Here is a 57,671-nt window from a genome sequence, read left to right as displayed (position 1 = left end):
AGAATAAAGTAATGATGAAAAAACAGCTTATATTAGCGTCGCAATCACCGCGTCGACGAGACTACCTTACTCAATTAGGATATCAGTTTATCTGTGAAAGCGCAGATATTGATGAAACAGTCTTAGCCAATGAGCCAGCGATTGATTATGTGGCGCGTTTGTCGATAGAAAAAGCGCAATGCATAGCGAATCACCATGCGAATACTACAATTGTATTAGGAGCCGACACTTGTGTCGTTGTTGGTGATGAAATTCTAGGTAAACCGATTGATATGCAGGATTGCATTCGACAATTGTCGTTATTGTCAGATACCACTCATCAGGTCTTTACGGCCGTTTCTGTAGTTTGTGGTGCACAAGTGTTAACAAGAGTGGTGCGGGCGGACGTGACATTCAAAGCGTTAACTGAAGCTGAAATCGTTAATTACTGGCAAACCGGTGAGCCATGCGATAAAGCAGGAGCCTATGGCATCCAAGGTATAGCGGGACACTTTGTGAAACATATTAATGGTAGCTATTCCGCTATAGTCGGCTTACCTTTATTTGAGACCAGTGAAATTTTACAAGAGTTTGGCGTTTTTACAGCGCTACAACAGTAAGGAAGTCGACCTTTGGTGAGTGGTGAATTATTAATTAATGTGACCCCTAGCGAAACGCGTGTAGCGTTAATAGAGAATGGGGTGTTACAAGAAGTACATGTAGAGCGTGAGGCCAAGCGTGGCTTAGTGGGAAATATATATCTCGGTAAGGTAATTCGTGTTCTACCTGGGATGCAAGCGGCTTTTGTCGATATCAATTTAGACAAAGCGGCTTTTTTGCACGCCTCTGATATCAATTCAAAACTTATTATCAATGAAGGTAATGGCGACACTGAAGGTGCACCTGACATTCGCAGTTTAGTGCACGAAGGTCAACAAATTGTTGTGCAAGTCGTGAAAGATCCCATCGGTACCAAAGGTGCAAGACTGACTACCGATATTACGGTTGCAGCCCGCTATTTGGTGCTGATGCCAAACGCGAGCCATGCAGGTATTTCACAAAGAATTGAAGATCCAAAAGAACGTCAGCGTTTAAAAGAAACAATTACGCCTTATTGCAATGAATCTCATGGTTTTATAGTGCGAACTGCTGCGGAAGGTGTAGGTGAACAAGAGTTACGTCACGACGCAGAGTTTTTACAGCGTGTTTGGCAAAAAGTCGAAGAGCGTAAAAAACGTAAACAAGTCAAACTTCCTTTATATCGTGATTTGTCACTCGCTTTTCGTGTATTGCGTGACTTTGTTGGCATTGAACTTGAGCGAATACGCGTCGACTCCAAACTTACCTTTGATCAACTTGGAGAGTTTACTCAAGAGTTCGTACCGGAATTGACGCCAAGACTGGAATACTACCCGGGCGAGCGGCCTATTTTTGATTTGTTTGATGTGGAAGCGGAGATTCAACGTGCCTTGCATCGAAAAATAGAGCTAAAGTCGGGTGGTTATCTGATTATTGATCAAACAGAAGCAATGACCACCATTGATATCAACACCGGCGCGTTTGTTGGTCATCGTAACTTAGAAGAAACCATTTTTAATACGAATATTGAAGCAACACAGGCAATTGCCCGACAACTTCGTTTGCGCAACCTTGGCGGCATTATCATTGTCGACTTCATTGATATGGTTAGTGATGATCACCAGCGTCGGGTGTTGCATAGTCTTGAAATGGCAATGTTAAAAGACAAAGTGAAGTTTAGCATTAGCGGTTTTTCTTCATTGGGATTAGTGGAAATGACCCGCAAGCGCACGCGAGAGAGTTTAGAACATATCTTGTGTGGTGAGTGTCCGGTATGTTCAGGTCGTGGCAACCTAAAAACAGTCGAAACGGTGTGCTTTGAGATCTTGCGTGAAATAGTGCGCGTTAATCGAGCCTACGATGCAGATAAATTTATCGTTTACGCATCGAAAGCAGTGAGTGAATTCCTCATTGATGATGAATATCATAACTTAGCTGAGCTCGAAGTATTTATTGGTAAAGATATAAAAATTCAAACTGAAACCTTGTATAATCAAGAGCAGTTTGATGTTGTAATGATGTAAGCAATTACTTACTTGAAGTGTCTATATAATTATATAGATTTTATGTAAGTAGTAAGTGAGAGTAGATGGGGTTTTCAAAAGTTACTAACCGCTGGTTGAATAGAACCTACAAGATTATTGCAATCTTGCTAGTGGTTTTTGCTGCGCTCATTAGTAGCTTACGATTATTTCTCCCCTATGCGCACACTTATCGCGCGGATTTACAAGACTACCTCAACCAGCAATTTAATAGCCAAGTGGTCATAGGCGAGTTAAATATGGGCTGGCAAGGTTCTGGCCCGTCCCTCGTTGCTGGCAATGTGACAGTGCTTGATTCTGAAGCTGCGGTTATTTCAATTAACGCCATTGATTTTCATATTGATTTTTGGCGCTCATTGCAAATGCGCAAAGTTGTCACGCGAGATCTTACCCTTGATGGTGTCACCATTTTTCTTGACCAGACGTTACTCCACCAATCTGAAAATTCAACGCAAGACCTTTCATTACTCGACAATATTGTTGAATTATTCTTAGAGCAGATAAGCCGTTTTACCATTAAGAATACTGAAATCACGTACCGCCAAGCGAAGCAGGAGCGCATTTTTCTGGTAAATGAAATGAACTGGAAAAATGAAGGCTTGTCTCACTATGCTCAGGGAAGCGTCATTGTTGACGGCTTATCGTCAAATAATCTACAGATGTCGATGCGACTTAAAGGCGAAGACTTAGCTGATATGCAAGGTACGGTGTATTTTCAGGCGAATGAGTTAAATATTACACCGTGGTTAGATCGTGTTTTGGCCATAGATAATGAACAAACCCATTCGTCGATAAATTTTGACGCATGGCTGACATTAAACAAAGGTGCGGTTAGTCAGGTTCAAGTCGCGTTAGGGGAAAACCATATTGAATGGCAAACGCCAAATGGGAGTCAAAGCCTTTCGCTGGAACAAGGGCAAATATGGGCACAAAATGTTGATTCAACAGGTGTTACTCGCTTATACACTACGGCGCTTAAGCTATCGCTCAATGATATTCCTTGGCAGACATTTTCATTACAGGGGTATCGTTCCAATTCAGAACAATTTATTTTTGCTGATCAAATCAAGCTGGACAGAATAGAGAAAATCATACCGTTATTTTATGAGTCGCCAGAGGTGCAATCGTCTCTAAATGCTATGGCGATTGAAGGCAAGTTATTAAACACGTATGTGTTATCGAGAGCAAACCAACTGCAAGTGGTTAGTCGTGGCGAAGGGATATCGATAGACGAAAATCATGATATTCCGGGTATTAGTAATATCGATCTTGATGCGGTGTTCAGTGATAATCAACTGGCGCTGTTGATTTCAGGTGAGCAGGGGCAATTAGATCTGGGTGGACAGTTTTTAGCACCTTTACCATTTGAACAACTAAATGCCAGCGTTCGTGCAGATTTTAGTGGTAAAAACAAAGTTATTGACGTCAAACAGCTCGTTTTTAAATCATCTGATATCTCCTTGTCTGGCGAATTAGCGGTAAAAATTCCGGAAAATGACAAACCTTCGTTATCATTATTGGCATTGGCAGAAGGCGTAGAAAGTTTCAATGCGAAGAAGTTTTTCCCCAACCAACTGATGGGGGAAGATTTGGTGAGTTATTTAAATGGTGCACTCCAAAAAGGGCGGATTGAACAAGCGAATGTTATTTTTAACGGGGCGCTGGATGAGTTTCCGTTTGGTCATGGTGAAGGTACGTTCGTTGTTGATGCTGAGCTCATCGACGCTGAGTTTAAATTCGATAGTGAATGGCCTGCAATCACTTCTTTTGCGGCGAATTTGAATTTTACCAATAATGAAATGCGAATCACGGGTAGAGCAGGACGGCTGTCAGGCCTTGCTGTAGAAGGCGTGATAGCAAAAATTCCACAACTGTCTCACGAGCAACAGTTACTTATTGATGCGATATTGCCACCCACTTCGCCTGAGTTCATAAAAAACTTAATGCATGCCAGCCCACTTGCTGACAGTGTTGGAGAAGCATTATCTGCGCTGGCTGTTGAAGGCAAGGTCGAGGGAGATTTTCAACTTAGGTTACCACTCGATGATGTTGAACAGGCTGTTGCTACAGGTAATGTGATTTTCACTGATAATCGCATCAATTTACAAACCCCTCAAATGCTGATGACCGATGTCAATGGGGCGCTTTCTTTTAATAACGAGCAACTATCAACAAAAGATCTTCACCTAAAATGGCGAGGACTGCCCATCTCAATATCGTTGAGCGCTGAACAAAAATCTAGGTACTATCAGACATTGATAAAGATGCAGGCACAATGGGCTGAATCACTATGGCACCAGCAACTACCACAAAAGTTAAAGCGATACGCCGAAGGAGAAGTGAGTTGGCTGGGAGATTTAGCGCTTAATTTTTACCAAGGTAATGAATTTAGCTATAGCTTTGACTTACTCTCTGATTTAAGACCAACCAAGCTAAATTTACCTGATCCATTTAATAAAGCCCAAGACGATACGATGGCGTTATCGGTGAGCGTGGCTGGCCGTGAAGATAAATCCACTATCACTGCGGTATTAGGGGAACAACTGAACTTTTATGGTGTGCTCGACCATGAAAACATCACTTTCAAACAATCGCATTTAGTATTAGGGAATGAACAAATGCTAATGCCTATGAGTGGTTTTTATATAACAACTCACTTAGAGCAGGCACAATTTGAGCCGTGGTATGCGTTTGTTGATGATTTGCTGACGAGTGTCGATGCTACTGAGAATAACCAAGACGCTGTACCATTGTTTCCTTCACCGGAGCGAATTAGTGGCAATGTCGGCAAGCTAGATGTGTTAGGGCAAATATTTACTGATGTGTCTTATAGTGTTGTTGATGAGCAGGCATGGCAATTGTTACAAGTAAATGCCAAAGAAGCCCGCGCAGCAATTAAGTTTTTCCCTGATTGGCTTAAACAAGGTGTTGCAGTTGACGCTGATTTTATTCATATCCCACCAGACGAAACTGAAATCGCTAGCACAGAAAGTAAAATCAGTACGGTACCTGACGTTATCGCACCAAGCGAGGAGTCGCCTGAGCTAAGCGATGAGCAACTGTTTTCGCAACTACCTCCGATGCAAGTTAAATGTCGTAGTTGCAAACTTGGATTACTGGATCTAGGCGAAGTCGATTTCTCGGTTGAAAGAGCCTCAAATGAACAAATTAAACTAAATAATTTTGTTGCGAAACGAGGGAAAACCAAGTTAACGGTGGACGGTGTCTGGCGATTTAACGAGCAGCAATCATTAACGTCACTCAAAGGCCAGTTTTCATCGGGCAACATAGGTCGTGAAATCGAAGCGTTAGGCTATGCGTCTATCATTAAAGATAGTGGCATAGATATGAAATATGATTTGGCATGGCAAGGTGGTCCACATCGTTATCAATTGGCAAGCCTAGATGGTAATGTGTCTTCTGCTTTGAATGCAGGATACTTAGCTGATATAGACGATAAAGGACTACGTATTTTCTCTATTCTTAGTTTACAGTCTTTGGTAAGAAAACTGACGTTAGACTTTCGTGATATTTTTAGTGATGGCCTTTTTTATAGTGAAATAAAAGGCGACATGAAGATAGAACAAGGTGTGCTATCAACAAATAATACGCGCCTAAAAGGTACTGCGGGCGATTTAACCGTAAAAGGCAACACGGATTTAAATAAAGGCGTTTTAGATTATTACATGTCTTACAAGCCTAATTTAACGTCAAGTTTGCCCGTACTCGCCTGGATTGCAACGCTTAACCCGGTGACCTTCTTAGCGGGGGTAGCGATTGATGAGGTGATAACGTCCAAAGTCGTGTCAGAATATAACATGACACTATCAGGAGATGTTGCTAACCCTAATCTAAAAGTGGTTGACAGAAAAAGTAAGAATGTACGAGTTAGTGGCTCAAATCCTCCTCAAATAGTTGAAAATGTTAAGGAAGAGGCACAACCACAAGGAAAGGTAACCCCGATGAAGAAAGAAACGCCAATTGAGCCTCCATCTAAGTCAGAGCCGGATGGTGTTGATGGTTAAATTATCGGCAATTCAGCTTTGCTCCGTACCCGATGTAGCGGAGAATCTTGCGCAAATTGACGCTCAAATCGCGTTATTGCCAACAGCAGAACAGCATATCGTTGTCTTACCTGAATGTTGTTTATTTTTTGGGGGACGTGATGCTCAGCAATTGCAATTGGCCCAACAAACTTATCAAAATCAGTACCTAGTTGAAGAACTGGCTGCGCTTGCTAAGAAACATCAGGTAATTCTGGTAGCGGGCAGTATTCCAATGTTGCATTCAATTGAACAACAAGAATTAGCTGAACAAAAGTTCACTAACAGCAGCCTAGTTTTCTCAGCTCAAGGTAAATTGCTGAAACGTTACGATAAAATTCACTTATTTGACGTTGAAGTAAACGATAACGAGAAAAGTTATCGTGAATCTAAATTTACCTGGCCCGGAAAAAAGATTGCTACCCTCGACTTGTCTCCGGTTATACTTGGCTTATCTATTTGTTATGATTTGCGTTTTCCTGAGCTTTATCGACAGCTGTCAACACAAGGTGCAAACGTTATAACGGTACCAGCAGCCTTTACTCGTGTTACAGGGCAAGCCCACTGGGAAACTTTAATTCGCGCACGTGCTATCGAGAATCAAGCGTATGTGATTGCAGCAGGACAAGAAGGTATTCATGCAAATGGTCGAGAAACATGGGGACATAGCATGATAGTTTCGCCGTGGGGAGAAATACTCGCGCAGCAAGCTACTGGAGTAGGTAGCATTAGTGTTGATTTTGAAATATCAGCACTGGAACATGTAAAACAAACGATGCCGGTAGGCGAACATAATCAATTTACAACGAAGTTTAAATCTTATGAATAATGTCGAGCAAGAGCTCTTAACGAATAGCCAATTAGATGGTGAGTTTTTACAGCAAACCTTGTCGAGTATTCGACAAAGAGATATTGATTTTGCCGATCTTTATTTTCAATCAAGCGCACATGAATCCTGGATGCTTGAAGACGGCATAGTCAAAGATGGTTCATACAATATTGAGCGCGGTGTAGGCGTACGCGCCATTTCGGGAGAAAAAACTGGCTTCGCTTATTCTGATGATATTTGTGCGGAGGCATTATCGAAAGCAGCAGAAGCTGCTCGCGGCATCGTGCAGGCAGACGGGCACGGCAAGGTGTGTGCATTTTCGCCCAAAGATGTTACCGCTAGGTATGAGGCGCTTGATCCGTTAGCGAGCTTATCACAAGAAAAGAAAATTAGTTTACTTCACGAAGTAGAGGCGATTGCCAGAGATACAGATAAACGTGTTAAACAAGTAATTGTTAGTTTATCAGGCGTTTATGAAAAAGTACTTGTTGCGGCAACAGATGGTACTTTTGCAACCGATATTCGACCACTGGTTAGATTGAATTGCTCTGTTTTAGTTGAAGAAAACGGCAAGCGTGAACGTGGTAGCGCCGGTGGTGGCGCGCGTACAGATTATAGCTACTTCTTTGAAGCTGAAGGACAACAACCTAGGTATGCGGCATACGCGAAAGAAGCCGTTCGACAAGCATTGGTTAACTTAGTTGCGATTGAGTCGCCGGCGGGATTGCTGCCAGTGGTACTTGGCAGTGGCTGGCCTGGTGTTTTATTACATGAGGCTGTTGGTCATGGCTTAGAAGGTGACTTTAATCGTAAAGGTTCATCAGCATTTTCTGGCAAAGTAGGCCAGCAAGTGACGTCAGAACATTGTACTATCGTTGATGATGGCACCATCGCAAATCGTCGAGGTTCAATTAGCATCGATGATGAAGGTACGCCTGGCCAATATAATGTGCTTATTGAAAAAGGTATTTTAAAAGGGTATATGCAAGATAAGCATAATGCTTCGCTAATGGGCGTTGCACCTACGGGCAACGGTCGCCGAGAGTCTTATGCACACTTGCCAATGCCGCGAATGACCAACACTTATATGCTCGCAGGCGAGCATGATCCTCAAGACATTATTAAGTCGGTTAAGAAGGGCATCTATGCACCGCACTTTGCGGGCGGTCAAGTTGACATAACGTCTGGTAAGTTTGTTTTTACCAGCTCAGAAGCCTATTTGATCGAAAATGGTGAAATCACATCGCCTATCAAAGGGGCGACGCTTATTGGCAGTGGCCCTGAAGCAATGAAAAACGTAAGCATGGTTGGCAATGATTTGAATCTGGACGCAGGTGTTGGTGTTTGTGGCAAAGATGGTCAAAGTGTACCTGTAGGTGTTGGTCAACCAACGCTGAAAATTGATGAAATGACGATTGGTGGCACGCAATAAATAGACATTAATCAATCTAGGGTCAGAGTCAACTAAACGAAAATTCACACTTGAATTCAAACACAGGTTAACGTTTATTGACTCTGACTCCGTTCAATTCAACTTGAGTCAACAAATGTTTTGTTATAACATCACGTTTGTTATGGCGAAATACACTCCAATTACACACAAAAACCAATTTTGGTTATCAATTTTACTTGTAGTTAGCACATTACTGACAATGGTGGCGCATGGCGCGCATGCTGATGTGCTTGATTCACATTTAGAATCTACTGATTGTAAATTGTGTCAACATAACATAGACGTTGAGACTCCTTCACTACAAATTAAAAGCGAACAGTTAGTCGTTTTTAGTGGGATTCAACCGACAAAAATTTATAGTGCTCGCTTATCTCATTCAGTTGTTCTCCCTCCTTTAAGAGCCCCTCCGCATTTCCAATAAATCACTCGATAATCTCTAAATCAATTATTATTGGAACAAAACTTAAAATGAAAATTAACAAAGTTACGGCGGCGTGTGCATTGTCGTTTGCGTTTTCTGCTATCAGCTATGCGCAGCAAGTATCAGGTACTATTACTGACTTATCAGGCCAACCAATTGCAAATGCAAAAGTCGCGATTGAAAACAGTACTAAAGTTGTTTTTACCAACGCGTCAGGACAATTCTTATTTACAGATTTGTCAAAAGGTAAAATAGAGCTCCATGTGACGGCACAACGATATAGTCACAAAAATGTAGACATTGAAATTCAGCAAGACGACGTTAGTAATATCGCTGTTACGCTTGCTCCTAGTGTGATGGAAGTTATTGACGTTCATGCAACCCCACTACATTCTTCAACCATTGAAAGTGCGTTACCAGTCAATGTGATTGCAGCAGATGAGCTAAAACAAAAACATGCATCCACGTTAGGCGAAACGCTTAAGAATGAAGTCGGTGTACACTCGAATTATTATGGACCAACGTCGAGCAGCCCGATAATTAGAGGCTTAGATGGACCTCGTGTACTCATTACTCAAAATGGCTTAGATGTTGGCGATGCATCTCGGGTTGGCCCTGATCACGTGGTTTCGTCAGAAACTAGTACTGCAGAGCAAGTAGAAGTACTAAGAGGACCTGCTACGTTATTTTACGGAAGTGGTGCCATAGGTGGCGTAGTAAACGTGGTTGATAATCGTGTGCCAACTGAGATTGATAATCAAATTGATTTCATGCTGAAGCATAATGATGTGGCCGATGAAAATGAAGCCTCAATTGCAATTAATACAGGCGAGGGCAACGTAGCGTTTCATTTTGATGGCTTTATGCGCGAATCAAATGACTACAAAATACCCGGCGTTGCTGAATTGGCTGACGATCACCATGAGCATGATGAACATGATGAACATGATGAACATGATGAACATGATGAACATGAAGAGCATGGCGAAGAAAATTCAGGAAAACTCGCTAATAGCGCATCCAAATCATCTGGGTTTACGGTAGGCACAAGCTATTTACTCGATAATGGTTTTGTTGGTATGTCGTTTGGCCGCATGGAACGAGAGTACGGTATTCCGGGTCACGATCATGGTCATCACGATGAAGAACATGAAGACGAACATGACGATCATGAAAACGAGCATGACGAACATAGCGAAGAAACAGAATCAGTCAAAGGTGACTTAGTACAAAATCGTTATCAGTTGTTAAGCGAATTAAATTTCGAAGATACCTTCATCAACAAACTTGCGTCTAAGATTGCTTATACGGATTATCAGCATCAAGAAATAGAGAATGGTGCAGTGGGGACGCAGTTTAGCAATGACATGCTTGAAGCAAGGTTTGATTTGTATCATCAGGCATATAACGGCTGGAAAGGTGCGTGGACATTCCATTATAAAAATAGCGATTTTGAAGCGATTGGTGAGGAAGCCTTTACTCCTCCGTCGGAAACTGAATCGATTGCTGTTGCGTGGCTGGAAGAAAAACATTTCAATGACGTGCTGCTACAACTTGGCGTACGCGCAGAACGTGTGACTATTGATGCTCATCAAGATGAACATCACGAAGAGGACCAAGATGATCACGACGAACACGAAGAAGTAGACTTTGCTAAACAGTCTTTTACACCGATAAGTGCATCAGCCGGTATTGTGTGGGACTATCAGCAAGGCTATAACATTGGGTTTTCAGCGTCATTTTCACAACGTGCACCTTCTGCTTCTGAACTATTTTCAAATGGGCCACACATAGGTACCAATACTTATGAAGTTGGCGCGTTATACGATGTAGAAGCACATGGTGATCATGCGCACATTGAGTATATGGAAAAGGACATTGATCTTGAGACATCATACAATCTTGACCTAACATGGCGTAAATTTGATGGTGACTTCGGTTTCGTTGTTAGTGCGTTCTACAACCATATTGAAGACTATTTCTATCAGCAAGATACTGGATTTTTCATGGAAGATGGTCATGCTCATGGTGGCGACCACGAAGATGAACATGGTGAAGCTGAGGAAGGTTTACCTATTTTTGCCTATCAACAAGATGATGTGGATATGTATGGTATCGAAGCGCAGTTCCTTTATCAGATAAATGATGAGTGGCAAACGACTATTTTTGGTGATTACATCAATGCTCAGCTTACCGACGGCGGCCACTTACCACGTATTCCGCCAATGAGATTTGGTGGTCAACTGAATTATCAAACGGATAAATACGGTGCTGAATTGTCTGTGATGCATTATTTCAAGCAAGATAATATCGCTGAAACAGAAACAGTTACCGATGCCTATACTATTGTCGATGCACATTTTAACTATTACCTTGAAGGGATTGGCGACGATCTGGTGTTTTTTGTCAAAGGGCAAAACCTGACGGACGAAGAAGCACGTGTACATGCGTCATTCTTGAAAAACGTTGCACCGTTACCTGGGCGTGGGTTTAGTGTCGGCATACGTGGAAGCTTTTAATTCCACGGTTTTCAACATTTAAATAAAAAGAGGAACCTTGGGTTCCTCTTTTTATTTTGTCGTTTAATAGCGTTATGGGCATGGACCTATCATGTTAGATATTTCTTTACCATTTAGGTAAAAGCGCCAAACACAAAGGTCACTTAGAATTTGCCCACCAGTTCGGCCATTGCTTTGAGTTACTGGAACCCGATTGTAGCCAAGCGGCAGAGAAGTGGGCCCTTCTGATGGCGAGGTACTTGAGTTACCGTACACTTCGACTGTTGCTGGCAGATACTTATTTAATTCTTCAAGTAGACATACACTGGCTTTAGTTGCGCCTGAATTAGTTAGTCGATTCAAGCTCATACCATCTAGCCTTGTTCTTACTTCATTCACGGATAACGCTACAGATCCGCTATTTAATGTTAGGTCATATGCCGCAGTGTTTTCATTTGATGGATGTATTGAGTTATCAGCACCATGCCAAAAGGACTTCTCAATTATTTTAGGTATAGCATTAAACGCAGAAGTACCGCTCAAAGTTACACCTTGGCCACTTACATTGAAACTAAAATTGGATAAATCTACGCCAAAAATAGAATTATCTAAACTAGCGTACTTGTTAGAAAATATATTCTTAGCGATTGACTGGATTTTGCTTGTTACATTGGCACTATAAGCGGCTTTTACGACTTTGCTTTCAGCAGATTCTTCACAATTGTTAGCGCTTGCATTACTTGAAGTTAATCGTGCTAATTGACTCAAGTTTTTTATATTTTGTGAGTTAAGGTGCTGATCTACTTCGTCAATTGTCCTGCCTAGAATATTATATGTATCTAGGGTCTCATGCATCACATTCACTACATTTGCTGGAATGCTGATGCTATTTACGTACAAATTCATTAAGTAGCTAGGTTGGCTTTGATTGTCATGATCTATCTCAAACGCGTACATAGTTCGAGTGTCACCATCTACAACCAATAATTTGATTGCATTGGAGTAACAAACCTGGGTATCAGGGCGATCAGTCCCATTACAGTGTATCTTAGGGCGGTATTGCTGAGCTATCTGGTTAGCTTTAGTTGAATTGACGTTCTTATCAACTCGGGCTTCCCATTTTTCAGCAGCCGTGGCAAAGCTCGCAGCCATTAGTGTTAATGGTAGGATCCATTTAATTTTCATCTTCAGTTCCTTTTCCTTGATGAATTATTTTACAAATTGTTTACTTTACTTAATAAAGCGGAAAAATAATAATGCGCAAAAAAAAGCTGTCAACCTCGATTAGTCAAAAATTTTTTGAAAATGTTAGTTATATGTTAAATGACAAAGATGGGGTATTGTGCTTAGAATTTTCTTGATTGGTGACACATTCAAATGAAGTGCCTCCAATCTTTGCAATACAGAATAGATAAAATTAGCTTGCTAATTAACTAACTTTATCCCATCACTCGTGATAGTGATTTTGTTCTGCTTGAGTAAATTACCTACGGTTGCTTTAAAGGTTTTCTTACTAACGCCCAGTGTCTTTTGAATTAGCTCTGGTGAGCTTTTGTCATTTAGCGGTGTAAAGCCATCGTTATTGTTAAGGTACTCTATTAGCGTGTCTTTAAAGTCGATAACTTTACCTTTGCCCACACGGGTTAGTGATAAATCTACACGCCCGTCTTCTCGCATTCGTTTAACATATCCTTTCAACGATTGACCGATGCGAACGGGTTTAAAAATTTCGTTGGCGTAAAGTAAGCCCCAGTGGTGATGGTCGATAATCGCTTTGAAGCCTAAGTCAGTTCGTGCGGCGATGGTTAGCGTTACTTCTTGGCCGTTCTTATAGTCTGCTGGCCAGATATCGACAAACTTGTCGAGTTTACTGCTTGCCACCAGTCGTTCAGTGCGCTCGTCTACGTAGACGTAAACCAAATAGTGACGACCTACTTCCATTTTTTTATGCTGTTGATTGAACGGCACTAATAAGTCTTTTGCCAATCCCCAATCTAAAAATGCGCCCATTTTGTTGGTGTCTTTTACGCGAAGTGAGGCAAATTCGCCTACCTGAGCTTTTGGGCGTTCTGTCGTGGCGACTAGCCGATCGGCTGAATCAGCATAAATAAACACCTCGATTTTATCATCAATATCACAATCAGTAGGCACGTATTTATTAGGTAGGAGAATTTCACCTAGGCTACCACCATCAAGGTAGGCACCATTTGCGCTTAGTGCAATTACTGAAAGCGTGTTGTATTTGCCGATATTTGCCATAGAATTTTACTTTTTGAGTTAATAGGGAGTGTAGCTGAATGGTGTATTATACCTAATAATCATATCTAAACACCTTATTCATGCGGTACTTTTACAATTTCAGTAAAAGTTTCAAACGATAAGCTAGTATGACAGTTTCTCCCTTTTTCGCGAGACTGGTACAACGCAAAATCAGCTGCCCGCATGACATTTTTCACAGAAATAAAATCGTACGCTCCCTGGCTACTGCCGATATAGCAAGCGCCTAAGCTTAACGTTACCTGATTGGACACAGTAGAGTTTGGATGAGGAATTTTAAGCCGATCTACGTGTGAAGTGATGTCATTCAAGATTTGTGATAATTGCGATTGGTCTATGCCGCTATAAAGTGAGACAAACTCTTCTTTTTTAAAATGCGCGCAAATATCATTCTTTCGCTTAATGTGGAAACGTAAAATATCAGCAATTTGTATGAGCAATTGGTCACCGTCTACTAATCCTAATACGCTACGATATTGTTCAAAGTAGTCTATTTCGACTAGCACGATGGCAAAAGGCACGCTTTGACGCGTCATTAAATCACAGTGTTTTGCCAAATGCTCTTCGAGCCCACGTCGATTGCTTAGCCCGGTAAGAGAATCGATAGTTAATTGTTCACTCAACAAGGTATTTTGTTCGTTAACAATTTGATGTAGGTGATTGATATGTTTGGCAACTATGTTGAGCTCAGTGATGCGAAAGTCTTCAGATAATGTGGTGTTACCATCAATCGTATCCAACGCTTTGACTTGACGAAGAAACCGCTGCACAGGGCGAATGATACGATTGTTAAACATGAGAAAAGCAATGAACATGATGAGCGAGAACAACGAAATAAACCCCAACACTTTTAGGTCCAAAAGCGGTGGCACTTGATACTGCTGATGCTCAATCTTTAACTGGGCGGCTGCATGACCTAGTACATCTTCGAGCCGCAAAAAGCTATATTTGCTTGCTTTGGATTTCGTAAACTCCGATAGCCATGAATAGCTCTCGGATGAGCCAGTACCTCTATCGGCAAGGAGTTCAAATTTGATGGGCGTCATAACGGTTTCAGCAATACCATCAAAATACTTCTGATTGAGCTGGCGAAAAAATACAAAAAAACCGCTAAATTCACCTGATTTATTGGAGCGTCTAATTTCAACCGCACTATATAGTGTTAATCCTGCTGGCGTTAACACAATATCGAAAGACTTTCGCGGTGTTGTTGCATTGGCGCTTGAATTCGATCTGTCGATGATGGCTGGTAGTTGCTTTACGCCTTCTGAGAACAAAGTAAATTGCTGCTGTACTTGGTGCAAAAAACCTTGCGAAAAAACGGTTTCTCCTGTCTTGTTAATAATAAGAACTCCATCTATGGCTAGACTAACGAACGTATCATCAACAAAGTTGGTTGTGGTGTATGTATCATTGGGCGCGTTGACAAAATTGTATGTGTCATCCCATATTGCATAGTCATAGGTAATTGCCTGTAAATGTTTGATAGATTCTTTGATGGAGAGTTGAATAAGTTTCAACTCTTTGTTTTGAAATGCTTTAAGGGAACGTTCAGCCTGAGGTTGCTCAATGAAAAGTCTGTAGCTCAGCGTCATACTCGTAAACAATATGATAATTAATAACAAGATCTGTGTTTGAAGCTGGCTGAAAGAGAAAGATTTCATCTATCGGCTTTATTTGATGACATTTCTTTAATTATAGAGAGGTCTGGATAAATTACCGAATAAGTTAATTCTAATAGCGTAAAGGCCAATACAGAGTGCTATTGCGACAAAGCATTGATTAAGGCGATTCAATACTCAGTTTGGCTTGAATATATTCACCATGGCGCAGATAGAGCAAATCTGCGATTTTTCGAATCGTGTGTTCTTCTATGGCCGAAACGTGACCGTCAGCAAGTGCTAATTGCCATAAAAGTGCGACTATTTTTGTTTTTTCTTCAGCAGAATAATGACGATTTACCTGTGAGGTAAATTGATGAAAGTCATTGGCATCTTCACTTAGTTTCTTTGCTTGTTCGATAATTTCAGAGACTTCATCGTGCTGCAGCGAAAAGTGTCCTTGAATGATAGTGCTCAGCTTCTCTTGTTCTTCTGGAGATAATTCATCATCGGCATTAATCACCTCAAAAAGTAGCACTGCGCAAGCCACTTCTATATCAAGAGCCGCTCCTTGAGATGTCTCTTCTTGTGTTATTGAATCAAAAAACTGTCTAATTTTATGTAACATAGCACCTCCTTACTCTTACCATTGTGTGGACATTCTACTGTCGTGGCAAGTTAGTTTTTGTATCATGTTATGTCTTTTCTCATTTGGACTTCATTGCAACATAGCGGAGTTGCTATTTGCCAAAAGGTCAGTAGAATACCGAATGACAGCGTTGTCTTTGCTGGCTGAGAGTGTTGGATAACCCTGTTAATAAGTGCAATTGCAATTAAGAAAGTCATCAAAATAGAACAATAAGATAAAGCGACAAAGGTACACATTATGACTGATACGAGCACACCTGCTCTTGCGCGGAAAAAACAACGATTGCTTTCCATTGATGCCCTACGAGGGTTTGATATGGTGTGGATCATTGGCGCAGAGAAGTTTTTTGCAGCGTTTTTTGTCATAAGTGGTTGGGTGGTATTTGATGTTGCCGCTCAGCAAATGAACCACACGCCTTGGCATGGTTTTACTGCGTACGACCTTATCTTTCCACTATTTATCTTTTTGTCGGGAGTAAGTTTGGGTATTGCTGCAAAACCCTTAGCAACATACCCTCCTGAGCAGGCCACACGAATATTACTGAATGGCATTAAGCGGTTAATTCTGCTCGTTTTGCTAGGGATCATATATAACCACGGTTGGGGAACCGGTATTCCGCTGGCCTTTGATGAAATACGATTTGCCAGTGTACTCGGTCGAATTGGTGTTTCGTGGTTTTTTGCGGCATTGATTGTTTGGTATTTATCAGAGCGTGCACAATGGATTACCGCATTAGCTATATTGATAGGTTATTGGCTGGTGTTAACTTTTGTCTCAATAGGCGATTATGGTGGCGGAAACTATAGTGCTAATGGGGCGTTAAATGTATGGTTTGATCAAACATTATTACCTGGAAGTACTTACCTAAATCAGCCATTAGACCCTGAAGGCATCCTTTCAAATATTCCATCAGTGGTCAATGCATTAGCAGGTGTTTTTGTGGGACGAATGATGAAGCAACAATTGTCTTCGCCAAGAACGTTGCTTGTCAAATTACTGGTTGTTGGAGTTTCATGTCTATTAATTGGCTACGGGTGGGGCAGCTTTTTTCCTATAAACAAAGTGTTATGGACAAGCTCTTTTGTATTAGTGACCGTTGGATATAGCACGTTACTGCTAGCGATATTTTACGGACTCATTGATGTACTAAACTGGCGGCGTTGGGCAAAAGTATTTGCGGTTATTGGTACCAATTCAATTATTGTATACCTCGGTTCTAGCTTAATAAATTGGTCTTACATTTCAAGCAGCTTGTTTGGTGGAGTTTTGCAGGTGGCCGCTCCGGGTTGGCGAGAATTAGTATTATTTGGTGGAATGGTTTTACTGCAATGGTTAGTACTCTATTGGTTATATCGCCAAAAAATATTTATAAAAGTTTAAATTATGGCGAAAATCGCCAACTTGTATTTTTAGTACAAACCCTTCTACTATATTTTTCGGTAAATAAGTTAGTTTGATTTTCCTTGTAACTTGTTGTTATTTAATGTTTAAATTTGTTGTCTCTTGTTTTTTATAGTTTTTGTACGAATACGGCAAGCTTTTTGTAATAAGCACTTACAACTTTCTAGTAACTCCGTGCATAAGATCCATTATTATGTACGCCATTAACAGATTGTTACGCTTGATTACAATTTAGTAGGGGAAATAGCGGTGACTCGTAAAAAACAAATTATTGTACCTATTGTCATAGTACTTGCCGGTATAGTGCTGTTCGCATTACTTGCTGGTATGAAGAAACCACCTGAAGAAAAAGCAAAGGAAGACAACACACCAATCGTTGCCGTTGAATCTATTACTGTTGCTCCCATGACATTGCATGTCGATTCATATGGTGTCATTAAACCTAAGTATGAAACTGAACTTGTCGCGCAAATTAGCGGGCAAATTGTCGAACTGTCCGACGCATTTGTTCGAGGTGGATTTGTGAGCAAAGGACAGTTACTTGCGGTAATTGACCCGAGTGATTATGAAGCGGCTTTAATTGATGCTGAAGCGACTTTGGCTTCTGCCCACGCAGCATTAGAAACTGAACGTGCGCAAGGTATGGTGGCTGAGGAAGAGTGGAAACGTATTTCAAATGCTACTCCGACAGCACTAAGTTTGCGAAAGCCACAATTAGCGCAGGAGTTAGCGCGCGTCAAAGCTGCTGAAGCCTCTGTACTAAGAGCTAAGCGTAACTTAGAAAGAACGCAAATCAAGGCACCGTACGATGCGATGATTGATGATCGTAGTGTTGGACTCGGTTCATTCGTTGCGATGGGCACACGTGTTGGTAAATTGCTATCAACTGATACGGCTGAGGTACGCTTACCCGTTGCTGATAATCAACTGCAGTTTTTAGTTGATCATGGCAAAAACGCAGAAGTTGTTATCAAAGGCAGTTTTGGTGGCCAATCTACTACCTGGTCTGCGAAAATTGTACGAAGCGAAGGCGTTATTGATGAGAAGAGTCGTATGAGTTACTTGGTTGCTGAAGTCAGAGACCCTTATGCGCTTTCATCAGAATATGAACAAAAACCTGTACTGCGCTTTGGTAGTTATATTAATGCAGAGATCTTAGGTCAGTCGTTAGCTAACGCAACTATGGTACCACGCTATTTAGTTAATAACGGTCGCGTTGCTATTCTAAGTGAAGAGTCAAAACTACAATTTGTTGAAGTAGATATCGTTCGCCAAGTAGGCGCTAATGTTGTTATTTCTCAAGGCCTTAATACGGGAGATCAAATGATAGTTTCTGCACTTGATTACCCTATCGATGGCATGCAGTTAGCGTTGCCAACTGATGAATCTGATTTAGAGAACCAATCTGAAGACGGCTCTGACACGCAAATCGCTAGTGTTAAGGAGTAACAATCTATGGATGATACTAATAAAGGCTTAATTGCTTGGTTTGCGCGCAACAGTGTAGCCGCAAACCTACTGATGATATTTATCATTATCGGCGGCTTGTTAACGGCAATGACCATTAACAAGCAGATGTTCCCTCAGGTAAAAATTAATTGGATTTCATTTAGTGCACAATACCCTGGTGCCGCGCCACAAGAAGTGGAAGAAGGCATTACGATTAAAATTGAAGAAGCACTGGAAACTGTTCAAGGCTTAGAAAGGGTTATTACGTATTCAAACCGTAACTACTCAAATGGTTGGTTCCGTGTTGATGAAAGCTACGATCCGCAAGTTGTCCTTGACGAAGTAAAGTCAGCAATTGACGCAATTCCTAGCTTTCCTGACGGTATGGAACGTCCTAAAATTGAGCGTGAGAAATTTCGTCAGGAAGTGATGTATCTCGCTTTATACGGTGATTTAACCAACATTGAATTAAAAGAACTTGGTCGCAAAATTCACGATGAAATTCAGCAGTTACCTTTAGTCAATATTTCTGAATTCTATAGCGGTTTAAGTTACGAAATTTCGGTTGAAGTGAGTAAAGACAAGTTAAGAGAATACGGTTTAAGCTTCAATGATGTAGCCAGAGCTGTACGAAACCAGTCTCGCAATATGTCAGCTGGACAAATTCGTGCGGAAAACGGCTACATTAACTTGCGTGTAGAAAATCAAGCCTATCGCGGCCATGAATTTGAACGTATTCCTGTTGTCACAATGGAAGATGGCACAAAGATTCTATTAGGCGATATTGCCACGATTCATGATGGATTTGAAGAAGGGCTACAGTACTCTAAATTCAACGGTATGAACTCAGCCACTTTCTTTATTGGCGCTGCTGACAATCAAAGCATTACTGACGTAGCGAAAGTCATTAATCAGTTTGTTGATGCAAAAGCTGATAGCCTGCCGCCGGGGGTTAAATTAGAGCCTTGGGTAGACATGACCTATTATCTTCAAGGTCGATTAGACATGATGGTCGACAACATGAAGAGCGGGGCGGTACTTGTATTTTTGATGCTAGCGTTGTTCCTTCGAATTCGCTTAGCATTTTGGGTAATGATGGGCTTACCGGTATGTTTCTTAGGAACATTGTTGGTTATGCCGATGGAATTCGTAAATGTCACGATTAATATCACGAGCTTATTTGCTTTCATTCTAGTACTGGGGATTGTCGTCGACGATGCCATTGTGATGGGAGAAAGTGCTCACGCTGAAATCGAAGACAAAGGCCATAGTACAGAAAGTGTCATTCGTGGTGTTAAGCGAGTCGCGATGCCAGCAACGTTTGGTGTATTAACAACCATTGCGGCCTTTGTACCGTTTGTTCTTGGCGACGGACCTTCGTCCGCATTTAACCAATCAATTGGCTTCGTAGTAATATTCTGTTTGTTATTCTCATTAGTTGAGTCAAAACTTATTCTGCCTGCGCATTTGGCGAGAATGAAAGTAAAAGAGTTTAACCCTAAGAATCCATTAGATCGTATCAGGAGAGCCATTGACGTTAGCCTTAAGCGCTTTATAGATAATGTGTACCGTCCAGCATTAGAGAAATTTCTTGATTATCGTTATGGCGTGTTTACTTTCTTTATTGCCATATTATTGATCAGTGCAGGACTGTTTAGCGGTGGACTAGTGCGCTTTGTTGGTCAACCCAAAATACCTCATGATTTTCCGCGTGTTTCTATTGATATGAATGTAGATGCCTCAGAGCAACAAACGCTTGATACCGTATTACGCGTAGAAAGCATTTTGAAATCAGTTGATGAGAAAATTGCCGCCGAACACGGTCAAGGCATGATCTCTGATATGGATGTTGCACTTCGTGGAAGAACTGCTGGTAGAATTACGGTGAAACTAGTAGACCCTGAACTACGTGCAATGGATACCTTTGCACTAGCTGAATTATGGCGTAAAGCTATTCCTAAAATGCCTGGGGTAAAATCGTTTTCAATTGACGATAATTTATTTGGCGGTGGCCGTGAAGACGGTGATGTAAGCTTTAGGCTAGAAAGCCATGATGACGCAACGTTACTCGCTGCAGCAAAAGAGTTAAAGGCTAAGTTGAACTCGTTGAAAGGGGTAGGGGACGTTAATGATTCTCGTCAAACTAGTGCGAAAGAGGTTCAGTTTACGCTTAAGCCATTAGCACATAGCCTAGGGTTAACTTTGTCAGATATTGCGTCACAAGTTGGTCACAGCTTTTATGGACTTGAAGCACAACGTATTCTTCGTGACACCGAAGAAATCAAAGTCATGATTCGTTATCCTCTAGATCAGCGCAGTTCAGTTGGTCACGTTGATGACGTGATGATTCAAGCGCCTAACGGTGCAGAGTTGCCGCTTTCTGAACTAGCGAACATTAGTTTAACTGACGGTGTAACGCGCATCCGACGTGAAAATGGCAATCGTACTATCAATGTATGGGCTTCTGTAGACGCCGATCAAGTTGAACCATTTAAAGTCGCAAAAGATATTCGAGATAATTTTATCCCGCAGCTTAAACGTAAGTATCCTCAATTGAACAGTGAGCTTACGGGCAGCATTCAGGAAGAAATGGAGAGCTTTTGGGAGCAAGTTCGAGGCTTCATTATCTCCTTGATGGTGATCTATTCGTTATTAGCTGTGCCGTTAAAATCATACTCGCAACCAATGATGATCATGGTCGTGATCCCATTCGGTGTTATAGGTGCAACGTTTGGTCATATGCTTCTTGGAATGGACTTAAATGCATTGTCATTGTTTGGAATAATCGCTGCAGCGGGGGTTGTGGTGAACGACTCCCTAGTAATGGTGGACTACGTTAATAATTCACGTAAGCAGGGCATTGCGTTAAAAGAAGCGGTGGTGTTTGCTGGTACTAAGCGTTTCAGAGCGATAATGCTTACCTCACTTACAACCTTTATTGGTTTAGTACCTATCGTATTCTTTGAAACAAGTATGCAAGCGAAAATAGTGATTCCTATGGCAGTGTCGTTGTCGTTCGGGGTACTGTTTGCAACGGTGGTTACTTTGGTACTCATTCCAAGTTTGTATATGATTATTGAAGATGCAAAAAGTGGTATCAAAAAAGTTAAAGGATCCTTTAGTAGCAAAAAGGCTACGGAGCAACAGTCACTGCAACAATCGTAAACGGGTGACATGATAAAAGCAAAAGGCCGTCAACATTGTTGACGGCCTTTTTACTTGGTGCAGATTAACGACAATTTAACGGCGTTACTTTACAGTAATCCAATTGAGTTATTTCACGCCTAGCTCTTTCAAACGTTCTAATAAATAGCTTGCTTGGGTATGGCGCTCTGACAATTCAACCTCTGAGCGAGGGTGTAAAAAGAGCGGTAAAGAGATACGAGAGTGCGTGGCAGCTTTACCTGTTGGGTTGATAACTCGATGGCTGGTAGACGGAAAATAACCACCCGATGCTTCTTGTAACATATCGCCAATATTGATGATGAGGCTACCAAAATCTGAAGGTACGTCCATCCAAGTACCATCTTGCTGTTGCACTTGTAAGCCTGGCTCATTAGCCGCTGGCAAGATAGTCAGTAAATTAATATCTTCATGAGCTGCTGCGCGCACTGCGCCTGGCTCTTCATCACCACTGAGAGGAGGGTAATGCAATATTCTCAATAACGTATTTGGTGTGTCCATGATCATGTTTGACAATGGCTCAGAGTACAAAGCTGCTACTTCTGGCGGACTGTGTTTTTCAACCCAATCAAGTAACTCGCCTGCTAATGATGATGCTAATTTATAATATTCAAGGATTTCTTCTGTCAAATGTTTTGGAATACGACCCCAAGGGTAAACATGGTAGTATTCTTTGATGTCTTTTTTGGAATGACCCTTAGCCGTTTCTGAAATCTCAGGCGCAAAATAACCATCCTGTTTTTGAGGATCAAAGGCAAAGTCTTGTTTGTTTCCAGTAGAAAAGAATTCATACCAATTCTTATATATCGACTCAACAAGATCTTGTTTAATTGGGTGGTTTATTAGTACGCCAAATCCTGTATGTCTTAAACTTTCAACAAAGCGTTGAGGGGCGTCAGCGGCAGTATAATCTACTACTTGAACATGCATAACTTTCTCCCAGGTTATCTGTTCTTTTAAATTTACAATCCTATAGTCTACTATAAAATGGTGCTGGCGATAAATTGTTAAAGCTGATCTTGTAAAAAGCTATCACCTAATTAACAGTCCGGTTATACTCCTTCAAAATAAAAATTAATGATTTAAGTGACATAGACATGAAATACTTTATGACCAGCGCAATTGCTGCGACGATACTATTAATGGGTTGTTCTTCTCAGTCGGGAACATGTGAAGATGTAACATTGGCGTCAGAGCAAATACAAGCCTGTCAGGCATTACATAAGCAAATTATCAACGCAAAAGATAAGCCTATTATCAGAACAGAGCTAGAGCGTAGGTATCAAAATGATTGTATTGATATTCGTTACTACCGCGACGAACACCAAGCAGCTATTTGTGGCAACAAAGAGCAAATTGAAGCGAATAAAAAAGAGATAATCAAAGAAATTAAGGGCTAACCGCTAGTTGCTTGCTCTTGCCTGACTTACTCGCTATATTGCTATTGTAAACAATAGTTTTATAACGAATAGGTTAAGGCATAAAAGGCAGTATGACGACTATTTCAAAGGATGACGACAATCACGAACAGATAGCGAGCAATGAGCTTGCTAAAGAAAGTATTTTGCTCCTGGAAAAATATCGTAAGTTGCACGACCGTTATACTGCGTTATTTACGTTGAACCAACTCGCAAGTGATTGCGCAGATCTAGACACCTTTTTCTATCAAGTACATCAAGCAATTGCATCTATCATGAATGCAAAGAATTTTTATATCGTGATGTACGACCAAACATTTTCAACGTTAGAATTCGTGTATCACGTTGATGAATTCGACAAATGGCCTGAAGGCCAATTCCCTTTTGAAGACTTTAAAGGCTCAATGACCAACTATGTCATTGAAACAGGAAAGCCTTTGTTGGCAACACCTGAAGTTATTGACGAGTTAACCAAGAATAAGCTGATTGTACAAACGGGAAGTTCGGGTACCGATTGGCTTGGCGTGCCGCTTATGCATAACGGGTTTGTTATTGGTGTAATGACGGTTCAAAGTTACTCCGAAACAACACGATATCAAGAGCATGATTTAGACATGCTAACTTTTACCGCGCAGCATGTGGTCTCAGCAATGGTGAGATTACAAGATCGAGAAAGATTGCAAAAAGCGGTTGATGCACGAACCCGTGAATTAATGAAGCAAATCCGGGATCGTGAAAAGTCGGAATTATTGCAAGAATCACTGTTTCGCATTTCGGAACTTACAAATGATACATCAATTGAAATTAGTAAGTTTTACTCGATGGTGCATAATATCATCGGTCAACTAATCAATGCTGAGAATTTCTACATTGCACGGTATAACCGACAAAGTGATACGGTAAAATTCGTGTATTATTCCGATCAAAAAAGTGAAAACCTGAAAGCCGATTTTAGTCCGCGAAAAGCATCCAATCATTTCACTGAACTTGTTATCAAAAGCGGTGAAACTATGCTGCTTGATCAAGAAAAAATGATGGCGCTCTATAAGCAAGGAAAAGCACAGTGTCCGCAACCAGAAACTGAATCATGGTTAGGCGTGCCACTAACGCAATCTGGCGAAGTGATAGGTGCCATGGTGATACAAAGCTATCATATTAGCGTTAAGTTCACTGAGCAAGATGTTGAGCTGATGAATTTTGTGTCTCAGCATGTATCAACAGCAATCAAACGACGTGAGTTAGCTGATTTTGAACGAAAAGCCCATGAAACATTGGAGCACCAGGTCAAGGTTCGAACCTCTGAGTTAGAAGAAGAAATTCGCCAACGAGAGCAAATAGAGCTGCAACTTAAATACGCGGCAACGCACGATAGCTTAACGGGATTGCCCAACCGTACTTTGTTTCTCGATATGCTTAACCATGCCATTGCCTGCGGCATACGCAAACCCAACGTGACTTATGCTGTGTTATTTCTTGATTTAGACCGGTTTAAAATGGTCAATGATAGTCTTGGTCATCATGCGGGCGACACATTGTTAAAAGAGGTTGGCCGTGATTTAAAGACCTTAGTAAGAACCAAAGACACAGTTGCGCGCTTGGGTGGTGATGAGTTTGTTGTACTAACCGAAGATCTCGACAGCAAAGAAGAAGCGTTTGAGATCGCACAACGGATTACTGAGTATCTGTCGAACCCATTCTTAATTGAAGGTCAGTCGGTGTTTATTGGTGCCAGTATTGGCGTATTGTTCAATGACGACCGGTATCACAGCGCAGACGAAATGCTGCGCGATGCAGATACTGCGATGTATCACGCCAAAGATAAAGGCAAAGGCCGATATGAGATCTTTGATGCCAGCATGAACGAAAAACTGAAAGATGCTTTGGCATTGGAAGCGGATATTCGTGAAGGCATTGCAAAAGAAGAGTTTTCTCCCTATTTTCAGCCTATTGTACAACTGCAAGATAATAAAATTATTGGCTTTGAGGCACTGGCTAGGTGGCATAGCCACAAGCGCGGTTTCGTTGCACCCAATGATTTTATTCCGCTGGCCGAAGAAACCAACTTAGTCATGGCAATTGACTTTCAGATCATGAAAAAAGCCTGCATGCAGCTTAAAGACTGGCAAATCAGACTCAACCGCGAAGATTTGTATGTGAGTTGTAACTTGTACTGCGATCACTTTTTCAGTTATACGCTACCAAATGATATCAAGCAGTTACTCGAGCAAGTGGATATTGATGCGAGATGCTTACGGCTTGAGATTACCGAACGTGCACTATTAGAAAACGCTGAGGTGGTGTTAAAGAATATACAAACATTAAGGGGAATGGGAGTTAAGATTCTGCTGGACGATTTTGGTACGGGTTATTCAAGTCTTAGCTATTTACATCGTTTTCCAATGGATGTGCTAAAAATTGATAGATCATTTATCAATAACGTTCATGAGCATGCTAATAATCATGCGATCATCAAGGCAATTATCGATTTGGCGACTAATTTGCAAATGACAACTGTCGGCGAAGGTATTGAAAACGCTGCCGATGCTAAACTACTGAAAAAAATGAATTGTTTGTACGGGCAAGGATTCTATTTTCATAAACCAATGACAACTCAGGATGTTGAAGCATTACTGTAAATTTCTAGAAAAAAACTGTGCCACTAAGGGGATAGTTTAGTGACACAGTTTAGTACGAGGTAGTGAAAAATATTTTATTCCACTACCGCATTCATTGTTGAGCAAGTTTATAAATTTGCTCAATTGAGGCTAATTAGCCAACGTTACTTTCCATGGTCATTAACGAGGCATTACCGCCAGCGGCTGTTGTATCTATGGTGACAGTTTTTTCAGTCACCATGCGATGGAACAGGTCGCTGTTTGTGTAAGCAGTGATGAGTGGCAAAATTGCGCCTTTACGTGCTGCAATTGTTTCACCAACCAAACTTTTGAACGGACTCGCATTGTCGACTACCGCACCTGCTAAGTCTTCATGCTTCAGCGCCGTGACTAAATGACCAAGCGTTAACACTTGGAATGCACCGCTCGGTAAGCCTGTTTGTTCAAGAATGCTTGAAATAGCCTGTGCTTCTGATAAGTACTTCTTATCAACAATCGCGACAACGGTATTACCTGCAGCTAAAGCCGATATGATCGACATCATCCAGAAGTTGAACGGTGTATCTTCACAACGCAAACTAGCAACTGTGCCACGTGATTCAAAGTACAGCGTATTTGACTCGCCCGTAGGACCCGGTAACACTTTAGGTGCTTTAAGCTGTTTCTCAATAAATAAAAGCTGTTCACGCGCATGCTTAAGTGTTTCAGGTAATTCGCTTTCTTGCGCAAGTACCACTTTGTTAGAGGCTAACTGTGCCAGCATTTGGCGTAGTACAGACAATTTAGTATTGAGCGGAGTGAAGCCCCAGCTTAATTCCTGTGCTTTTGCTTGTGAAATTTGGCGAGCAACGCTTGATTCCGCGGATTTAACCTGTTCAGCTTGTTCAGCAAATGCCTGCGCCTGCTCGTCAGTAAGATGCTTACTTGGGACGCTAATATCGTGTTTAACTAAGCGTGTTAAGTACATTGGGCCACCCGCTTTAGGGCCTGTTCCTGATAGGCCGCGACCACCAAATGGTTGAACACCTACAACTGCACCAATCATGTTACGATTCACATAAACGTTACCAGCACGAGAGCGCGCTGCTAAATATTCGCTTTTTTCTTCAATACGGGTATGGATACCCATAGTTAAACCAAAGCCCGTACCATTAATTTGATTAATCACATTCTCGAGTTGATTGGCTTTGTATCGAATAACATGCACGATTGGGCCAAATACTTCTTTTTTCAGGACAGACAAATCACTGATTTCATAAAGTCGAGGAATAAAGAAGTTATGCTCGTCTTCGGCAATGCCATCAGCTAAAACAGGAGGTTTACAAGCATAATGCAGCGTACCGCGTGACTTGAGGTAATCAACATGTTCATTCAACGCAGCTAATGCTTTTTTATCAATAACAGGGCCAACATCCGTTGATAAGAACGCAGGATCACCAATGTGTAATTCTTGCATCGCGCCTTTTATCATGGTGATGATTTTATCTGCTACTTCCTCTTGAACAAATAGCACGCGAAGTGCTGAACAGCGCTGTCCAGCACTTTGGAAGCCTGAAGAAACAACATCGTCAACCACTTGCTCTGGTAATGCGGTTGAATCCACTACCATACAGTTTTGCCCACCGGTTTCTGCGATTAGCGGCACTGGGTCGCCATCACGCTCAGCGAGCTTTTGTGAAATCCAGCTGCCTGTTTCGGTAGAACCGGTAAACATAATCGCTTGTACTTTTTCGTTTGGCACAATGTTTTGGCCAACGACACTACCGCGTGCAATGACAGGTTCAACTACACCTTCAGGTAAACCTACTTCGCGCATAAGTTCAATAGTGCGCAATGCGACTAAACTCGTTTGTTCGGCAGGTTTGGCGACAACAGTGTTACCAGCAACAATAGCGGCAGAAACTTGGCCTAAGAATATCGCTAATGGGAAGTTCCACGGGCTAATACAAAGCACTACGCCACGAGATACCAAAGTGCCGTCTGCAAGTAATTCTTTTGCTCTTGCTGCATAGTAGCGACAAAAATCTACTGCTTCACGTACTTCAGCAACCCCATCTGGAACGGTTTTACCTGCTTCTTTTGTACAAAGTGCAATGAGTTCATCACGGTGGGCTTCTAAAATGTCTGCGGTTTTAAGCAAAATTTCCGCACGCGCTTCAACTGGCGTTGTCGACCACGTAGCAAACGCTTCGTGCGCTTTATCAACTAATGCTGACATTTCAGCAGCGTCAACGTGCTTGATAGTTCCGATGGTTTCGTTGTTATTAGCAGGGTTGGTAACAGGCAGCTCGCCTTCACTAACGCTGGTTTGTTTAGCTTGTTCAAACCATGCATTTAAGTTGTCACGCATCTCAGTAACTGCATCAATATCGGTTAAATCAATTCCTTTAGAGTTTACGCGGCCAACACCTTCTTCACCCTGATAAATATCAATTGATTGAGGGATCTGAGGATTATATTTGTCTAACCATGATTGAACGGTTTCAACAGGATCAGCAAGCAGCGATTCAACAGGAATATTGTCGTCGACTATGTTGTTTACGAAAGAGCTATTGGCACCGTTTTCTAGTAAACGACGAACCAAATAGGCCAGTAGATCTGAGTGTTCACCTACCGGTGCATAAACACGGCATGGTACGTTTTTGCCACGCACTACTTGATCGTAGAGCGACTCACCCATGCCGTGTAATCTTTGAAACTCAAAGCCATGATGGTTTTCAGCCATTTCTAAGATTGTGGCAACTGTATAGGCATTATGTGTCGCAAATTGCGGATAAATGCTGTCGCGATATTCAAGTAACTTTTTCGCACAAGCGTGATAAGAAACATCCGTAGAAGGTTTGCGCGAAAAGACAGGGAAGTCATGATAGCCTTCTACTTGAGAATCTTTCACTTCGCTGTCCCAGTACGCGCCTTTTACTAAGCGCACCATCATTTGGCGACCCACGCTGAGCGTTAGTTGTCTTACCCACTCAATCACGTGGAAGCCACGTTTTTGGTATGCTTGAACCGCAATACCAAAACCATTCCAACCATCAAGGTCTTTATCGGCAAAAACGGCTTCGATGACGTCTAATGAGATGTCTAAGCGGTTAGCTTCCTCGGCATCAACTGTAAAACCGATATCATAGGCTTTTGCTGCCAGTGCAAGTTTCTTTAAGCGTGGGATTAATTCTTCAATTACACGATCACGATGTGAAAATTCATAGCGTGGGTGTATCGCAGATAACTTGATTGAGATACCTGGACTCTTTTGCGGGCCTTTACCACGGGCGGCAACGCCTATTGCATCAATTGCGGTCATATAGGCATCAAAGTAACGATCAGCGTCTCGCATGGTGCGAGCACCTTCACCTAGCATGTCATAAGAGTAGGTGTAGCCTTTTGCTTCTGTTTCTACTGCGCGCTCTATGGCGCCGTTAATGTTATGACCCATAACAAACTGGGTACCCATGATCTTCATGGCATAACGAACAGCTTTACGAATAACAGGCTCACCTAGTCGACCCACAGTTTTCTTTAATAAACCAAACTGCGCTTTTTTCTTGTCATCAGAATAATTAACGAGCTTGCCGGTAAGTAATAAGCCCCAAGACGATGCATTTACGAACAATGAATCACTGTTGCCAATATGTGAACTCCAATCACCATCTGCAAGTTTGTCACGAATAAGGCTGTCAGCTGTCTCTTTGTCAGGTACACGTAATAATGCCTCTGCAAGGCACATTAATACTACGCCTTCTTCAGTAGACAACGAAAACTCGTTAAGTAGCGCGTCAACGCCACCTTTGCCTATTTGGTCTTTGCGGATATTAACAACAAGCTGTCGAGCATATTCCCAAGCACGTGATTTAGCATCAACGCTAATTTCGGCGATTGGTAAAAGTGCAGCCAAAACATCATTTTCGTTTGCACGATAATGGTTACGGATTGTTTGTCGAATCTCACTTACTGAGTTCAAAGTTCCGTTAAATAGCATAATTACACCTGTAAAAAGAATATTTAAACATTAATTGGTGCGGCATTTTATCGGATGTACCGCAGAATGTGCTTGTGAAATTTGGGTTTTTGCAGAATAATTTCCTGTAAATGTAAACTTTAACCATATAAGGTTTTGTAACAATGAGTGCCAATAAACCACGTACATTAGATCGTATTGATTTAACTATATTAGACACATTGCAGAAAGATGGCCGCATTTCGAACGCCGATCTGGCAAAAAAAGTTAACTTAAGTGCAAGCCCATGCTTGGAACGCGTAAGGCGTTTAGAAGCGGACGGATATATTAAAGGCTATAGGGCTACTTTAAATCCTAAGCAGCTAAAGTATGGCATGACATCATTTATTCAAGTGTCTTTGGATAGAACAACCGTTGGCGATTTTAATTGCTTTAAAGAGGAAGTTATCAAGATTAAGGAAGTGGTCGAGTGCCATATGGTTGCTGGTGGGTTTGATTATTTGCTAAAAGTTCGCTTTGATAACATGGAGGCGTACCGGGAAGTGCTCGGTGCAATTGTGGAGTTGCCAGCAGTATCAACAACACATACTTATGTGGTACTCGAAGATATAAAGACTGATACTGGCATTCCTATATTTGATTAAGGTGTTTAATAAATATATGTAAGCAATTGTGAATTGTTACATATTGTTTGTCAGTTGGATCTGGTGTTTAACTGTCCGCATCGCTATAGTATCTGCAACGTTTTGGTCGAGATCGGTAGGTGCGTTCTTCTGTATATCGCATTGCATAGCCAAAACAGTACTAATTATAACGACATAACTTAAGCATAAAGAGAACTCAATGAAACTTAAGCTCATTACTTCAGCAAGTTTATTATCACTTGCGGTATTAGCCGGATGCGGCGCGGAAAAAGCAAAAACAGAACCTACTGTCGCTGCGACTCCAGAAAAGGTGAATGCTGATAATATTAAAGCACATATTGAATTTTTAGCTGACGACACCCTTAAAGGCCGTGATACAGGAAGTAATGGATATCAAGTAGCTGCTAACTACGTTAAGTCATATTTTAAGCAACTTGGAATGGCACCGATGGGAGAGCACGGTGGCTTTGAGCAAGCAGTGACCTTTAGAAAAGCTGTGTTGCAAGACGGCAGCGCTAAAATGTCTATAGAGAATGCTTCTGGTGTAACAGAACTTGAATTCCAAAATGACTTCATCATGTCAGGTTCGACCAGCAGCACTGAATCAATGGTGCAGGCCGAAACGGTGTTTGTTGGCTATGGTGTAATTGCTGAAGACTTTGGTTATAACGATTATGACGGCCTTGACGTAAAGGGCAAGGTTGTTGTCGCATTAACGGGACGCCCTGACGATTTACCATCTGAAGAAGGCGCTCATATCGGTTCTGGTGGTGAAAAAGTACGTCATGCAGCCGAGCGTGGTGCGGTTGGATTCATTACGATCCATACACCAAAACGTGAAAAAGTTCGTCCATTTGAAGTCTCCGCACAATATGCAAGTTCCCCGCGTTTGAGTTGGGTTGATAAAGATGGCAAGCCACATGGCAAATATGATGAAATCAAAGGTGGTGCATACTTGCATCATGAAAAAGCGACTGCATTGTTTGAAGGTGCAGAACGCGATTTAACTGCGGTATTTGAAGATGACACTAATAATGTTGCGATTAAAGGATTCCCACTATCTGCTAAAGTGACTTTGGCAAGCAAGAGCACACATGAAGAAATCAAGAGCCCTAATGTTATTGGCGCGATTGAAGGAAGTGATCCTAAGTTAAAAGATGAATATGTCGTATTTAGTGCGCACTTAGACCACATTGGCGTGAGTCATCATGGTGATGAAGAAGACAAAATTAACAACGGTGCATTAGATAATGCATCTGGTGTGTCAATCTTGTTGGAAACAGCACGTCTATTATCATCATTACCACAAGCACCTAAACGCTCTGTGTTATTTGTTGTGGTAACGGGTGAAGAAAAAGGCTTATTGGGTTCGAGTTTCTACGCTAATAATCCTACAGTACCTGCTATGCAAATGGTGGCTAATGTTAACTTAGACATGCCGTTAATTTTGTATCCATTTGCTGATGTGATTGCATTTGGTTCAACACACTCTAGCTTAGGCTCTATAGTTGAAACGGCAGCTAAAAAAATTGATATTAGTCTGAGTCCAGATCCTATGCCTGAGCAAGCACTATTTACCCGCAGCGACCATTATAGCTTTGTTAAGGCTGGCATTCCTTCGGTATTCTTAATGACAGGCTTTAAATCGAAAGATCCTGAAATTGATGGTGGCGCAATGTTCGGGGATTTCTTAAAGAATCATTATCACCAACACAGTGATGAAATTGATTTACCTATACGTTATGACGCTGCAGCAAGCTTTGCTGAAGTGAATATGATGATAGGTTTGGAAATTGCAAATCAAGAGCAACGTCCAACATGGAATCAAGGTGACTTTTTCGGAAAAACATTTGCTCAGTAAGTTCAACATAGCCTGATTACTAAAAAGCGCATATTATTAAATGATATGCGCTTTTTTTATGTTCAGGACGAACGGTATGACGCGGTGCCATGGATGGCAAGGAGCGTCGATGTTCAGGCCCTTCGTCGAGCTCAGGATCAGTCGGTTATGGTATGACGCGCCCTTCGACAAGCTCAGGGGGAGCGGGGCATAACAAAAGAGCGTCGATGCTCAGGCTTTGCGGAAGTTAGCGTTACCAAAATGGAATTCGTTCTTCCTGAGTAGGAGGAGCGACGTATCGAAGGATGGCTATGTGGCTAATGAGTATCTAGAATCAAAAACAATCAAGGTTAACAAAAGGAAGTAATGAATGAATGCACATGAATACGCTATTCAAGCCAATGGTTCGTTTGCGCTGCCTGACGCATGTTTTAAAGTCAGGGCATTGATGGATGATGATGAATCAACCATTGAAGATTTTGCCAATGTTATCAGTATTGACCCATCCATGACTTCACGGCTCTTGCAAATAGCAAATAGCGCGGTTTATAGCTTTCCGGGAGAGATTAGTACGATTTCTCGCGCTATCACTATTATTGGAACGCAATCTATCTATAACATGATGCTAGTCGATGTGGCATCTTCAGCATTCAAGCACTTTGGTAATCAAGCGATCAATTTAAAGCGATTTTGGCGGATGAGTGTCTTTTGTGCATTGGCGTCCAAAAATCTCGCAATTAAAGCTGGCATAAAAGATATAGAACGACTATTTGTTGCGGGGTTATTGCAAAACTTTGGTGAAATAATTGTTGCGAAGGTTTCGCCTGAACTTGCTGCAGAATGTGAAAAATACGATACCGATGTATTGCCGTGGCAGCGTCAACAGGAAATGCTTGGATTTACCTATACGGATGTGTCAGCTGATTTATTAAAAATTTGGCGCATTCCCGAGAAAATCATATTGCCAATCCGCCACTATAATCAAGCGCATGATATTCAAATTAATAAAGATGTAAAAGTGCTGTATTTAGCATCTCGCTTAGCGCTGGTTGATAGTCATCCAGAGGAATTTAGTTATGATGATACGATTGATGCGTCACTGTGTAAGTCGCTTGGGATTTCTGATGATGATTTGATTCAGGCGACAGAATTTGCAGCAAAAGAAGCTGAAAGCATTTTGGCGATAATGGGGGGCAAATTATTCGGCAAATAGCTCGTTGCTAAAGGTGATTTAATGTACAAAAATAATGGAATTGGCATGCCAGCTTAGTGTGCCTCTTTTCACTTTTAACCGCTATCTAAACGGCTAAATTTAGGCGTATTCCACCCAATATTCCATTCAAATACACCTCGAACCGTCGAATATTGAATTTTTTATGAGCAAACATCAAATGTATAACTAACTGTTTTATTTTAGTTTGTTAGTTTGTTATCTACGAAATGCATCGTTTTTTGTACACAAAATTGTAATTTACGTAAACGTAAAGCGAGACATTAAGCGCAAAGCTTGATAGCATCGGTCAACTAAAAAAATACACAGGCGCTTCTCGACTTTTCGCTGAAGTATGTTTCCGAGCATTTCATGCCCTAGAAAAATTATAATGAAGGACATATATGACTGCACAACAAGAACACTTTAGTTCTAAACTAGGCTTTATTCTTGCTGCCGCTGGTTCGGCAGTTGGTATTGGTAACTTAGTGGGCTTCCCTGTAAATGCTGCCAAAAATGGTGGTGGTGCCTTTTTACTTATCTATGCATTATTTGTGGCACTTGTCTGCTTGCCTGTAATGATAGCTGAAATGGCCGTTGGCCGTAAAACTGCTAAAGAACCTGTTGGGGCATATAAAACCTTAAGTGGTGGCAGCAAAATGTGGGGAGCTGCTGGCTTTCTTGGTGTACTTACGCCGTTCATGATTGCAGTGTTCTACATGGTGTTAACTGTTTGGATATTTAGCTATATCGCGATAACAGTGAGCGGAAACTTAGATTACCTTGCTTCGGGTGCCGCATTTGGCGAGGTTGTTAATAGTTATTACGTGTTTATCGCGATGATTGTAGTAGCAGCGATAGTTAATTTCATATTGGTTGCTGGCGTACAAGACGGTATTGAACGCGCGGCAAAAACCTTAATGCCGACGTTATTTGTCATGTTGGTTGTTATGGTTATCTTTGTCTTAACGTTAGACAATGCAATGGCTGGCATCGAATTCTTTATTATCCCTGATATCAGCAAGATTACCCCTAGTGTGGTCAATGGTGCGCTATCTCAGGCATTTTTCTCGCTTTCACTTGGAATGGGGATATTAATTACTTACGGTTCGTACATTAACCGTAAAACCGATATTGTTGGTTCTGCTAAATTAGTGGCGATCACTGATACAGCGGTTGCATTTACCGCAGGCTTAATGATTTTGCCTGCTGTATTCTCATTTAATCCTGACGTGGATCCTGCTACTTTGAGTGATAGCTCAGTATCGTTAATATTCACATTCTTACCTAAAATATTTTTAGCATTGCAGACGTCGATTGGCTATGTTGGTGCTAGTATCGTAGCTACTTTCTTCTTTACTTTGGTGTTTTTCGCTGCAATTACTTCACTTGTGTCAATTATTGAAGTACCCGTTTCATACTTGGTAAATGAGAAATCCCAGTCTCGTAAGAAAGCACTTTCTACGTTAATGATGACGGCAGGTGTTTTAACGGTTTGTGCAACTGTTTCTTTTGGTATGGTGGCCTTTTTTACTGAATTTGTCACATATGCTGGTGCGAAACAGTCGTTCTTTACTGTAGTTTACGATATTTTCTACGATACCATTTTGCCACTCAATGGCTTTTTGATTTGTATGTTTGTAAGTTATCGCTGGAAAAAAGCTAATTTAACAGAAGAGCTTTCGGCGGGTAACAGTGGTTATGCAGGCACTTGGGTTGAGAAATATGTGAACTTCTCATTAGGTACCTTCATTCCGGTTATCGTGTTATTTATCTTTATTAATACTGTTGCCACTAAGTTTTTCGCAGTGAACCTTTTGAGCGTGTTTGGCTTCTAGATACGCAGCTAATTCAATTGGTATAATATTAAAACCGCATCATAGATGCGGTTTTTTGTTCCTTGTAATTATTCATTAAGTAGAAAGATGATTGAGTTTCAATTTTACGACCACAGTGAGCAATGTCAGCGGCTTTTTCACGGGCGAGGTCACGCCTATCAAGAGCTGTCACACGTTAATATAGATTGGTTCTCGCCAGTAGTACTCATTACACTCTATCAGGAAGTAGCTGCAGACTGGTTGTCATCACTGGTTGAGGCAATTCGTGACCAAGTGAATACCTGCAAATCAATCCAAGTTCAATACCGGTGTCGTCAGCAAGGGCCCATTGAAACGCTTTGGGGCGAGGCGATTACTAATATAGTGGTTAGCGAAAACCAGATGAAGTTTGCGATATCACTAGGAAAAGCCCAAAACCATGGATTGTTCTTAGACATGCAAAATGGCAGAGATTGGCTGAGGCAACGAGCGTCGGGTAAGCGTGTGCTTAATTTATTTGCTTATACTTGTGCATTTTCGGTTGCTGCTATTGAAGGTGGGGCAGACAAGGTGGTCAATATTGATATGAGCAAATCGTCATTGGCAAAAGGTAGGGAAAACCATAAGCTCAACGGACATGACCTTAGCAAGGTTAAGTTTGAAGGCGTGGATATTTTCAAATCTTATAGTCGACTGAAAAAGCATGGGCCGTACGACATTTTGGTTTGTGATCCGCCGTCATTTCAAAAGGGCAGTGTCAACATTGAGCGTGATTACAAAAAAATTATCAAACGTATTCCAGAGTTGCTCGTGCCCAATGGTGACGTATTATTGTGTTTAAATTCCCCTGATTTAGATGAAGCATTTTTGTTGGCAGAAGTGGCCAGAGAATGCCCTGAATGTATCTTTCAAGGCAAGATTGAAAATCCCGACGTTTTCAAAGAAGCTCATCAAGGCAAGGGCCTTAAAGCATTGCATTTTAGATATGGTGCATAATTCTTTATCGAGTGAATTGAACATCAGCACAGCTGTGATATAGCTATGCTGAATGGAGAACAAGTGCTTTAGGGGGAATAATCTAGTTGATTACAACCCTTGCCGCCAACATAATCAAGAATCCGCCAGTTATCTTATCGATTATATGGCTGTTGCGTTTTAGCTTATTGAGAATAGGGCCTCTCGACAAAGAAAATGCCACAAATACGTACCATAGGGCATCAATTGTACCTACCGTGAGTGTCATGATTACTTTTTGTAGATACGTTGCTTCAGCATCGACGAACTGGCTAAATAATGCGAGAAAAAAGATCGCCAATTTAGGGTTCAAAAATGCCACAAGAAAACCATCACGCCAGCCATTTATTTGTGACGCATCAGCACGGGTTTGTGCATTTTCATCGTTAATAGGCAGCGATTGCTTTTTGCTCATCAACGCTTTAATCCCTAAATACACTAGAAAGAGAGCACCCGCATATTGAATGAATGTAAATAGCATAGGAGATTGCACAATAATTACAGCAATGCCTGTCGCTGTAATCGCGGCATAAAGTGCTACGCCAATGCCGTGACTGATTGCACTTGCGTAGCCCTGTTTTGCGCCGCCAGCCAACGTATTCTTAATCACTACTGCTAAACTTGGCCCTGGTGAAAGTGCGCCTAAAATACAGATGGTCACCAATGACAACCACAAATGAAATTCCATGATAATTACCGCCTAATGCTTGTACTGCCTGATTCTTAGAAAACTAGCAAATCTTGGCACACCTCGCGCAGTTTTACCAACATATTTATAAGTGATGATTGCTCCTATTGGAGGAGGTTCGCTGCGTTGTTGGTCACTAAAGCCCGAACCAATCTTAAACTCTATTCCTTCAGGGGTTCGCACCAGCATTGCGCCTAGTAAGCCAGTGTATTTTCCTCTTCCTTGAATGTGTTTAACAACAACGGCTTCGGCGTCTTGATACGGTTTTAGTTTTAGTAAATGCTGGCTACGTCCCACATGATATCGTGCATGTTCATGGTGCAACATCAGGCCTTCACCGCCGTGTGATACAACAAAATCTAATAGCGCATATAATGAGTCGTTGTCTGCTACTCTAAATTGTTCGATCATCTTTAGATGTGGATTCGATGCATGTTCTACAAGGCCTTTCATGTGTTCAATACGTTGGCCAAATACTTTGTCACTCGTTGGAATATCAAAAACATAGAAGGCCAGTCGTCGCCAACATAATGGCTCAATTAATTTACGTCGAACACATGAAATAATACGCTCAAAATGATTTCGCTGGCTCCATAGTTCACCATCCATAGGCGTTTTAGGCCAATTTTTGATGAACCATTCTGGCGTGAAAATTGGGTTGCCTTGACGGGTGTATAGTGATTTTCCATCCCAATAAGCGCGCATACCGTCAAGTTTTTCGCTAACCCAATAATGTTCAATATGGTTGATTTCACGTGGCGTGGTGGCGAGCTGGATTGGTGGTGGAGTTGATAATGAGTTCGGTTGGCTGCTGATCGGCTTTTGGCCAAGTAGCAGCAACAGTAGCATGATATTCAATGTCATTTTTGCATCCTTGCATTCTTAAACGGTCGCATAGGCGATGATTGCAGTTATAAATCAAATCGTTGATACAGCGGATAATCCTTATCCACCATTGCTGTAAAACGCATTAAGTTACGAAGTATAGTCGCCTGTTCAGTTGTCGAAGGATTGAAAATGAATTACTTATGACGAAATAGATTAACAGAATGATTGAGATCCCACTGACATACACTAGACTCAAAATTTCGTATGAATTGGTACGAAAACATACTTTAGCGAATTTGACAGGATGTCATCATGAATTTAACTAAACGGAAAATTGCTATCGCAATCATTGCATTCCTACTTGGATTATTAGTCAGTACACAGGCGCTAGCGGGCAAAAAAGCATGTGAGTCTTTAAAACGTCAGTATCAAAATCAACAGAAAGCGCTGAAACACCAAGGCCGCGGCGAATCGCGCAATCGCAAGCTAGCCAATGAACTTACTCTTTTTAAGTCATGGCAGCGATGTGAGCAAGGCAAATACAAGCCCCAAACGAAAAAGAAGCGCAAAAAGCAAAACCAATTACGTAATAAACAATCTAAACCGCGGGCAAGTAAATTGAAACAGACGGCGCAGGCGTGGCAACAGAAAGTAAACAATGGCTTATCTGATAACCAGTTAATACTGGCCAAAACAGTTTCGGTATCGAGTGCAATCCCTATGAGGCTCCAACAAGCTTGGTTAGATTTTTATCAACGCCCAAAAAAGTGCATAAGGCCTAAGAGTACCCAAGTATTCGCTTTTTGTATTGAACATGAACGCCAATCACAGCAGCAATTCTTGAGCATGCAAAATTAAAAAGTAAACACTGAACTACTTGAGATACTCATCAATCCATCAATCAATCAAACTGATTATGCTATCGTGATTTTACGTAATAATTGGCCAAAATAACCATTGTTGAAAACACTAAAAGTTGAGTTGTGTTTGTAAGGTGTTGAAATTTAAAGATTGGTTGTTTGGCGTACATGTTGCTTATTAGATCAAAAGCTTAATATACAAAACTTACGAAGAGGCCATTAATGCATAAGTTACCCAAGTTTGTTCGATTTTCACTCGGTTGGTTCTTAGTTGTTGTTGGTGCGATTTTTATTTTGCTCCCAGGCCCTGCCTTTCTATTTTTACCACTGGGATTGGCTATTTTGAGCATAGATGATCCTAGAGCGAAAGCTTGGTTAAGAAGTAGCCAGCGTATGATGAGTCGTAGCGCGCGAAAGTTAGACCGCTGGTTGCTAAAGAGAAAACATCGCTAGTAATATTGAATCAGACACAAAAATGGCGTCTAAAGACGCCATTTCTATGATAAACAATTCCGCTTTAGCTCAAAGCTGCAATGTAATCAGCTTTGGTCTTAGAGTAGCCTTCAACAATCTCGTCAATTACTGCTTGATCGTATGGGCGTAGGCCACTTAATAGCATATGCTTTTTACCTGAACCGATTTTCTTACCATTGGAGATAAGGTCGAAAATAAGATCTGCTGTACCGCGTTTGCCGTCAATAACCAACTTAGATTCAGCCAAAGAAAGAGCAACTTCATTAAACGCTACGTCTTCCAGATGAATTGACATGCTTTCATACATGATCATTGGGCGCGCTGGGTTTATCATGACATTATTGTCGGCCATTAACTTCACAAGAATATGAGGGAAAGTGTGGCCAGAAAATGAAACATACGCTTTAGTTAGCGCTTCAATCGTAGCTGCATCGCGTGATAACGCACCAGAAGCCGCTACGCGTACATATTCTTTGCCTTTTTCATCAGCTACAACCGCTGAATCGTTTATTTCACTTGGAAACGTAAGTTCTATACCATCGGTCACCATGCCAGAAAAGGTAAATGACATATCTTGAGATAGGCCAGATTTCTCTAATACAAGAGAAAATAATAGGTCACCAGGCACACAAAATCGTTTGGCATCTATATCGTGCAATGGGTTAAAGTCGTCAGCGACTTCTTTTGCAAATTTACTTGCTTGCTCTCGGGTAAAACTGATTGTGCCATTTGCTTGCTGGCAAAAACTTTCTAAAAACATGAATCGTACTACGCATGTGCTAAATAAAATCGCGGCATTTTATCAGGAGTATTGTAATAAATCATACATAAAGTGTTTGTTTTTTGACTCAGCAGACCAGTCTTTGTCGACAATTCAGCTAACGCTTGTGTTTATTTTTATAGTCGTCACGAAAAGTAATCACTTACTAATTTTTCCTTTTGTTGTTTAGTAAGTTGCTTGAGTTGGTATTCTTGTTGACTTGCTTCAGAGCGAGAGGTGCATGCTAAGCTATAGGCCAATTTAACTGGTCGGCGCACACGTGTATATTTTGCCCCGCGTTTGTTACATTCATTATGTTCTGTCACTCTACGGTCGATATTTGTTGTCACCCCCGTATAGAGGCTATTATCTGAACAGCGCAGCATGTAAACAAACCAGTTTGACGACATATTTGGGATAACCTCTTCAATGAAACGCCCACAGTATAATGAACTTAATACATAAATTCTGGTAAATTATGACTGAGCAATTCGTATCAGACATAAATCTAATAAAAAGATACATATTCAGCATAACGAAAAAAGAGAAAGTCCATGGCTATAGTTACCACCGAAATAGGTGCGTTGAAAAAAATGATCGGTACGCTAGACGATCAAAACCAAGTGCAGTATTCACTACCAATCGGAGAGCAGCGGATTGAGCTTAATCCACTGATAGGCAAATCATTAACGCTAGATTTTCATGGTGAAATTAACTGTTTACATTGTCAGCGAAAAACCAAAAAGAGTTATTCACAAGGGTATTGTTATCCTTGTATGCAAAAATTGGCACAGTGTGACATGTGCATTATGAAGCCAGAAACTTGCCATTATGCTAAGGGCACTTGTCGAGAACCCGAGTGGGGTGAACAGAACTGCATGATCCCACACTTTGTTTACCTATCAAATACTTCTGGCATAAAAGTCGGTATAACGCGTCATACACAAGTGCCAACTCGTTGGATTGATCAGGGCGCAACACAGGCACTCCCCATTTTCAAAGTAAATACGAGATTACAATCTGGCTTGATAGAAGTTGCGCTTGCGTCACACATTGCAGACAAAACTAATTGGCGTGCGATGCTAAAAGGAAATAATGACGATGTCGATTTGAAAACCTACGCAGCCGAGCTTATTCCACAAATAAAAGAAGCGCTAAGTCAGGTAATTTCGACAAACCCTGCTAATGATATCGAGCAGCTCGATGGTGATATTGTCAATATTCGCTATCCGGTATTAAATTTTCCTGAAAAGATTAGCTCGTTCAATTTCGACAAAACACCACAAGTATCGGGTACGCTACTAGGGATTAAAGGGCAATATCTTATGTTTGATACGGGTGTCATTAACATGCGAAAGTTCACTTCATATCAAATTAGTGCTTCCTACGAAGCTGAATAATAATCTGACCAACAATAATTTTGCACTAGCACTTACCCTTTGAAGTTTAAATTATTCAAAGGGTATTCAAAATAGTCGCTATAATTAAGAAAGTACCTGTATCGGATTTGCAATTGTGTGAATTTATCGTTATATCTAAGTAAATCTTATACTTAACTTAATAGTGTTTTAATTCGGAAATAACTATGGATGCTCTAGATTACGCTGAAAAAGCGAGTGAGATATTTGTTCTGTCAGATTCTTTTATCCGAATCAAGGAACTGATTGATGATGAAGCATCGACAATTGATGATATTGCAGACGTGATCTTACTCGATCCCGCGCTATCTGCGACCATACTTAAATTAGCAAACAGTTCGTTTTTTAATTATCCCGGAAAAATTGATACGATTTCTAAGGCGGTATTAGTACTGGGAATAACCGAAGTTTACAATCTGGTTATTGCATACTTTACAACGCAGGCATTTAAATCGCTTGATGCTGATCCGGCTTACTTGGAAGAGTTTTGGGAGCAAAGTGTAGATTGTGCATTAATTATCAAATTCTTAGGTACCAAACTACGTATTCCTAATGCTGAGCGCTTATTTATTCTTGGTTTGCTTCATAATATTGGTGAGCTTGTTATTCAGCAATTTTCGCCAGAAGAGTTTAATAAACTTAACGAAATGTCAGATAAGCAAATGCCCTGGCAGCGTCAAAAACAGCTATTGGATTTTACTTATGCTGATTGTACCGGAGAACTGTTAAAGCTATGGCAATTGCCTTATAGCTTGGTAGAACCTATTCGTTTTCAAAATGAAGAAGATTTCGAGCATGCCACAGTTGAAACACAATTGTTGTACGTTGCAAAGCGCGCCATGATGTTGGACCATTCACATAAACATTTGCAGCATAGTGAGTTGATTGCCCAAGAGGCGATGACGGCACTGAATGTTGATAAGCAGATTTTAAAGGCTGCGGGTGAGTTTTGCGATATGGAGCGACTAGGTATTCTCGCCGTACTCAAGCCCAGCGCGGTTGTCATATATTAAACTAGAATAACGAGTTCGCGATTGTCTCAAGCGTTGAGGTAATCGCGTTACTCGTCTTTTTGTTCAGCGGAATGGCTTTTAGATTCCTGCATCGCGGATAGCCTCGAACCCACCAAGCTTGCTACCAAAATCGCCAAATATAATTGACCAACGACTGCTTGCATATAAACTAAAAACTGGCCAAGCGGTATATTAGGTGTGATATCGCCAAAGCCCAAGGTGGTTAGCGTTACAAAAGAAAAGTACACGAATGTTGGCAAGAGTTCATACCAAGCAGGGTTAGCTGATAATCCACGAAACGCGTTAGGTAGTGAAAGCTCTAGCAATGTATAACATAGTGCCCAAATCAAACCGAGAAGCATGTATAGGCAAATTGCCCCTAAAATTTTATTGTGGGTAATTCGTCCTGTGAACAGAACTTGTTTGGCTGTCTGATATCCCGTAAGGATAAAAAAGATGAGCATCAAGACTAAGTGTGCATATTCAAGGTTGGCATTGTCTAGCCAATAGCCACCTAAGGCACTAACAATAATAGCGAGAGGGAAAACTAACGCCTTACGCAATACGAAATTTTCTTCCTGTGCCCCCCAAACAACGGCAAGTAAGGTTACTACTGTCGCTGATTGCATTAGTCGCTGTGCTGACGGTGCAAAAAATTGCTGAGCGAGTGCCATTCCCAATAACAATGTGGACAAAGCAATCGTTAAATAGATGAAGTTGTCTTTGGTCGTCATTTGTCTGCCAATTCTAACTTGTTCTTAATAAACCTAATTTAGCCAATACCTCCGAAAAATCCTACCGAAATTTAAATTTAGACTACTTGCACTACATCAATACATTGCTCGTTATTGATGCACCAAGCTTGTGCAATTCGATTGCAACTCTTAACTTGGTTTTATTTAACTAATTGTTTAATGGAGTGATTTTTGTTTGGCATGCGCCTTGAATAGTCATAGAAAACGATAATAGGGGTAAATAATGAAACTAATCAGCGCAATTATTAAACCGTTTAAGCTTGATGATGTTAGAGAAGCAATTTCAGAAATTGGCATCGAAGGGTTAACGGTCAGTGAAGTTAAGGGGTTTGGGCGTCAGAAGGGGCATACCGAGTTATATCGTGGTGCCGAGTATCAAGTGGATTTTTTACCAAAGGTAAAATTAGAAATTGCCGTAAATGACGATGTGGTTGAACGCTTGGTTGAAACGATCACTCAGTCTGCTTACACCGGAAAAATAGGTGACGGGAAAATATTCGTATACAACCTTGAACATGCCGTACGTATTCGTACGGGTGAAAACGACGCAGAAGCTATCTAGGAGGCACTTATGGAACAACAAATTTTTCACTTGCAGTATGCGCTAGATACTTTTTATTTCTTAGTGTGTGGTGCTTTAGTTATGTGGATGGCTGCTGGCTTTTCAATGCTTGAAGCTGGTTTGGTTCGCGCAAAAAATACCACCGAAATATTAACTAAGAATGTCGCGCTTTATTCAATTTCCTGCATCATGTATTTAGCCTGTGGTTATGAAATTATGTACGGTGGTGGCTTTTTCTTGTCGGGCATTGAAGCAGTAGATGCTGAGGCAGTACTCAAAGAGTTTAACGAGCGTGAAGATGGTTTTACGGGAGGCGCAATCTATTCAAAAGCGTCTGATTTTTTCTTCCAGGTAGTATTTGTTGCTACAGCAATGTCTATTGTGTCTGGTGCCGTTGCGGAGCGCATGAAGTTGTGGGCCTTCTTAGCTTTCACCGTAGTGCTGACAGCATTCATCTATCCTATGGAAGGGAGCTGGACGTGGGGCGGCAACGCGGTATTTGGTTTGTTCACATTGGGCGATTTAGGATTTTCAGACTTTGCTGGATCGGGAATAGTGCATATGGCGGGCGCTGCCGCAGCTTTAGCAGGGGTATTATTACTTGGCGCACGTAAAGGCAAGTACGGTGCAGACGGTCGAGTAAACGCCATTCCTGGAGCTAATTTGCCATTGGCAACACTGGGCACATTTATTTTGTGGATGGGCTGGTTTGGGTTCAATGGTGGCTCAGTGTTAAAGCTTGGTGATATTGGCAATTCACATTCCGTTGCAATGGTGTTTCTTAATACTAATGCCGCTGCCGCTGGCGGTGCTGTTGCTGCGCTAGCGTTAGCGAAGCTACTGTTTAAAAAAGCCGACTTAACAATGGCGTTAAATGGTGCATTAGCCGGTTTGGTTGCCATAACAGCGGAGCCGTCAACACCAACGGCCTTGCAAGCAACATTATTTGGTGCAATTGCAGGTTTAATTGTGGTTGTCTCGATTGTCGGACTGGATAAAATCAAAATTGACGACCCTGTAGGGGCAATTTCGGTGCATGGTGTTGTAGGGTTATTTGGCTTATTGTTGGTGCCAGTAACAAATGACGCGGCATCTTTTAGCGGACAATTGATTGGTGCGGCTACTATCTTTGCATGGGTATTTATTACAAGCCTTGCTGTTTGGTACGTGTTAAAAATCACCATGGGTATTCGTGTAAGTGACGAAGAAGAATACGAAGGTGTTGATAAAGCTGACTGTGGTTTAGAAGCGTACCCTGAGTTTACGCGTGGCTAAATAGCCTTTAGTCTAACTATTTTTCAAAGCTCATCTTTTCATTAAGATGAGCTTTTTTCATTTTTATGTCATCAACTGCTGCTAATAGCAGAAAATTGTGTAAAATTAGGTTATTACAAGAGCAATAATGTGGGGAATAAATGGCACGCGAACAATTTGGTATTTGCGCAGAGCCGAGTTTACATGGGTATTATTTACTTTTTAATGTAATGGACGACAAGAACGCCCATGTTAAGAAGGCACTTTCGCGTTTACCCGCGTTATTTGACAAATATGCTGACAGATTTTCGGAAAGCAATTTGACTGGTGTAATTGCGATTGGCGCAAACTATTGGGATGAATTGTACCCTCACGCCAGACCCAACTCTTTAGAACCGTTTACAGAAATTGAGTGTGATGATCGTGTTGCACCGTCGGTGAACTATGACTTGTATATTGAAATTCGAAGTGACAGGGCTGACGTTAATCACATTGTGGCAGGCAAAGTCACCGCATTACTTGATGACAGCGTAGAATTAGCTGAACAGGTGAGAGGGTTTAGGTACTTAGATGGTCGTGATCTAACTGGGTTCGTTGATGGCACTGAAAACCCTAGAGGTCGGCATAGACGCGAAGTTGCTTTAGTCGCTGAAGAAGAAGATGCTGATTTTGCGGGGGGGAGTTATCTACATATTCAACGCTATCGCCATAATCTCAACCTTTGGAATACCTTAGAAATCAAAGAGCAAGAAGACGTTATCGCGCGCACCAAAATTGACAATGAAGAATATACTAGCGAAAACAAACCAGCGACTTCTCATATTAAGCGAGTTAATTTAAAAGATGAGCAAGGCAATAGCATTGAAATATTGCGTCAAAGCATGCCTTACGGTGATATGAAGATGCAAGGGTTGTTTTTTGTGTCTTACTGTCATTCACCTGAACCATTTAAATTGATGCTAAAAAGCATGATCAATTCAGACGATGAAGGTAACTTTGATCATTTATTAAAGTACACGCAAGCAGAAACGGGCGCATCGTTTTTTGCGCCAAGCCTTAATTTTTTGAACCGATTAGCAGAATAGTTGAGCTGGCTTAAATGAGCGACGTTGTAAGTAAATACAACGTCGACCTTTAAATTTGCAATTTACGCGAGATTCTTAGAAAAAAGTTCTTCGAGCTTTCCAATCGTTTGTTTAATTTCGTTTACATTTGTCGGTGCAATGAAGATAGTATCGTCCCCTGCAATGGTACCTAAAACACCGTCACTCTTACTTAAACTATCGAGTAAACGCGCGATGAGTTGTGCTGCCCCAGGGCTGGTACGAATGATGATCATCACTTCGTTATGCTCGATATCTAATACGAGCTGTTTTAGCGGGCTTTTGGCTGTTGGCACACCAAGCTCTGCCGGTAAACAATAAACCATTTCCTGTCGCGCATTTCGGGTACGCACTGCACCGAATTTACTGAGCATGCGAGATACTTTTGATTGACTAATATTGTCAAATCCCTGCGCTTTTAAAGCGTCAACGATTTCACCTTGCGAACCAAATTGCTCTTGTTTTAATAAGTCTTTAAACGCTTGAATCAACGCTTCTTGTTTTTGTTGTCCAGTCATTTTCTACCGCTTTGTTGTAGGTGCCATTGAGGTATTTCGTACTATCATACCTAACTATTATTCCACAAAACAAATTTTACGCTATTCTGTATGTCATGAGATATAGAATAACCATTGTTTTTTGGTTGCTGATGCTATATCTTTTGGCAACCCACAATTCAAGTAATTACTCAAATTTCGGAGACATCCAATGAAAGTTGCTGTTTTAGGCGCTGCTGGTGGTATCGGTCAAGCGTTATCTTTACTATTAAAAAATAACCTTCCAGCTGGTTCAGAACTAGCGTTGTATGACGTTGCACCAGTTGTTCCAGGTGTTGCAGTAGATTTATCACATATCCCTACAGCGGTTAAAGTAGAAGGCTTTGGTGCTGATGATTTAGCGTCAGCTTTGTCTGGTGCTGATATCGTTATTATTCCAGCAGGTATGCCGCGCAAGCCAGGCATGGATCGTGCTGATCTATTTAACGTAAATGCTGGCATTATTAAAACATTAGCCGAAGGTATCGTTGCAAATTGTCCTAAAGCGCTTGTTGGTGTAATTACTAACCCAGTAAACGGTACTGTGCCAATTGTTGCTGAAGTATTCAAAAAAGCAGGTACTTATGAAGCAAATCGTGTATTCGGTGTAACAACGCTTGACGTTATTCGTGCTGAAACTTTTGTTGCTGAAAACCAAGGCTTCAACGTTGCTGACGTTAAGGTTCCTGTAATTGGTGGTCACTCAGGTACTACTATTTTACCATTACTTTCTCAAGTTGAAGGCGCAAACTTCTCTGATGAAGAAGTTGCAGCATTAACAACTCGTATCCAAAATGCTGGTACAGAAGTAGTTAACGCTAAAGCAGGTGGTGGTTCAGCAACATTATCTATGGGCGCTGCAGCAGCACGTTTCTGTATGTCTTTGGTTAAAGGCCTGCAAGGTGAAAGCGTTGTTGATTACGCTTACGTGGCCGTTGAAAACGGTGATGCAGACTACTTCGCACACCCAGTACGCTTAGGTACAAACGGTGTTGAAGAAATCTTGTCATACGGCGAATTAAGCGCATTCGAAGAAAAAGCTAAAAATGACATGTTAGAGACGTTGAAAAAAGACATCCAAGAAGGTGTTGATTTTATTAACGGCTAATTTATGGCATAGCTAATAAAAACCGCTCATTGAGCGGTTTTTTTATGTCTAGCATACTAGTTCGCAACTTGGCAAAATAACAGAACCAAAAGCTTACCTAGTTACAGAGTCTAGGTTACACTTAATATGAAAAGATAACTCTAGAGGGCTTCATGCGACTAATTGGTTTTATTGGCTTATTTTGCTTGGCTATGGGAAATGCCATTGCCAATACGCACATTGCGAATGATTGCTCTATCAGCGAAGCAAAAGATCATCTGAAGCATTATCAATGGCTCGCGGAAGATTACCCACCATACAATTATGTTGATCACGAAGGGAATATAACCGGAATATTCACTGATACCTTGGCGATGATATATCAGGAACTCGCGATACCATTTAAACTACGTGATATCGCGGTCGTACCTTGGGCAAGGCTGTATCGAACGCTGGAATTAGATGATAGCTATGCCGCATTTTCCATGGTAAATACGCCCGAACGCTTGCATAAATTCAAGTTAGTGCCTTTACCTGTCATTACTAAGGTGTCGATAATTGTGCTTGATGAGCGTTATGATTATTTGGCTTCACAGCCAATAGATCAGCTTCATATTGCGGTGGTGCGTGATGATATTGGTCAGCATATGCTGGATGAAAATGGTATCCGTGCAAAACAGGTTGAAACAACGTCAGCCTTTAGCATGTTGAGGATGTTGGTGCATGGGCGAGTGGATGCTATTGCCTATGCAGAAGATGTTGCTAGCTTTCAATACCAAAAGCTTGCGATAACTGGTGGCGCGACGCGAACTTTACAAGTATTAAACGATAGTTCCTACACGAATTATGTATTTCACTTAAATACGCCAGAGTGTGTGATCTCATTGGTTGAAGCTACCATAAACAGGCTGCAAAAACAGGGGAAGCTTGAGCAAGTTTGGCGTCGTTATTTGCCTCAAACAACGCGCTAAAGCATTAACGCGTTGTGAAGTTGTAAATATGATACAACCTAATTAGTGCGATTGGCCGCGATGTGCGCCAGAGAAACCAGTGCATTTTTATACGGTGATTCAGGTAATATAGAAAGCGCAGCTATTGCTTTATTAGCCTCTTGCTCTGCAATTTCTTGTGTGTATGCCAATGAGCCCGTTTCATCCATTGCCGCTATAATTTCGGTCAAATTGTCCATACCATTGCAGTGCTCAATAGCATCTCTAATCAATTGCGCTTGACGCTCATTGCCTTGTTTCATTGCGTAAATCAATGGTAATGTTGGCTTGCCTTCAGCGAGGTCGTCGCCTACGTTTTTACCCATTTCTTTTGCATCAGCGGTATAGTCCATAATGTCGTCAACCAACTGAAACGCAGTACCAAGGTGCATGCCATATTGCTGCAAGGCGTATTCAACTTCTTCTGATTGGTTTGCAATTACAGCAGCCAAACGTGTCGCAGCCTCAAAAAGCTTTGCCGTTTTGCAGTAGATAACTTGCATGTAGCTTTCTTCGGTGGTGTCAGGATCGTTACAATTCATTAATTGTAATACTTCGCCTTCTGCAACTTTATTGGTAGCATCAGACAAAATGTCCATGATCTTCATTTGATCTAAATGTGTCATCATTTGAAATGCGCGAGTGTATAAATAGTCGCCCACTAGCACACTGGCACTATTACCAAATAAAGCGTTTGCCGTTTCTTTACCTCGGCGCATGGTAGACTCATCAACCACATCGTCGTGTAGTAATGTGGCGGTATGAATAAACTCGATGATTGCAGCAATATCGATATGATGCTTGCCGTTATAACCTAATGCGTTTGCCGCTAGAACAGCCAATAAAGGACGAATACGTTTCCCACCACTATTAACTATATAAACGCCCAGTTGATTGATTAGCGCAACGTCTGACTGTAATTGCGCATAAATAAGCTCATTCACTGCCGTCATATTTTGAGCAGCTAACGCTTGGATGTCCTGGATATTCATAGTGGCTTGGGAGTTGTTATTAGACATTTGCTTCGACACTTAATTCAGCTTTCAGGGGTGATGACAAAATTTGCCGCAAATTTTACACGAAATTGGCAGATAATGTAGGGCTAAAAGGGACTAAAGTAAAATTGCACAAAAAAATTACTATTTAGTTATAATTAGGCTTGCCTATGGTCGCATCTTACAGTAGAATTCGCGCCCTATATTTTTAAATTTAAGCGTCAAAGTAATTAGTGACGCAGTACGGAGTAGCTATGTACGCGGTATTCCAAAGTGGCGGTAAACAGCACCGTGTGACTGAAGGTCAAACGGTACGCCTTGAAAAGTTAGAACTTGAAGTAGGCGCAACTGTAGAGTTTGACAACGTTTTAATGATCGCTAACGGCGAAGACATTAACGTTGGTGCACCATACATTAACGGCGGTAAAGTAACAGCTGAAGTTGTAACTCAAGGTCGTGGTGACAAAGTTAAGATTGTTAAGTTCAAACGTCGTAAGCATTCACGTAAGCAGATGGGCCATCGCCAATGGTTCACTGAAGTGAAAATTACTGGTATTAACGGCTAATTTTAGGAGCATTATAAAATGGCACATAAGAAGGCAGCAGGTAGTACCAAGAACGGTCGCGATTCAGAAAGCAAACGCTTAGGTGTTAAGCGTTTCGGTGGGCAATCAGTTTTAGCTGGTAACATCATTGTTCGTCAACGTGGTACTAAGTTCCACGCTGGTGACAACATGGGTATCGGTAAAGACCACACATTATTTGCTTTAACTGACGGCAAGGTTCAGTTTGAAGTTAAAGGTCCTAAAAACCGCAAATTCGTAAGTATTGTTGCTGAATAACAGTACTTAGTACGAAATTAAAAACCCTGCTTTGAACGCAGGGTTTTTTTTTGATAATTTATCCCCATATCGCCTATTGTATTAATTGGTGTTATTGACTGATCGCAAGCAATTGTTAAATCGTCTCAGGCTAAAGTAATAATATTCGCGTATAATGTCCTCACTGACATAGATAATTACCTGGAGTGTTAAGAAAACACGATGAAATTTGTAGATGAAGCTGAAATAAGAGTAGAAGCTGGAGACGGTGGCAACGGTTGTGTCAGCTTTCGCCGTGAAAAATATGTTGAATTTGGTGGACCCGATGGCGGTGACGGCGGTGATGGTGGTGACGTTTACCTTATTGCTGATGAGAACTTAAATACGCTTATCGACTATCGATTTGAACGTTTTCATCGTGCTAAACGTGGTGAGAATGGAAAAAGCCGAAACTGTACTGGCAAAAGCTCAGACGATTTGTATTTAAAGGTCCCTGTTGGTACACGTGCAGTCGATGTTGATACTGAAGAACAACTGGGTGATCTTACTAAGCACAAGCAAAAACTGATGGTGGCTAAAGGTGGATGGCACGGGCTAGGTAATACGCGCTTCAAAAGCAGTACTAACCGCGCACCTCGCCAAAAAACAGATGGCACGCCCGGCGAAATACGTAATCTAAAACTAGAGCTTTTATTATTAGCCGATGTTGGTTTACTTGGTTTGCCTAACGCCGGAAAATCTACGCTTATTCGCAGTGTATCAGCGGCTAAACCTAAAGTAGCTGATTACCCGTTTACGACTTTAGTTCCTAACTTAGGCGTTGTACGATTAGATTCACAACGTAGCTTTGTTATTGCCGATATACCAGGACTTATTGAAGGGGCTGCTGATGGCGCTGGCCTAGGTACGCAGTTTCTTAAGCACTTAGAGCGTTGTCGTATATTGCTTCACATCGTTGATGTAATGCCACCTGATGGTTCAGATCCGGTAGAAAGTGCCAGAACTATTATTAATGAGTTGGAAACGCATTCCGAAAAGCTTGCTGATAAGCCTCGTTGGTTAGTATTGAACAAACTTGATCTCTTGCTTGATGAAGAAGCTGAAGAACTGAAACAAAGGATTTTATCTGAACTAAATTGGGAAGGTGAAGTACATGCGATTTCAGCATTCAATAAGATGGGTACCGAGAAGCTATGCCATGAGTTGATGAGCTTCATTGAAACTATTCCAGGTGATATTGAAGAAGAAGCACCAGAAGATAAAGCGGTAGAATTCAAGTGGGATACTTATCACCAAGACGCCGTTGATGATCATGACGACGATTGGGATGAAGACTGGGACGAAGACGATTACGACGTCGAAGTAGAGTACCGCAAGTAGCTTGGTTATCAGTATTCAAACCATTTAGAAGTATACCTTATTGATGTAATGCCAGTCAGTTTCTGATTGGCATTTTTCATTTTAGGTGGATAGCACTTTTAAGTGCACAAAACACACCCATCTGCCACATATTTTCCGGAGCTAGCACTATTAAAGTAAAATAGTGAATAGTATCACTCGGATAAGTATCCTCAACATTAGGCTATGCCAATTCCCGCTGTTAAAACAAAGTGAACAATTGTGAAATTTATTGTAATGATATAGGTGGATGCCTATACTACGGCGGATAAAAATTACTCATAAGGATTAAGGAATAAAAGTGAGGCTGTATTTATTCGTTTTAACGCTACTATTACCTTTGGTAGCTCACGCCAGTCAAAGCATTCAGCTTTATAAAGTCGCTAAAAAAATCGATAACAAGACTTTTGAAATTCAACTATCGAAGCAAGTACATTCGCTGGCCCAGCAAAAGGCTCTGAGTATTAATGTTCCCGAATTTGGTGATATTAATTTTCAGCAAGTGAGAAGTTACATAACCAACAAAAATCAAAATGTTTGGATAGGCGAAGGCGGAAATAATAGTTCGATCACGCTGGTTAAGTCCAAACATGGTACAAGTGGTAGCATACGCACGCAAGAAGGCATGTGGCTATTGCGTCCGTCTGCAAATAGTCAAACGGTTCTAGAAAAGTTTGATAAATCGGAGTTTCAAGCGAGTACTGACGTATTACCTACGAATATTGATGAGTTTTACGGCAGTAGAAAAGGCGTGAAACAAGATAGAAGCAATCAAAGTAGCATAGCATCCGCGTCTTATAATTCGACAGGAATGCAAACCATTCAAACAGAATTGCCAAATGGGTTCACTGAAAACAGCGACGTAAGAATTCTTGTCTACTACAGCAGTGACGCTATCAACGACTACCCTAACTTAGAAGACTTGGTTGAAATCGATTTTGCTGATGCAAACCAGGCATTGGTTAACTCCAATATTGACGCCACATATACATTAGCTGGATTTATTGAAATTGAAGACGTTGGTACCGAACATAATTTATACGACATGCTTTATCGTACCGGCAATTTTGAACGTATGGATGAAATGCGTGAAAAGTATGATGCCGATTTAGTACATTTTTATGGTGGAAACGTTGGATGGGTTTGTGGTGTAGCATTTTACACTACTGATAGCACAGGTTGGAATGAGTCACGATATGCTGTAGGTGCCACTGTACCTAACTGTGCGGGTACATTAACATTCGCGCATGAAATAGGGCACAACTTAGGCGCACGCCACGATAGGTATGTAGAAGATGGTGGCACAGAAGATTTCGCTTATGGCTTCGTAGATACAGAAAATAGATTTCGAACACTAATGTCTTATACAGATAAATGTAACGACAACAACATTAGCTGTACGGAGATTACTCATTATTCAAACCCAAATGTAGAATACGAAGGCAACCCATCAGGAATTGCTAATGAAGATCTACAAGCGGCAAATAACAGTTTTTTATTGAACGAAACTGCGGCAGTTGCGGCAAATTACAATGGCGTAGGGTATCCACATAATTTTCATGTGAGCAAAGGTTCTGCAAGTCAACGTGTTGAATTAACGTGGGAAGATGTGCCTAATGCGGACGGCTATGAGATAAAAAGGCGATTTCTTAATGAGACTTGTCCCGATTTTCATGATGTGTATGAATCGTTTGAGACAACGACAAGTAATTATTTGCAAATCGAAAATCATACTGCACTGCAATACTGCTACTGGGTTCGTGCGTACAAAGATTACGATCATGGCGCACGCGTATATTCTGCACCTACGCTAGCAGAAGTAGGTTATCCCAGTGAAGTCAGCATCCATGTCTCTGATATAGCTCCGCAACATATTAAAGATCAAAACGCTGTAATCACGATACCTTTTACAACTAGTGTTGCAACTACTGTTTCTGCATCAATAGTCAAAGAAAATGCGAGTAATTGGTTGACTGTTAATGTAGAAACGGTAGGTGAAAATAGTTATCAATTAACAATTGTTAACACTAAAGAGATTTCAGCTTCTGCCATTATTGTTGTTAATGCCGGAAATACCAAAGAAATTGTTCCTGTTCAGTTTAGCGGCTACTCCAATAATCCTCCCGAGATTCAAATTGATGAAGTTTTTTCTATACCCCAAGGAGAGAGCGGCTCAATCGAATTTAATGTCAGTGATGATGCCGGTACTGATGATCTGATTGTTAAAGCTTACTCTGAAAATGAGTCATTCATTTCAAATAAGAATATTAGTATTACAGGCAATAATTTAACTGTTGATTTAGAACACAATTTACATGGCTCAAGTAGTATTATTGTTACAGCATTTGATGGTGAACTGTTAACAAGTAAGCGTGTTGTTATAGAAATAGACAGACGCATTTATAATGCACCTAAAGTGCCAGAAGAACTAACACTTTACGTGGATGGAAGTAAGCCACTAACACGTTTGTTGCCAGGTTATAGCATTGATGGTGATGAACTCGCATTTGAGTTAACTCAAATGCCACTATTTGGTTCTATTAGTATTGAAGGTGATTCCTTTACCTATGTTTCAACCAATGATGGTCATGAAGATAGCTTTGTTATAACTAGCCGATTGGTTGCCAATGGCGATGAAAATATGCCGAGCGATGTCTACCGTACGGATGTAACCATAAAGCCTCTGCCACACCTTCAAGCAGAGCACCAACAATATATTTTTGGCCATAACCAGCTTAGATTGCTGTTAACCCATCGTGGTCAAATATGGGGATGGGGTAGCAAGTTTGCGGCTAATGGTGAACCCGAAGATATCAAGGAGCCAACGTTACTTCTGGAAGGCGATTGGGTAAGTGCCGCTCAACTGAACCGTTCGGTAATCCTCTTAAAGTCTGACGGAACGTTGTGGAAAGTGGATGAATCTTGGTTTTTGGGGAATGAAACCTCACAGGGAGAATATGCTTGGGAGCCCAAACAGATCGGTACTGATAGAGATTGGGTGGCAATATTTGAAAGCGTGGGAGATGTTAGCTATTCAGGAAACATAGTTGGCGTTGCTTTAAGAAAAGCTGATGGTAGCTTATGGTCTATAGGTGATTCTCGCCCATGGAATTGGGATTTAGATTCGTTTGATTGGGAAAAGCTTGAAAATGAACCGATTCAATTAAATGCTCTATATGACTGGGACAGTTCAACTAGATTAAAGGGGCTTACGCTATATCTCAACGATAGTGGGAAGGTTTGGAGTATGGGAAGTAATACACGAAGCCTGGGTAGAGCACGATCAAATGGGGAAATGGCACCTGTTAGTATTCCTGAGAAAGTTACACGTGTATCGGGTGATCTTTGGAGAGGATATGCTAACACCGAATCTGGTCTCTATGTGTGGGGAACAGGTATTTTTATAGATGGGGAATTTGCAGATTATAGCTTACCAACATTGCTCAACGAGCAAAAATGGTTGGATTACTCATCCTCACCTGGTGGATTTGCAGCGGTGACGGAAAACGGCGAGCTTTATACGTCGTCATTGAAATACAACACCTACATACTTGGGCGTGGTGAAGGAGCTTATAACGCGCTAAGCATTGTAAATAGCGATGCTAAATGGGTCGATACATACTCAGTAGATTATGCTACCTATGCTTTGAAAGACGACGGTACGTTGTGGGTTGCTGGAAAATCCATGGACTATTACCCTTATATACTAGGTCTCGGAGAAGAGCTTAATAGCGTTTTTAACGAATTTACACATGTCGACAAACTACCAGCAGATATTTTTGGTGTTAATGATACAGATGGCGATGGTATTTTGGATTTTCGAGATAATAACGATGACAATGATTGCCTCATAGATAGCGTAGATCCTGAACCAGAAGTAGAAAATGTATGTATAGATACAGATGGAGACGGGATTGTAAACGAAATTGATTATGACGATGATAATGATGGTGTTAAAGATAGTAGTGATGCCTTTCCGCTAGACGCATCAGAATCTGTTGATACCGATAGTGACGGAATTGGCAACAATGCAGATACCGATGATGATAATGACGGTATTGATGATAGTAGTGATGCTTTTCCACTAGATGCATCAGAGTCTGTTGATACGGACGGTGACGGAATAGGCAACAATGCAGATTCTGACGATGATAATGACGGTGTTGTTGACAGTAATGATGCCTATCCATTAGATGCAAGCAGATCAACCCTCCCTGCTGTAGAATCAAGTTCAAACAGTGCTGGCGGAGGTGGCTCTACTGATCGAATAGTCCTGGTATTATTGTTGGTGACAATGGTGATTCGACTATTTAAGAGCAAGGCGAAATAAAGAATGCAATAGTGTTTAGCATTCTTGCAATAATCTAAAAAGGAATTGATTGAAAAGGCAATTACATGAATTACTCTCGTGTAATTGTCTTTGGTTTTTACTCAACCTTGGTCATTCGTGTGAAGTTGAAGCGCGTAAAGAATGGAGCCTTAATTTAGAGCCTCATGTAGTTTCGGGAACGCAACGTTGGGAAGTGTTTCGCGTGGTTGAATAAACCTTTCAAGTGGTTGTGGCAAGGCCGTTATATTCTATTGCTATTCAAGTTTTTGTCCGACACAAGGCACAATATTGCGGTTAAACCGAGCGAGAAATTCAGGGTTATCGGTTAGATATTTATGACTCCAATATACGCCCATGTTTTTCATTTGGTAGGTAACCTGTAAATAATCTGCCATATCCTTGTTGCTCTCTTTTATCAAACTCTCAAACACGAGCGAGTTTTCAAGTACCGCTTCAATTCGGCCAGTATCTAACATATTCAGCAGTTGATGTTGCGTGTTAGGGTGTGATTCAACCATGAAGCCTGAACTTTCTATTGAATGCAGGGCATTTGAGCCATTGCGTGCGCTCACTTTTACGTGCTTTTTGATGAAATCAATATCATAACTTTCAGCGGTGTGCTTAAGCATGCGCTTATTGAAGTAAAACACACGTTGCTGTGGAATGAATAAATCAGACAGTGTTGCGTAAGTATCACGCTCATTGTTTTGTGAAGCCGCGAAAAAGCCATCGAGTTGCCCATGTTGTGTTGCGATTTGAACTCTGGCCCAGGGCATTTTGTTAATTTGAAACGGCTGGTTGATTCTAGTAAGAATACATGAAACTGCACGAACAGCGATGCCATCAGCACCCTCTGGGGTATTCACATGATACGGTTCCCATTCTACTTTTGTACCAAGCTGCGCAACTTCAGCAGACTCAGTTTTCAGTGCCCCAAAAAATGCATGCAGGATAATTAAAAACAATATAAATGGCTTATGCATAGTGAATTGAATATATATGTCTAACAATTGCTTTAGAGAAAGTATAGCGTCTATGAAAAAGTTCACGTTATCAAAATTCTACGATCTAGCATGTGCAAGATAAGTGGCCAAAGCAAAATTGTTGAATGCTTGATGGTCATGCTATCATGTCACCCTGTTTACACATGCTGTTGATTAATACCAATCCGTATAAGAGATTGCTCACTTAGCGAGAGTTTAAAGGCTTAGAGGCAAGGCATTGATTGCAAAGAATGGTTATTCCCTTGTTAAAATCAATAACGCCGCATATAAGCCTTTAAAACTCGCCCTTTGGGAATGCATGGGCAACATGATAACTGCACAAAATAAGCTTAATGTAGAACAACTATATCTACACTTATTTCGTTTGTTCTAATGTC

44 protein-coding genes (1 of these 44 running past the window's edge) are annotated in these 57,671 nt (G+C 41.2%); 30 read left to right on the top strand and 14 right to left on the bottom strand.

Features of this window, described 5'->3' with window-relative positions:
• The 7 genes from mreD to ACSLUK_RS12555 all read left to right on the top strand — a co-directional run.
• On the top strand, positions 1 to 12 hold the 3' end of the coding sequence (gene mreD / locus ACSLUK_RS12585; RefSeq protein WP_448549012.1) for a rod shape-determining protein MreD. Its footprint begins 468 nt before the window's first position; only the last 12 of its 480 coding nucleotides appear in the window; its start codon lies beyond the left edge, outside the window; its stop codon occupies positions 10 to 12.
• 2 nt (positions 13 to 14) lie between these two features.
• Positions 15 to 599: a Maf family protein gene (locus ACSLUK_RS12580; RefSeq protein WP_448549095.1), complete on the top strand. Its 585-nt coding sequence runs from the start codon at positions 15 to 17 to the stop codon at positions 597 to 599.
• 15 nt (positions 600 to 614) lie between these two features.
• Positions 615 to 2,081: a ribonuclease G gene (gene rng, locus ACSLUK_RS12575; protein ID WP_448549011.1), complete on the top strand. Its 1,467-nt coding sequence runs from the start codon at positions 615 to 617 to the stop codon at positions 2,079 to 2,081.
• 65 nt (positions 2,082 to 2,146) lie between these two features.
• Positions 2,147 to 6,124, top strand: coding sequence for a YhdP family protein (locus tag ACSLUK_RS12570; protein WP_448549010.1), 3,978 nt, complete (start codon positions 2,147 to 2,149; stop codon positions 6,122 to 6,124).
• A complete protein-coding gene (locus ACSLUK_RS12565) occupies positions 6,117 to 6,971 on the top strand; it encodes a carbon-nitrogen hydrolase family protein (RefSeq protein ID WP_448549009.1) in 855 nt (284 codons plus the stop codon). Before ACSLUK_RS12570 ends, ACSLUK_RS12565 begins: the two co-directional genes overlap by 8 nt.
• Positions 6,964 to 8,403, top strand: a complete 1,440-nt coding sequence (gene tldD, locus ACSLUK_RS12560) for a metalloprotease TldD (protein WP_448549008.1) — start codon at positions 6,964 to 6,966, stop codon at positions 8,401 to 8,403. The genes ACSLUK_RS12565 and tldD overlap by 8 nt, the downstream gene beginning before the upstream one ends.
• Before the next feature lie 489 nt (positions 8,404 to 8,892).
• A complete protein-coding gene (locus ACSLUK_RS12555; protein ID WP_448549007.1) occupies positions 8,893 to 11,364 on the top strand; it encodes a TonB-dependent receptor in 2,472 nt (823 codons plus the stop codon).
• 72 nt (positions 11,365 to 11,436) lie between these two features.
• On the opposite strand, the gene ACSLUK_RS12550 is transcribed toward ACSLUK_RS12555, so the two are convergent.
• From ACSLUK_RS12550 to ACSLUK_RS12535, 4 genes are all read right to left on the bottom strand, one after another.
• Positions 11,437 to 12,528, bottom strand: a complete 1,092-nt coding sequence (locus tag ACSLUK_RS12550) for a hypothetical protein (RefSeq protein WP_448549006.1) — start codon at positions 12,526 to 12,528, stop codon at positions 11,437 to 11,439.
• Between the two features lie 240 nt (positions 12,529 to 12,768).
• Positions 12,769 to 13,602, bottom strand: coding sequence for a CvfB family protein (locus ACSLUK_RS12545; RefSeq protein WP_448549005.1), 834 nt, complete (start codon positions 13,600 to 13,602; stop codon positions 12,769 to 12,771).
• A gap of 74 nt (positions 13,603 to 13,676) precedes the next feature.
• Positions 13,677 to 15,284 (bottom strand): sensor domain-containing diguanylate cyclase, encoded by a 1,608-nt coding sequence (locus ACSLUK_RS12540; protein WP_448549004.1) that lies wholly within the window; start codon positions 15,282 to 15,284, stop codon positions 13,677 to 13,679.
• A gap of 118 nt (positions 15,285 to 15,402) precedes the next feature.
• Positions 15,403 to 15,849, bottom strand: a complete 447-nt coding sequence (locus tag ACSLUK_RS12535) for a tellurite resistance TerB family protein (RefSeq protein WP_448549003.1) — start codon at positions 15,847 to 15,849, stop codon at positions 15,403 to 15,405.
• Positions 15,850 to 16,107: 258 nt separating this feature from the next.
• Between ACSLUK_RS12535 and nagX the strand changes: the two genes are divergently transcribed.
• From nagX to ACSLUK_RS12520, 3 genes are all read left to right on the top strand, one after another.
• Complete coding sequence (nagX, locus tag ACSLUK_RS12530; RefSeq protein ID WP_448549002.1) at positions 16,108 to 17,250, top strand: transmembrane glucosamine N-acetyltransferase NagX; 1,143 nt, start codon at positions 16,108 to 16,110, stop codon at positions 17,248 to 17,250.
• Positions 17,251 to 17,520: 270 nt separating this feature from the next.
• Positions 17,521 to 18,720 carry an efflux RND transporter periplasmic adaptor subunit gene (locus tag ACSLUK_RS12525; protein ID WP_448549001.1) on the top strand — a complete coding sequence of 400 codons (1,200 nt, stop codon included), beginning with the start codon at positions 17,521 to 17,523 and terminating at the stop codon, positions 18,718 to 18,720.
• Between the two features lie 6 nt (positions 18,721 to 18,726).
• Positions 18,727 to 21,885, top strand: coding sequence for an efflux RND transporter permease subunit (locus tag ACSLUK_RS12520; protein ID WP_448549000.1), 3,159 nt, complete (start codon positions 18,727 to 18,729; stop codon positions 21,883 to 21,885).
• A gap of 108 nt (positions 21,886 to 21,993) precedes the next feature.
• Here ACSLUK_RS12520 and ACSLUK_RS12515 read toward each other — a convergent pair whose 3' ends face one another.
• Complete coding sequence (locus ACSLUK_RS12515) at positions 21,994 to 22,833, bottom strand: 2OG-Fe(II) oxygenase family protein (protein WP_448548999.1); 840 nt, start codon at positions 22,831 to 22,833, stop codon at positions 21,994 to 21,996.
• Between the two features lie 167 nt (positions 22,834 to 23,000).
• Here ACSLUK_RS12515 and ACSLUK_RS12510 point away from each other — a divergent pair, with 167 nt between their 5' ends.
• Both ACSLUK_RS12510 and ACSLUK_RS12505 read left to right on the top strand, forming a co-directional pair.
• Positions 23,001 to 23,303: a hypothetical protein gene (locus ACSLUK_RS12510; protein WP_448548998.1), complete on the top strand. Its 303-nt coding sequence runs from the start codon at positions 23,001 to 23,003 to the stop codon at positions 23,301 to 23,303.
• Positions 23,304 to 23,395: 92 nt separating this feature from the next.
• Complete coding sequence (locus ACSLUK_RS12505) at positions 23,396 to 25,957, top strand: bifunctional diguanylate cyclase/phosphodiesterase (protein WP_448548997.1); 2,562 nt, start codon at positions 23,396 to 23,398, stop codon at positions 25,955 to 25,957.
• A gap of 133 nt (positions 25,958 to 26,090) precedes the next feature.
• On the opposite strand, the gene putA is transcribed toward ACSLUK_RS12505, so the two are convergent.
• Positions 26,091 to 29,915: a bifunctional proline dehydrogenase/L-glutamate gamma-semialdehyde dehydrogenase PutA gene (putA, locus tag ACSLUK_RS12500; RefSeq protein WP_448548996.1), complete on the bottom strand. Its 3,825-nt coding sequence runs from the start codon at positions 29,913 to 29,915 to the stop codon at positions 26,091 to 26,093.
• A gap of 143 nt (positions 29,916 to 30,058) precedes the next feature.
• Between putA and ACSLUK_RS12495 the strand changes: the two genes are divergently transcribed.
• The 5 genes from ACSLUK_RS12495 to ACSLUK_RS12475 all read left to right on the top strand — a co-directional run bounded on the left by ACSLUK_RS12495 (position 30,059) and on the right by ACSLUK_RS12475 (position 36,401).
• Positions 30,059 to 30,538, top strand: coding sequence for an Lrp/AsnC ligand binding domain-containing protein (locus ACSLUK_RS12495; protein ID WP_448548995.1), 480 nt, complete (start codon positions 30,059 to 30,061; stop codon positions 30,536 to 30,538).
• A gap of 199 nt (positions 30,539 to 30,737) precedes the next feature.
• Positions 30,738 to 32,399, top strand: a complete 1,662-nt coding sequence (locus ACSLUK_RS12490; protein ID WP_448548994.1) for a M28 family metallopeptidase — start codon at positions 30,738 to 30,740, stop codon at positions 32,397 to 32,399.
• Positions 32,400 to 32,748: 349 nt separating this feature from the next.
• Complete coding sequence (locus tag ACSLUK_RS12485; RefSeq protein WP_448548993.1) at positions 32,749 to 33,591, top strand: HDOD domain-containing protein; 843 nt, start codon at positions 32,749 to 32,751, stop codon at positions 33,589 to 33,591.
• A gap of 401 nt (positions 33,592 to 33,992) precedes the next feature.
• Complete coding sequence (locus ACSLUK_RS12480) at positions 33,993 to 35,426, top strand: sodium-dependent transporter (RefSeq protein WP_448548992.1); 1,434 nt, start codon at positions 33,993 to 33,995, stop codon at positions 35,424 to 35,426.
• Between the two features lie 87 nt (positions 35,427 to 35,513).
• Positions 35,514 to 36,401 carry a class I SAM-dependent methyltransferase gene (locus tag ACSLUK_RS12475; RefSeq protein WP_448548991.1) on the top strand — a complete coding sequence of 296 codons (888 nt, stop codon included), beginning with the start codon at positions 35,514 to 35,516 and terminating at the stop codon, positions 36,399 to 36,401.
• Positions 36,402 to 36,483: 82 nt separating this feature from the next.
• On the opposite strand, the gene ACSLUK_RS12470 is transcribed toward ACSLUK_RS12475, so the two are convergent.
• Positions 36,484 to 37,107: a LysE family translocator gene (locus tag ACSLUK_RS12470; protein ID WP_448548990.1), complete on the bottom strand. Its 624-nt coding sequence runs from the start codon at positions 37,105 to 37,107 to the stop codon at positions 36,484 to 36,486.
• 12 nt (positions 37,108 to 37,119) lie between these two features.
• The gene (locus tag ACSLUK_RS12465) at positions 37,120 to 37,971 is read right to left on the bottom strand and encodes a DNA ligase (RefSeq protein ID WP_448548989.1); all 852 of its coding nucleotides are present in this window, start codon (positions 37,969 to 37,971) and stop codon (positions 37,120 to 37,122) included.
• A 276-nt stretch (positions 37,972 to 38,247) separates the two neighbouring features.
• Between ACSLUK_RS12465 and ACSLUK_RS12460 the strand changes: the two genes are divergently transcribed.
• Both ACSLUK_RS12460 and ACSLUK_RS12455 read left to right on the top strand, forming a co-directional pair.
• Positions 38,248 to 38,793 (top strand): hypothetical protein, encoded by a 546-nt coding sequence (locus ACSLUK_RS12460; RefSeq protein WP_448548988.1) that lies wholly within the window; start codon positions 38,248 to 38,250, stop codon positions 38,791 to 38,793.
• A 224-nt stretch (positions 38,794 to 39,017) separates the two neighbouring features.
• Positions 39,018 to 39,248 (top strand): PGPGW domain-containing protein, encoded by a 231-nt coding sequence (locus tag ACSLUK_RS12455; RefSeq protein WP_448548987.1) that lies wholly within the window; start codon positions 39,018 to 39,020, stop codon positions 39,246 to 39,248.
• A gap of 64 nt (positions 39,249 to 39,312) precedes the next feature.
• On the opposite strand, the gene ACSLUK_RS12450 is transcribed toward ACSLUK_RS12455, so the two are convergent.
• Positions 39,313 to 40,029: a DUF3581 family protein gene (locus ACSLUK_RS12450; RefSeq protein ID WP_448548986.1), complete on the bottom strand. Its 717-nt coding sequence runs from the start codon at positions 40,027 to 40,029 to the stop codon at positions 39,313 to 39,315.
• A 146-nt stretch (positions 40,030 to 40,175) separates the two neighbouring features.
• Positions 40,176 to 40,439 carry a GIY-YIG nuclease family protein gene (locus ACSLUK_RS12445; RefSeq protein WP_448548985.1) on the bottom strand — a complete coding sequence of 88 codons (264 nt, stop codon included), beginning with the start codon at positions 40,437 to 40,439 and terminating at the stop codon, positions 40,176 to 40,178.
• 144 nt (positions 40,440 to 40,583) lie between these two features.
• On the opposite strand from ACSLUK_RS12445, the gene ACSLUK_RS12440 reads away from it, so the two are divergent.
• Together ACSLUK_RS12440 and ACSLUK_RS12435 are read left to right on the top strand one after the other, a co-directional pair.
• Entirely contained in the window at positions 40,584 to 41,429 is an 846-nt protein-coding gene (locus ACSLUK_RS12440; protein ID WP_448548984.1) for a DUF2797 domain-containing protein, read from the top strand.
• A gap of 185 nt (positions 41,430 to 41,614) precedes the next feature.
• Positions 41,615 to 42,460 carry an HDOD domain-containing protein gene (locus ACSLUK_RS12435; protein WP_448548983.1) on the top strand — a complete coding sequence of 282 codons (846 nt, stop codon included), beginning with the start codon at positions 41,615 to 41,617 and terminating at the stop codon, positions 42,458 to 42,460.
• Between the two features lie 47 nt (positions 42,461 to 42,507).
• Here ACSLUK_RS12435 and ACSLUK_RS12430 read toward each other — a convergent pair whose 3' ends face one another.
• Positions 42,508 to 43,194 (bottom strand): potassium channel family protein, encoded by a 687-nt coding sequence (locus tag ACSLUK_RS12430; RefSeq protein WP_448548982.1) that lies wholly within the window; start codon positions 43,192 to 43,194, stop codon positions 42,508 to 42,510.
• Between the two features lie 244 nt (positions 43,195 to 43,438).
• Here ACSLUK_RS12430 and glnK point away from each other — a divergent pair, with 244 nt between their 5' ends.
• The 3 genes from glnK (at position 43,439) to ACSLUK_RS12415 (ending at position 46,116) form a co-directional block, all read left to right on the top strand.
• Positions 43,439 to 43,777, top strand: coding sequence for a P-II family nitrogen regulator (gene glnK / locus ACSLUK_RS12425; protein WP_448548981.1), 339 nt, complete (start codon positions 43,439 to 43,441; stop codon positions 43,775 to 43,777).
• Between the two features lie 9 nt (positions 43,778 to 43,786).
• Positions 43,787 to 45,052 (top strand): ammonium transporter AmtB, encoded by a 1,266-nt coding sequence (gene amtB, locus ACSLUK_RS12420; RefSeq protein ID WP_448548980.1) that lies wholly within the window; start codon positions 43,787 to 43,789, stop codon positions 45,050 to 45,052.
• A 140-nt stretch (positions 45,053 to 45,192) separates the two neighbouring features.
• Positions 45,193 to 46,116 (top strand): Dyp-type peroxidase, encoded by a 924-nt coding sequence (locus ACSLUK_RS12415; protein ID WP_448548979.1) that lies wholly within the window; start codon positions 45,193 to 45,195, stop codon positions 46,114 to 46,116.
• A 62-nt stretch (positions 46,117 to 46,178) separates the two neighbouring features.
• Here ACSLUK_RS12415 and argR read toward each other — a convergent pair whose 3' ends face one another.
• Complete coding sequence (argR, locus tag ACSLUK_RS12410) at positions 46,179 to 46,652, bottom strand: transcriptional regulator ArgR (protein ID WP_448548978.1); 474 nt, start codon at positions 46,650 to 46,652, stop codon at positions 46,179 to 46,181.
• Between the two features lie 190 nt (positions 46,653 to 46,842).
• On the opposite strand from argR, the gene mdh reads away from it, so the two are divergent.
• Both mdh and ACSLUK_RS12400 read left to right on the top strand, forming a co-directional pair.
• Positions 46,843 to 47,778 carry a malate dehydrogenase gene (gene mdh, locus ACSLUK_RS12405; protein WP_448548977.1) on the top strand — a complete coding sequence of 312 codons (936 nt, stop codon included), beginning with the start codon at positions 46,843 to 46,845 and terminating at the stop codon, positions 47,776 to 47,778.
• Positions 47,779 to 47,930: 152 nt separating this feature from the next.
• A complete protein-coding gene (locus ACSLUK_RS12400; RefSeq protein ID WP_448548976.1) occupies positions 47,931 to 48,728 on the top strand; it encodes a substrate-binding periplasmic protein in 798 nt (265 codons plus the stop codon).
• Positions 48,729 to 48,766: 38 nt separating this feature from the next.
• Here the strand turns inward: ACSLUK_RS12400 and ispB are convergent, their stop codons facing one another.
• The gene (gene ispB / locus ACSLUK_RS12395) at positions 48,767 to 49,738 is read right to left on the bottom strand and encodes an octaprenyl diphosphate synthase (RefSeq protein WP_448549094.1); all 972 of its coding nucleotides are present in this window, start codon (positions 49,736 to 49,738) and stop codon (positions 48,767 to 48,769) included.
• 257 nt (positions 49,739 to 49,995) lie between these two features.
• Between ispB and rplU the strand changes: the two genes are divergently transcribed.
• The 4 genes from rplU to ACSLUK_RS12375 all read left to right on the top strand — a co-directional run bounded on the left by rplU (position 49,996) and on the right by ACSLUK_RS12375 (position 56,290).
• Entirely contained in the window at positions 49,996 to 50,307 is a 312-nt protein-coding gene (gene rplU, locus ACSLUK_RS12390; RefSeq protein ID WP_448548975.1) for a 50S ribosomal protein L21, read from the top strand.
• Positions 50,308 to 50,325: 18 nt separating this feature from the next.
• Complete coding sequence (gene rpmA, locus ACSLUK_RS12385; RefSeq protein ID WP_448548974.1) at positions 50,326 to 50,583, top strand: 50S ribosomal protein L27; 258 nt, start codon at positions 50,326 to 50,328, stop codon at positions 50,581 to 50,583.
• Positions 50,584 to 50,784: 201 nt separating this feature from the next.
• The gene (cgtA, locus tag ACSLUK_RS12380) at positions 50,785 to 51,942 is read left to right on the top strand and encodes an Obg family GTPase CgtA (protein WP_448548973.1); all 1,158 of its coding nucleotides are present in this window, start codon (positions 50,785 to 50,787) and stop codon (positions 51,940 to 51,942) included.
• A 319-nt stretch (positions 51,943 to 52,261) separates the two neighbouring features.
• Positions 52,262 to 56,290, top strand: coding sequence for a zinc-dependent metalloprotease family protein (locus ACSLUK_RS12375; RefSeq protein ID WP_448548972.1), 4,029 nt, complete (start codon positions 52,262 to 52,264; stop codon positions 56,288 to 56,290).
• A gap of 254 nt (positions 56,291 to 56,544) precedes the next feature.
• Here ACSLUK_RS12375 and ACSLUK_RS12370 read toward each other — a convergent pair whose 3' ends face one another.
• The gene (locus ACSLUK_RS12370) at positions 56,545 to 57,255 is read right to left on the bottom strand and encodes a substrate-binding periplasmic protein (protein ID WP_448548971.1); all 711 of its coding nucleotides are present in this window, start codon (positions 57,253 to 57,255) and stop codon (positions 56,545 to 56,547) included.
• Between the last annotated feature and the right edge of the window lie 416 nt (positions 57,256 to 57,671).

The sequence above is a fragment of the Thalassotalea fusca genome (assembly GCF_053485835.1).
The sequence above is the reverse complement of the archived record's forward strand: the minus strand, read 5'-3'. Positions and strand labels throughout refer to the sequence as shown.

Bases quoted from the DNA above. Each gene is read 5' to 3' on its own strand.
- ACSLUK_RS12510 (WP_448548998.1), top strand. From the start codon at position 23,001: ATGAAATACTTTATGACCAGCGCAATTGCTGCGACGATACTATTAATG.
- tldD (WP_448549008.1), top strand. From the start codon at position 6,964: ATGAATAATGTCGAGCAAGAGCTCTTAACGAATAGCCAATTAGATGGT.
- ACSLUK_RS12470 (WP_448548990.1), bottom strand. From the start codon at position 37,107: ATGGAATTTCATTTGTGGTTGTCATTGGTGACCATCTGTATTTTAGGC.
- nagX (WP_448549002.1), top strand. From the start codon at position 16,108: ATGACTGATACGAGCACACCTGCTCTTGCGCGGAAAAAACAACGATTG.
- ACSLUK_RS12540 (WP_448549004.1), bottom strand. From the start codon at position 15,284: ATGAAATCTTTCTCTTTCAGCCAGCTTCAAACACAGATCTTGTTATTA.
- ACSLUK_RS12465 (WP_448548989.1), bottom strand. From the start codon at position 37,971: ATGACATTGAATATCATGCTACTGTTGCTGCTACTTGGCCAAAAGCCG.
- glnK (WP_448548981.1), top strand. From the start codon at position 43,439: ATGAAACTAATCAGCGCAATTATTAAACCGTTTAAGCTTGATGATGTT.
- ACSLUK_RS12455 (WP_448548987.1), top strand. From the start codon at position 39,018: ATGCATAAGTTACCCAAGTTTGTTCGATTTTCACTCGGTTGGTTCTTA.
- ACSLUK_RS12555 (WP_448549007.1), top strand. From the start codon at position 8,893: ATGAAAATTAACAAAGTTACGGCGGCGTGTGCATTGTCGTTTGCGTTT.
- ACSLUK_RS12515 (WP_448548999.1), bottom strand. From the start codon at position 22,833: ATGCATGTTCAAGTAGTAGATTATACTGCCGCTGACGCCCCTCAACGC.
- ACSLUK_RS12480 (WP_448548992.1), top strand. From the start codon at position 33,993: ATGACTGCACAACAAGAACACTTTAGTTCTAAACTAGGCTTTATTCTT.
- putA (WP_448548996.1), bottom strand. From the start codon at position 29,915: ATGCTATTTAACGGAACTTTGAACTCAGTAAGTGAGATTCGACAAACA.
- amtB (WP_448548980.1), top strand. From the start codon at position 43,787: ATGGAACAACAAATTTTTCACTTGCAGTATGCGCTAGATACTTTTTAT.
- ACSLUK_RS12490 (WP_448548994.1), top strand. From the start codon at position 30,738: ATGAAACTTAAGCTCATTACTTCAGCAAGTTTATTATCACTTGCGGTA.
- ACSLUK_RS12495 (WP_448548995.1), top strand. From the start codon at position 30,059: ATGAGTGCCAATAAACCACGTACATTAGATCGTATTGATTTAACTATA.
- ACSLUK_RS12440 (WP_448548984.1), top strand. From the start codon at position 40,584: ATGGCTATAGTTACCACCGAAATAGGTGCGTTGAAAAAAATGATCGGT.
- argR (WP_448548978.1), bottom strand. From the start codon at position 46,652: ATGACTGGACAACAAAAACAAGAAGCGTTGATTCAAGCGTTTAAAGAC.
- ACSLUK_RS12430 (WP_448548982.1), bottom strand. From the start codon at position 43,194: ATGACGACCAAAGACAACTTCATCTATTTAACGATTGCTTTGTCCACA.
- ACSLUK_RS12435 (WP_448548983.1), top strand. From the start codon at position 41,615: ATGGATGCTCTAGATTACGCTGAAAAAGCGAGTGAGATATTTGTTCTG.
- ACSLUK_RS12400 (WP_448548976.1), top strand. From the start codon at position 47,931: ATGCGACTAATTGGTTTTATTGGCTTATTTTGCTTGGCTATGGGAAAT.
- ACSLUK_RS12450 (WP_448548986.1), bottom strand. From the start codon at position 40,029: ATGTTTTTAGAAAGTTTTTGCCAGCAAGCAAATGGCACAATCAGTTTT.
- ACSLUK_RS12565 (WP_448549009.1), top strand. From the start codon at position 6,117: ATGGTTAAATTATCGGCAATTCAGCTTTGCTCCGTACCCGATGTAGCG.
- ACSLUK_RS12485 (WP_448548993.1), top strand. From the start codon at position 32,749: ATGAATGCACATGAATACGCTATTCAAGCCAATGGTTCGTTTGCGCTG.
- ACSLUK_RS12445 (WP_448548985.1), bottom strand. From the start codon at position 40,439: ATGTCGTCAAACTGGTTTGTTTACATGCTGCGCTGTTCAGATAATAGC.
- ACSLUK_RS12570 (WP_448549010.1), top strand. From the start codon at position 2,147: ATGGGGTTTTCAAAAGTTACTAACCGCTGGTTGAATAGAACCTACAAG.
- ACSLUK_RS12545 (WP_448549005.1), bottom strand. From the start codon at position 13,602: ATGGCAAATATCGGCAAATACAACACGCTTTCAGTAATTGCACTAAGC.
- mdh (WP_448548977.1), top strand. From the start codon at position 46,843: ATGAAAGTTGCTGTTTTAGGCGCTGCTGGTGGTATCGGTCAAGCGTTA.
- ACSLUK_RS12580 (WP_448549095.1), top strand. From the start codon at position 15: ATGAAAAAACAGCTTATATTAGCGTCGCAATCACCGCGTCGACGAGAC.
- ACSLUK_RS12475 (WP_448548991.1), top strand. From the start codon at position 35,514: ATGATTGAGTTTCAATTTTACGACCACAGTGAGCAATGTCAGCGGCTT.
- ACSLUK_RS12460 (WP_448548988.1), top strand. From the start codon at position 38,248: ATGAATTTAACTAAACGGAAAATTGCTATCGCAATCATTGCATTCCTA.
- ACSLUK_RS12550 (WP_448549006.1), bottom strand. From the start codon at position 12,528: ATGAAAATTAAATGGATCCTACCATTAACACTAATGGCTGCGAGCTTT.
- rpmA (WP_448548974.1), top strand. From the start codon at position 50,326: ATGGCACATAAGAAGGCAGCAGGTAGTACCAAGAACGGTCGCGATTCA.
- ispB (WP_448549094.1), bottom strand. From the start codon at position 49,738: ATGAATATCCAGGACATCCAAGCGTTAGCTGCTCAAAATATGACGGCA.
- rplU (WP_448548975.1), top strand. From the start codon at position 49,996: ATGTACGCGGTATTCCAAAGTGGCGGTAAACAGCACCGTGTGACTGAA.
- ACSLUK_RS12415 (WP_448548979.1), top strand. From the start codon at position 45,193: ATGGCACGCGAACAATTTGGTATTTGCGCAGAGCCGAGTTTACATGGG.
- ACSLUK_RS12505 (WP_448548997.1), top strand. From the start codon at position 23,396: ATGACGACTATTTCAAAGGATGACGACAATCACGAACAGATAGCGAGC.
- ACSLUK_RS12520 (WP_448549000.1), top strand. From the start codon at position 18,727: ATGGATGATACTAATAAAGGCTTAATTGCTTGGTTTGCGCGCAACAGT.
- cgtA (WP_448548973.1), top strand. From the start codon at position 50,785: ATGAAATTTGTAGATGAAGCTGAAATAAGAGTAGAAGCTGGAGACGGT.
- ACSLUK_RS12535 (WP_448549003.1), bottom strand. From the start codon at position 15,849: ATGTTACATAAAATTAGACAGTTTTTTGATTCAATAACACAAGAAGAG.